Annotated in this window: 51 protein-coding genes and 1 pseudogene (1 of these 52 running past the window's edge); 20 read left to right on the forward strand and 32 right to left on the reverse strand. The window is 67.4% G+C overall.

Annotated features, from left to right (window positions below; genetic code table 11):
• Window positions 1-91: 91 nt before the first annotated feature.
• Both A5784_RS28170 and imuA' read right to left on the reverse strand, forming a co-directional pair.
• Window positions 92-1,132 (reverse strand): annotated as a pseudogene (locus tag A5784_RS28170) (DNA polymerase Y family protein); the annotation flags it as partial.
• 36 nt (window positions 1,133-1,168) lie between these two features.
• A complete protein-coding gene (gene imuA' / locus A5784_RS28175; RefSeq protein ID WP_064948165.1) occupies window positions 1,169-1,867 on the reverse strand; it encodes a DnaE2-dependent mutagenesis accessory factor ImuA' in 699 nt (232 codons plus the stop codon).
• A gap of 286 nt (window positions 1,868-2,153) precedes the next feature.
• Here imuA' and A5784_RS28180 point away from each other — a divergent pair, with 286 nt between their 5' ends.
• From A5784_RS28180 to A5784_RS28215, 8 genes are all read left to right on the forward strand, one after another.
• Window positions 2,154-2,444: a hypothetical protein gene (locus A5784_RS28180; protein WP_064948207.1), complete on the forward strand. Its 291-nt coding sequence runs from the start codon at window positions 2,154-2,156 to the stop codon at window positions 2,442-2,444.
• A 34-nt stretch (window positions 2,445-2,478) separates the two neighbouring features.
• Window positions 2,479-4,092, forward strand: a complete 1,614-nt coding sequence (locus tag A5784_RS28185) for a S53 family peptidase (protein WP_064948166.1) — start codon at window positions 2,479-2,481, stop codon at window positions 4,090-4,092.
• 31 nt (window positions 4,093-4,123) lie between these two features.
• Window positions 4,124-6,055 carry a zinc ribbon domain-containing protein gene (locus A5784_RS28190; protein WP_064948167.1) on the forward strand — a complete coding sequence of 644 codons (1,932 nt, stop codon included), beginning with the start codon at window positions 4,124-4,126 and terminating at the stop codon, window positions 6,053-6,055.
• A gap of 105 nt (window positions 6,056-6,160) precedes the next feature.
• On the forward strand, window positions 6,161-7,147 hold the full coding sequence (locus A5784_RS28195) for an alpha/beta hydrolase (protein WP_064948168.1): 987 nt from the start codon (window positions 6,161-6,163) through the stop codon (window positions 7,145-7,147).
• Window positions 7,144-7,998 carry an SDR family NAD(P)-dependent oxidoreductase gene (locus A5784_RS28200; protein ID WP_064948169.1) on the forward strand — a complete coding sequence of 285 codons (855 nt, stop codon included), beginning with the start codon at window positions 7,144-7,146 and terminating at the stop codon, window positions 7,996-7,998. The genes A5784_RS28195 and A5784_RS28200 overlap by 4 nt, the downstream gene beginning before the upstream one ends.
• Window positions 7,998-8,918, forward strand: coding sequence for a ferritin family protein (locus A5784_RS28205; RefSeq protein WP_064948170.1), 921 nt, complete (start codon window positions 7,998-8,000; stop codon window positions 8,916-8,918). Before A5784_RS28200 ends, A5784_RS28205 begins: the two co-directional genes overlap by 1 nt.
• A gap of 1 nt (window position 8,919) precedes the next feature.
• A complete protein-coding gene (locus A5784_RS28210) occupies window positions 8,920-10,434 on the forward strand; it encodes a flavin-containing monooxygenase (RefSeq protein WP_064948171.1) in 1,515 nt (504 codons plus the stop codon).
• A complete protein-coding gene (locus tag A5784_RS28215; protein WP_064948172.1) occupies window positions 10,434-11,339 on the forward strand; it encodes a MerR family transcriptional regulator in 906 nt (301 codons plus the stop codon). Before A5784_RS28210 ends, A5784_RS28215 begins: the two co-directional genes overlap by 1 nt.
• Window positions 11,340-11,394: 55 nt before the next feature.
• Here the strand turns inward: A5784_RS28215 and guaA are convergent, their stop codons facing one another.
• A complete protein-coding gene (gene guaA / locus A5784_RS28220; protein ID WP_064948173.1) occupies window positions 11,395-12,954 on the reverse strand; it encodes a glutamine-hydrolyzing GMP synthase in 1,560 nt (519 codons plus the stop codon).
• Between the two features lie 33 nt (window positions 12,955-12,987).
• Window positions 12,988-13,557 carry a TetR/AcrR family transcriptional regulator gene (locus tag A5784_RS28225; RefSeq protein ID WP_232006268.1) on the reverse strand — a complete coding sequence of 190 codons (570 nt, stop codon included), beginning with the start codon at window positions 13,555-13,557 and terminating at the stop codon, window positions 12,988-12,990.
• Between the two features lie 75 nt (window positions 13,558-13,632).
• Between A5784_RS28225 and A5784_RS28230 the strand changes: the two genes are divergently transcribed.
• Window positions 13,633-14,511, forward strand: a complete 879-nt coding sequence (locus A5784_RS28230) for a TauD/TfdA dioxygenase family protein (RefSeq protein ID WP_064948175.1) — start codon at window positions 13,633-13,635, stop codon at window positions 14,509-14,511.
• Between the two features lie 9 nt (window positions 14,512-14,520).
• Here A5784_RS28230 and A5784_RS28235 read toward each other — a convergent pair whose 3' ends face one another.
• On the reverse strand, window positions 14,521-16,512 hold the full coding sequence (locus tag A5784_RS28235) for a YhgE/Pip domain-containing protein (RefSeq protein WP_082945122.1): 1,992 nt from the start codon (window positions 16,510-16,512) through the stop codon (window positions 14,521-14,523).
• A gap of 2 nt (window positions 16,513-16,514) precedes the next feature.
• Complete coding sequence (locus tag A5784_RS28240; RefSeq protein ID WP_232006269.1) at window positions 16,515-17,357, reverse strand: hypothetical protein; 843 nt, start codon at window positions 17,355-17,357, stop codon at window positions 16,515-16,517.
• Between the two features lie 111 nt (window positions 17,358-17,468).
• Here A5784_RS28240 and A5784_RS28245 point away from each other — a divergent pair, with 111 nt between their 5' ends.
• Window positions 17,469-18,083 (forward strand): TetR/AcrR family transcriptional regulator, encoded by a 615-nt coding sequence (locus A5784_RS28245; RefSeq protein ID WP_064948176.1) that lies wholly within the window; start codon window positions 17,469-17,471, stop codon window positions 18,081-18,083.
• A gap of 19 nt (window positions 18,084-18,102) precedes the next feature.
• Here A5784_RS28245 and A5784_RS28250 read toward each other — a convergent pair whose 3' ends face one another.
• Window positions 18,103-19,128 carry a Gfo/Idh/MocA family oxidoreductase gene (locus A5784_RS28250; RefSeq protein WP_064948177.1) on the reverse strand — a complete coding sequence of 342 codons (1,026 nt, stop codon included), beginning with the start codon at window positions 19,126-19,128 and terminating at the stop codon, window positions 18,103-18,105.
• Between the two features lie 108 nt (window positions 19,129-19,236).
• Between A5784_RS28250 and A5784_RS28255 the strand changes: the two genes are divergently transcribed.
• The 3 genes from A5784_RS28255 (at window position 19,237) to A5784_RS28265 (ending at window position 23,578) form a co-directional block, all read left to right on the forward strand.
• Complete coding sequence (locus tag A5784_RS28255; RefSeq protein WP_232006271.1) at window positions 19,237-19,779, forward strand: hypothetical protein; 543 nt, start codon at window positions 19,237-19,239, stop codon at window positions 19,777-19,779.
• A gap of 136 nt (window positions 19,780-19,915) precedes the next feature.
• Complete coding sequence (locus tag A5784_RS28260) at window positions 19,916-20,248, forward strand: hypothetical protein (RefSeq protein WP_082945123.1); 333 nt, start codon at window positions 19,916-19,918, stop codon at window positions 20,246-20,248.
• A 219-nt stretch (window positions 20,249-20,467) separates the two neighbouring features.
• Window positions 20,468-23,578: a serine/threonine-protein kinase gene (locus A5784_RS28265; protein ID WP_064948179.1), complete on the forward strand. Its 3,111-nt coding sequence runs from the start codon at window positions 20,468-20,470 to the stop codon at window positions 23,576-23,578.
• A gap of 44 nt (window positions 23,579-23,622) precedes the next feature.
• Here the strand turns inward: A5784_RS28265 and A5784_RS28270 are convergent, their stop codons facing one another.
• The 16 genes from A5784_RS28270 to guaB form a co-directional block, all read right to left on the reverse strand.
• Window positions 23,623-24,249, reverse strand: coding sequence for an FHA domain-containing protein (locus tag A5784_RS28270; RefSeq protein ID WP_064948180.1), 627 nt, complete (start codon window positions 24,247-24,249; stop codon window positions 23,623-23,625).
• Between the two features lie 9 nt (window positions 24,250-24,258).
• Window positions 24,259-25,377 (reverse strand): branched-chain amino acid aminotransferase, encoded by a 1,119-nt coding sequence (locus A5784_RS28275; RefSeq protein WP_064948181.1) that lies wholly within the window; start codon window positions 25,375-25,377, stop codon window positions 24,259-24,261.
• Entirely contained in the window at window positions 25,370-26,773 is a 1,404-nt protein-coding gene (locus A5784_RS28280) for a lyase family protein (protein ID WP_082945124.1), read from the reverse strand. The genes A5784_RS28275 and A5784_RS28280 overlap by 8 nt, the downstream gene beginning before the upstream one ends.
• Window positions 26,770-28,746, reverse strand: coding sequence for an FAD/NAD(P)-binding protein (locus A5784_RS28285; protein ID WP_064948182.1), 1,977 nt, complete (start codon window positions 28,744-28,746; stop codon window positions 26,770-26,772). Before A5784_RS28285 ends, A5784_RS28280 begins: the two co-directional genes overlap by 4 nt.
• 13 nt (window positions 28,747-28,759) lie before the next feature.
• On the reverse strand, window positions 28,760-29,791 hold the full coding sequence (gene aroF / locus A5784_RS28290) for a 3-deoxy-7-phosphoheptulonate synthase (RefSeq protein ID WP_082945125.1): 1,032 nt from the start codon (window positions 29,789-29,791) through the stop codon (window positions 28,760-28,762).
• A 184-nt stretch (window positions 29,792-29,975) separates the two neighbouring features.
• Window positions 29,976-31,301, reverse strand: coding sequence for an ATP-grasp domain-containing protein (locus A5784_RS28295; RefSeq protein ID WP_064948183.1), 1,326 nt, complete (start codon window positions 31,299-31,301; stop codon window positions 29,976-29,978).
• Window positions 31,298-33,082 carry an MFS transporter gene (locus A5784_RS28300; protein ID WP_064948184.1) on the reverse strand — a complete coding sequence of 595 codons (1,785 nt, stop codon included), beginning with the start codon at window positions 33,080-33,082 and terminating at the stop codon, window positions 31,298-31,300. Before A5784_RS28300 ends, A5784_RS28295 begins: the two co-directional genes overlap by 4 nt.
• Window positions 33,082-34,776 (reverse strand): class I adenylate-forming enzyme family protein, encoded by a 1,695-nt coding sequence (locus A5784_RS28305; RefSeq protein WP_064948185.1) that lies wholly within the window; start codon window positions 34,774-34,776, stop codon window positions 33,082-33,084. Before A5784_RS28305 ends, A5784_RS28300 begins: the two co-directional genes overlap by 1 nt.
• Before the next feature lie 41 nt (window positions 34,777-34,817).
• Window positions 34,818-36,047: an aminotransferase class I/II-fold pyridoxal phosphate-dependent enzyme gene (locus tag A5784_RS28310; RefSeq protein WP_156750826.1), complete on the reverse strand. Its 1,230-nt coding sequence runs from the start codon at window positions 36,045-36,047 to the stop codon at window positions 34,818-34,820.
• A complete protein-coding gene (locus tag A5784_RS28315; RefSeq protein WP_156750827.1) occupies window positions 36,044-36,973 on the reverse strand; it encodes a prephenate dehydrogenase/arogenate dehydrogenase family protein in 930 nt (309 codons plus the stop codon). Before A5784_RS28315 ends, A5784_RS28310 begins: the two co-directional genes overlap by 4 nt.
• Complete coding sequence (gene pabB, locus A5784_RS28320) at window positions 36,970-39,039, reverse strand: aminodeoxychorismate synthase component I (RefSeq protein WP_064948186.1); 2,070 nt, start codon at window positions 39,037-39,039, stop codon at window positions 36,970-36,972. The genes A5784_RS28315 and pabB overlap by 4 nt, the downstream gene beginning before the upstream one ends.
• Window positions 39,039-39,380, reverse strand: coding sequence for a chorismate mutase family protein (locus A5784_RS28325; RefSeq protein WP_232006272.1), 342 nt, complete (start codon window positions 39,378-39,380; stop codon window positions 39,039-39,041). Before A5784_RS28325 ends, pabB begins: the two co-directional genes overlap by 1 nt.
• Before the next feature lie 70 nt (window positions 39,381-39,450).
• The gene (locus tag A5784_RS28330; protein ID WP_064948188.1) at window positions 39,451-40,827 is read right to left on the reverse strand and encodes a phenylacetate--CoA ligase family protein; all 1,377 of its coding nucleotides are present in this window, start codon (window positions 40,825-40,827) and stop codon (window positions 39,451-39,453) included.
• A gap of 124 nt (window positions 40,828-40,951) precedes the next feature.
• The gene (locus A5784_RS28335; RefSeq protein WP_064948189.1) at window positions 40,952-42,688 is read right to left on the reverse strand and encodes a GMC oxidoreductase; all 1,737 of its coding nucleotides are present in this window, start codon (window positions 42,686-42,688) and stop codon (window positions 40,952-40,954) included.
• Between the two features lie 83 nt (window positions 42,689-42,771).
• Entirely contained in the window at window positions 42,772-43,899 is a 1,128-nt protein-coding gene (locus A5784_RS28340; RefSeq protein WP_197514904.1) for a GuaB3 family IMP dehydrogenase-related protein, read from the reverse strand.
• Between the two features lie 52 nt (window positions 43,900-43,951).
• Window positions 43,952-45,493 carry an IMP dehydrogenase gene (guaB, locus tag A5784_RS28345; RefSeq protein ID WP_064948191.1) on the reverse strand — a complete coding sequence of 514 codons (1,542 nt, stop codon included), beginning with the start codon at window positions 45,491-45,493 and terminating at the stop codon, window positions 43,952-43,954.
• A 192-nt stretch (window positions 45,494-45,685) separates the two neighbouring features.
• On the opposite strand from guaB, the gene A5784_RS28350 reads away from it, so the two are divergent.
• Window positions 45,686-46,090 carry a DUF5319 domain-containing protein gene (locus A5784_RS28350; RefSeq protein ID WP_064948214.1) on the forward strand — a complete coding sequence of 135 codons (405 nt, stop codon included), beginning with the start codon at window positions 45,686-45,688 and terminating at the stop codon, window positions 46,088-46,090.
• On the opposite strand, the gene A5784_RS28355 is transcribed toward A5784_RS28350, so the two are convergent.
• The 3 genes from A5784_RS28355 to A5784_RS28365 form a co-directional block, all read right to left on the reverse strand.
• Window positions 46,081-47,298 (reverse strand): anti-sigma-D factor RsdA, encoded by a 1,218-nt coding sequence (locus A5784_RS28355; RefSeq protein ID WP_064948192.1) that lies wholly within the window; start codon window positions 47,296-47,298, stop codon window positions 46,081-46,083. The two genes, A5784_RS28350 and A5784_RS28355, sit on opposite strands and share 10 nt — an antisense overlap.
• On the reverse strand, window positions 47,291-47,869 hold the full coding sequence (locus A5784_RS28360; RefSeq protein WP_064948193.1) for a sigma-70 family RNA polymerase sigma factor: 579 nt from the start codon (window positions 47,867-47,869) through the stop codon (window positions 47,291-47,293). The genes A5784_RS28355 and A5784_RS28360 overlap by 8 nt, the downstream gene beginning before the upstream one ends.
• An 89-nt stretch (window positions 47,870-47,958) precedes the next feature.
• Entirely contained in the window at window positions 47,959-48,768 is an 810-nt protein-coding gene (locus A5784_RS28365; protein ID WP_064948194.1) for a hypothetical protein, read from the reverse strand.
• A 433-nt stretch (window positions 48,769-49,201) separates the two neighbouring features.
• Between A5784_RS28365 and A5784_RS28370 the strand changes: the two genes are divergently transcribed.
• The 4 genes from A5784_RS28370 (at window position 49,202) to A5784_RS28385 (ending at window position 52,608) form a co-directional block, all read left to right on the forward strand.
• Complete coding sequence (locus A5784_RS28370; RefSeq protein WP_029367677.1) at window positions 49,202-49,492, forward strand: WhiB family transcriptional regulator; 291 nt, start codon at window positions 49,202-49,204, stop codon at window positions 49,490-49,492.
• 199 nt (window positions 49,493-49,691) lie between these two features.
• Window positions 49,692-51,518 carry a putative nucleotidyltransferase substrate binding domain-containing protein gene (locus tag A5784_RS28375; RefSeq protein ID WP_232006273.1) on the forward strand — a complete coding sequence of 609 codons (1,827 nt, stop codon included), beginning with the start codon at window positions 49,692-49,694 and terminating at the stop codon, window positions 51,516-51,518.
• On the forward strand, window positions 51,511-52,164 hold the full coding sequence (locus tag A5784_RS28380; RefSeq protein WP_064948196.1) for a 3'-5' exonuclease: 654 nt from the start codon (window positions 51,511-51,513) through the stop codon (window positions 52,162-52,164). The genes A5784_RS28375 and A5784_RS28380 overlap by 8 nt, the downstream gene beginning before the upstream one ends.
• 9 nt (window positions 52,165-52,173) lie before the next feature.
• Window positions 52,174-52,608 (forward strand): OsmC family protein, encoded by a 435-nt coding sequence (locus A5784_RS28385; RefSeq protein ID WP_064948197.1) that lies wholly within the window; start codon window positions 52,174-52,176, stop codon window positions 52,606-52,608.
• A 6-nt stretch (window positions 52,609-52,614) separates the two neighbouring features.
• Here the strand turns inward: A5784_RS28385 and A5784_RS28390 are convergent, their stop codons facing one another.
• Window positions 52,615-53,412, reverse strand: coding sequence for an enoyl-CoA hydratase (locus A5784_RS28390; RefSeq protein ID WP_064948198.1), 798 nt, complete (start codon window positions 53,410-53,412; stop codon window positions 52,615-52,617).
• Between the two features lie 74 nt (window positions 53,413-53,486).
• Window positions 53,487-54,032 carry a TetR/AcrR family transcriptional regulator gene (locus A5784_RS28395; RefSeq protein WP_064948199.1) on the reverse strand — a complete coding sequence of 182 codons (546 nt, stop codon included), beginning with the start codon at window positions 54,030-54,032 and terminating at the stop codon, window positions 53,487-53,489.
• 122 nt (window positions 54,033-54,154) lie between these two features.
• Between A5784_RS28395 and A5784_RS28400 the strand changes: the two genes are divergently transcribed.
• Window positions 54,155-54,574, forward strand: a complete 420-nt coding sequence (locus A5784_RS28400) for a hypothetical protein (RefSeq protein WP_156750828.1) — start codon at window positions 54,155-54,157, stop codon at window positions 54,572-54,574.
• A gap of 39 nt (window positions 54,575-54,613) precedes the next feature.
• Here A5784_RS28400 and A5784_RS28405 read toward each other — a convergent pair whose 3' ends face one another.
• From A5784_RS28405 to A5784_RS38530, 4 genes are all read right to left on the reverse strand, one after another.
• On the reverse strand, window positions 54,614-55,396 hold the full coding sequence (locus tag A5784_RS28405; RefSeq protein ID WP_064948201.1) for a bestrophin-like domain: 783 nt from the start codon (window positions 55,394-55,396) through the stop codon (window positions 54,614-54,616).
• A 23-nt stretch (window positions 55,397-55,419) separates the two neighbouring features.
• On the reverse strand, window positions 55,420-55,782 hold the full coding sequence (locus A5784_RS28410; RefSeq protein ID WP_064948202.1) for a heme-binding protein: 363 nt from the start codon (window positions 55,780-55,782) through the stop codon (window positions 55,420-55,422).
• A 46-nt stretch (window positions 55,783-55,828) separates the two neighbouring features.
• Complete coding sequence (locus A5784_RS37860; RefSeq protein WP_082945126.1) at window positions 55,829-56,128, reverse strand: hypothetical protein; 300 nt, start codon at window positions 56,126-56,128, stop codon at window positions 55,829-55,831.
• Between the two features lie 950 nt (window positions 56,129-57,078).
• Window positions 57,079-57,384: a hypothetical protein gene (locus tag A5784_RS38530; RefSeq protein WP_156750829.1), complete on the reverse strand. Its 306-nt coding sequence runs from the start codon at window positions 57,382-57,384 to the stop codon at window positions 57,079-57,081.
• Here A5784_RS38530 and A5784_RS38535 point away from each other — a divergent pair.
• Window positions 57,383-57,671, forward strand: the 5' end (the start) of a protein-coding gene (locus A5784_RS38535; protein WP_156750830.1) for a hypothetical protein. 386 nt of this gene lie beyond the right edge of the window; 289 of the gene's 675 nt are visible here — the first part of the coding sequence; its start codon is at window positions 57,383-57,385; the stop codon falls past the right edge of the window. The two genes, A5784_RS38530 and A5784_RS38535, sit on opposite strands and share 2 nt — an antisense overlap.

Genomic DNA, 57,671 nt, shown 5'->3' on the forward strand with positions numbered 1-57,671 from the left:
CCCCCCCCCCCCCCCCCCCCCCCCCCCCCCCCCCCCCCCCTTTTTTTTTTCAAGCACACCACGGCATACGCGATGCAGCGTAGTCTCGTGGGCTCGGAGATGTGTATAAGAGACAGCGTAACCGCAGCACGGTGACCGGCGCGGTGGGCTTCTCGGAGGTCTGGGATCCTCCCCGTCGCTGCGCTCGCCCCTGACGGTTCAGCCAGCCGTCCAGCTGCCAGCGCACCCTGTCGGCAGTGGCATCCTCGGTCAGCGGTTCGGAACACCGCCACACCCGTTCCAGCTCTTCGCCGTTGGCGGTGACGGCATGGATGGCCAACCGGGTGCAGCCGACACCCGCCCCTTCCAGGCTGCGATGCAGGGCACTGGCCAGCGACCGCCCGGCGAAGGCCGCCGCGTCCACCCGCTCGATCGGCGGATCGCAGTTCATCACGGCGTCGAGTTCGGCCGCAGGGTCCTTGCCCGACGGCTTCCTGGCCGACTCGCCGCGGGCGAAGGCGTGCGCGGCCACCGCGTCGGCCCCGAACCGGGAGGCCACATCGGTACGCGACAGCTCGGCGAACTGCCCAAGGGTACGGATTCCCATGCGCCACAACAGGTCTGCCAGCTCTTCGCGGCCCGGCGCGGCCAAGGCGGGTTCGGTGGCCAACTGCCGGATGGACAGCGGGGACAGGAACAGGGCATCGGTGCCGGGCTCGATGATGCGTCCTGCCCGGGCGGCGAAAACCGCGGTGGGCAACTGATCTGCGATACCCACCTGACATTCCGACCCCGCCGCGGCCACCGCGTCGACCAGCCGTTCGGCTGCGGCCGGTTCGGATCCGAAGTAGCGGGCCGCCCCGCGCACCGACAGCACCAGCAGACCCGGCCGCAGCACCTCGGCCCGCGGCACCAGATCATCGACCGCGACCGTGACGTTCTCGAAGTGCCGGGCATCGCGGGCCGGATCAGCGGCGACGACATGCAGATACGGACACCGGGCCTGGGCCTCCCGCCGACGCAACCCACGCCGCACTCCCGATGCCCGGGCCGACGCCGAGCATGCGACGACCCGGTTGGCCAGCGTGACCGCGACCGGAGCGGTCGGTTCCAAGCCCGCCGCGGTGGCCGCCGCGACGGCGGGCCAGTCCATGCACCACAGCGCCAGCACCCGAGACGCCGACACGGTCTAACCGCCTGCCACGCAGACTGATCCGGCGGCGCCCCGCATGGCCAGCCGGACCCGGCCGATCCGGCCACGCCCGGGAGCGGGCACGCCGCTGCCCGCACCGGTCACGTCGTAACCGCAGACCCTGGCTTCCAACCGGGTGGACGCACCCCGCCAATCACCGTCGGTGACCAGCAGCGTGCACCCTTTCTGCCGGGCCCGGGCCACCATCACCCTGGCCCGGCTCGGCGGCACCACGCGCCCGCCCAACCCGAGCAGCACCAGGTCCATCCCGTCCATCAACACCGATGCCACTTCGACCGGATCGGCACCCGGATCCGGTATGACCGCAAGCCGGCTCAGATCGGCACCCATTTCCACCGCGGCCAGCAGCCCGACATCGGGTTGCCCGACGATCGCCGCGTGCCCGCCGGCCGCCGTCACCGCCGCCACCATGCCCAGCGGCAGCGACCGGGCGCCCGACAGCACCGCGACCGTTCCGCGCGGCAGCGTCGTGGGCAACCCGGCAGGCGTCGGATCAGCCGGGGATTCAGGGAGTTCCAGCAAAGAATCACCCGCCGGAATAGCCGCACCGGCCCGACCCACCCCGCGATGCGCCGGACCGACCTTCCCCGACACTGCAGCGATCTTGCGCCGCAGATGTTCGACCTGCTCAGCGCGGGTAAGCTGGCCTGATCCAAGGCCCGCCGCAATGGTCACAGCAGCACCTCCAACACCATCTAAACCACGCTGCATTCGAATATATGTTCGATACCCCGAGTAAACACCCACGCCCCGACACCGTCAAGCCGCGGACGGTCGGCTCGCAGCAGCCGGCAACACCACCGGGAATGCTCCTGCACCCTGTTGGGCTTTAAGTTAAAGTTCGACTACCAAAACCCACTTCGGGACGGGACTGGTGCACGATCACCCGATCGTGCGGAATCGCACAACGATTCGCCGAAGGCCAGCGCTCAAATACCGGGGGACAAGTGAGGACACCATCATGAGGTCTGGGCAATTGACTCGTCGGCTCGCGGTCGTCGCCGGCGGCGCCGCTGTCGTCGGGATGATTTCGTTCACCGCGTCGTGCGGCACCAAAGAAAAGGCCCCCGAGACGACGACACCCACCACGACGACCACTACCACCACCACGACGACGACACCGGCCTATCCTGCGCCGCCGCCTTCGGTGGAGCCCACCGAGAAGTCGATCAACCCGACGGGTGGAAACCTGTTCACCCCGACGGTGAAGGCGCCGACGCCGCAGACCGCCCAGCCCGGCACCCATCACTAACACGCCGCGAGGTTCGTTCGTCAGTCGTCCGTCCATGGCCGGGCCACGTGTCATACCCGGGTACGCACTGCTGACGCTGATCCTGGCAGGAGCGCTGCTCCTGGCCTCAGATCTGCGGGCTACCCAAGCACCGGGCGTAAGGGCTCCCATCGGGGGCCCTTACGCCCAATTGCTTGCTGCCTCAACCGATCTCGGTCCTTCCCACGATGACTCGGTCCAGCTCACCGTCGCCCTGCAGAACCGGCTACGGCCGGCAGCGCTCTACAGCTGGGCCGACGGGCACCGACTGTCGGTGCGGTGGCGCCCCGGAGACCCGTGGGCCATCGTCGACGGTGCGCCCGCCGACATGGCGACCGCCTTCGGCGTCGACATCCACGACTACCTGGGCAGACGCGGTCAGGTGTTCTATGCGTCGCCGCAGCAGCCGGCGATACCCGAACCACTGCGCGGCGAGGTCACCGAGGTCGGCCGCCTCCTCGGCTACACCCCACCGCGGATGTCGCGGCCGGACCTGTCGAACCTGCCGACCGATGTCCCCGACCGCGGGCTGACCCCCACGGCGCTGCTCAACACCTACAACCTGGGCGGGCTTGCGCGACAGGGCTATACCGGCAAGGGCACCACCATCGTGATCTTCGCCTTCGACGGTTTCAAGCAGACCGATCTGGACACCTTCGCCACCACCTTCAGCCTGCCGAGGTTCACCCCGATCCTGGTTGGCGGACAGCCCAGCGAACCCCACGGCGAGACGACCATGGACCTGGAAGTCGCCCACGCCATCGCGCCCGATGCGCGCAAGGTGGTGATCAACGCCCGGCCGACGGTCCAGGGCGACGGGGCCTACGAGAAGATCGGCCAGATGCTCCAGTCGGCGGATACCGACTATCCCGGTGCGGTCTGGAGCTTTTCCATCGGCTGGGGCTGCGACAAGCTGATCACCGCCGCCGACCTCGCCCCGGTCCGCTCCGCGCTGGCCACCGCACACTCCCACGGCACCACCGCGTTCAACGCCAGCGGCGACCTGGCCGGCCTGGAATGCAAAGGCGGACAAGACTGGTCGTCACCGCCGGGTCCCGATGACGTCGGGTTGGACTCGGTCGCATCGCTGCCCGAGATCACCAATGTCGGGGGCACCACGCTGTCTACCGACACGGGTGGCGGTTGGCTGGCCGAACAGGCCTGGTTCGACGTACCGCTGACCCAGGGCACCGGCGGCGGGGTCTCGGCACTGTTCGCCCGGCCGGACTGGCAGCGCGGCCTCACCGCGCCCGACGACGGGGGCGCCCAACGGCGGTTCACCCCGGACGTGTCCGCGGTCGCCGACCCGTTCACCGGGGTGAAGATCGTGCTGAACGATCAACTGTTGGTCGGCGGCGGCACATCCCAGTCGGCGCCGCTGTGGGCCGGGATGGCCGCGGTGATGAATCAGTACCTGCTCGGCAACGGCGGGCGGGAGCTGGGTGACCTCAATCCCCTGCTGTACCGCATCGCCGCCGGCGCCCCGCTGCCCGCCTTCCACGACGTCACGCTCGGCGGCAATGCGGTGGCCAGCGCGGGCCCCGGCTACGACCTGGTGACCGGGCTCGGAACGCCCAACGTGGACAACCTGGTCAAGAACATTCTGGTCTGGCAGAGAGCGAATCCATGAGCATCGAGCGAGGAGCGAAGGCGGATCGCGCATGAGCATCGATCCTGGCCTCAGCCTCACGGGCCCGGAGACCATGCGGTGCGAGGTCTGCCAGCTCGACGTCCCCGCGGGCCAGTACTGCGGGCTGTGCGGCGCTCCGCTGTCGGAGCACCGGGGCAACGGCCCGCACTGGCTGCGGGTGCGGTCTTTCAGCGCCGCCCCCGGCCAGCACCTGCTGATCCCGTCGGTCACCAGTTCGCTGTTCCCGCATCTGTCGCCGCGGTCGCGGACGGCGTTCCTGATCGGTCTGGGGCTGCTGCTGGCGGGGCTAGTGGCCGCTGCCCTGTTCCGGCTGCCTGCCGCGCTCATCACAGTCGCCGCCCTGGGCCTGCCGCTGCTGTTCGGAATCTACTTGCGCGAGTCCGATGTTCACCGCGACGTCCCGCACAGCACGCTGATACTCACCGCGGTGCTGGGTCTGGGTCTCGGGACCGGCTGGGTGCTCTTGACCGGTGGCGCGATGGCCCGTGCATATGGCGTCCCGCTGGGCATGGGTATCACCGGATCGCGCATGCTGCGCGACGGTATCGCCGTGTCGGTGGGCGGCATGTTCGTGATGCTGCTCCCCGTGCTGCTGGTGCGGTTCATCCGCCGTGGGACGCACGAAGCGTTGGACGGCTACGCGATCGGCGCGTTCGGGGCGTTGACCTACTGCGCTGCAGCGACGATGACGCGTCTGGCACCACAGTTCACCACCGGCATGGTGGCCAAGGACCGGCCGATGAGCGGGCTGCTGATCGAAGCCGGGATCCGGGGCGTCGCGGGACCGGTGACCGCAGCCGCGGTCGGTGGGCTGATCGGCGCGGCGCTGTGGTTCACCAGACCGCCCAACAAGGTTCTGGTGCACCGCGGCTTCGTGCGCATCACCCTGACGCTGTTCGCGGTCGGCGTGATGACCCTCTATGCCGGACTCGGGCTCATCGACATCGCACGATTCCCGCAGTGGCTGCAGTTCGGTCTGTACATCGCGCTGGCGGCAGTCGCCTTGCTGCTCTTGCGGGTCGGTGTACACCTGGCCTTGCTCCACGAGGCCCAGGACGAGATTCACACCGACGAACCGCTGCTGTGCGCCCAGTGCGGGCATGTCGTGCCCGACGCGCCGTTCTGTGCACACTGCGGCGCGTCCACCCATGCCTCGTCGCGAAGTTCGCGCCAAGCCCGCAGGACGGCCCGGCCGACGCGTGAGGAAGAGCCCGGCGAGATCACGGTCGGACTGCTTCCCGGTTACTCGATCCACAAGGGGACGTTCACCGCTGCGCCCGTCCACAAGACGTCCTACACCGGGCTGGCCCTGGCTCTCGGGGTCGTCATCGTCGTGGTGGCGGCGGGATTGGTCGGGCTCTCGGCGGTGCTGCAGAAGCCTGCAGCGCGCTACGTGTGCCCGCCGAACTGCGGTTCCCCACCGCTCGGGCAACCTGTGACCATCAATCCCCTGTACACGGCGCCTGACGGCTCGTTCACGGTGTCGTACCCGGCTGAGGGGACGGCCTACAAGATCACCACCACTGATCACGGCGTGATGGCGAATCTGACGGCCGGCGATGGCGGCACCATGCAGCTGTTCAGTAGGCCCGCCGGCGGGAAGACGCCGAAAGACATCGCGGTCCAACTGGTTCACCAGACCTTCCCGGACACCAAGACCGCCTACGAGATCCCCAACACGATGGTCGGTTATCAGCCCGGGTTCGGGCTTGCCGCCGACTGTTGGCCGCAGGGTTCGACCAGTAGCTACGCCCGGATGCGGGTGATCATCATGGTGGCGGTCAAGAACGATCTGGCGCTCATCGCGGCGGCAGTGGGGCCGTACCGCCAGTTCGGCCCGGACTCCGGTTCCGGCAAGCCGTCCGGCGCCAATCTGCAGCTTGCGTTGGATATGGGCAAGTACGTCAACAGTTTCCGTTGGCGCGGGGATCCCGCGCGGTAATCGGCCGATCGCATGTGGGGTAATACCGCCGTCGCCAAATGATGACATTGACAAATGTCATCATTTGTTGGTGTACTCACCGAACCACTTCGACGAGGAGGTTCGATGGCCGACCCTGCCATTCCCAAGCGTGGATCGCTGCGATCCCGTGGTGCGGCCGCGATCAGCGCCCTGACGCTGCGGCAGCTGAGCGGGGCGCTGCCTCCCGAACACATGCTCGGACTGTGGACATCCCGGTGGTTGATCGCACGGATCATGGACACGTTCGGACCGTCCCTCGCGGGCACCCGGGTCGAGCCGGTCGATGTGCGGATGGCCGACGGCAGGCGGGTGGTCGGCGAGTGGGTGCGTGGTTCCGGCGTCTCCCCCGCGACGCCCGAGCGCGCCATCTACTACGTGCACGGCAGCGGGTTCGCACTGTGTTCGCCGCGGACACACCGGCGCCTCACGGCCTGGCTCTCCCGGCGCACCGGGCTGCCGGTGTTCAGCATCGACTATCGCCTCGCCCCCGAACACCGATTCCCCACTGCCGCAGACGATGTGGCCGCCGGCTGGGACTGGCTGTGCACCGTCGGCGGGCTCGACCCCGCGAACGTTGTGATAGCGGGCGACTCTGCCGGCGGACACCTGACTGTTGACCTGCTGCTGCAACCGAACACGGCGCATCCGTCGGGGCTGGTGTTGCTCTCGCCACTGATCGACTTGACCTTCGCGCTCGCCCGAGCTCGCGAGCAACTGCACCGCGACCCGGCCATCAGGGCGTCCGACGCCGCACGACTGATCGGACTGTATTGCGCTGCAGCCGATCTCACGCATCCACGGCTCACGCTCGACGTCGCACGCGGACGCCCCATGCCCCCGACGCTCATCCAGGCCGGCGGCGCCGAGATGCTCGTCGCCGACGCCCGCGAGCTCGACAACGACATCCGCGCCGCAGGCGGGCACAGTGAACTCGAAGTGTGGCCGGACCAGGTACACGTCTTCCAGGCCCTGCCTCGGCTGAGCCCCGACGCCGTGGCGGCCGTGGGCCGGATCAGCCGTTTCATCTCGGAATCCTTGCAGCACAACGCCGTCAGAGAGGTAGCCGGATGAACATCTTCGGCAACGGCCGCAAACGCAGCCATGGGGCCGCAGCCGTCGTCACCGGCGCGGGCAGCGGCATCGGCGCCGCATTCGCCGCAGAGCTGGGCCGCCGGGGCGGCCGGGTGATGTGCAGCGACTTCGACGAGGGTGCCGCCCGCGCCACCGCCGAGGCCATCGTCGCCGATGGCGGCCAGGCCACCGCGGTGCGCTGCGACGTGTCCCGCATCGAGCAGGTCGAGCAGCTCGCCGACGCCGCGCAGGCATGGTTCGACGGGCCGCCGTCGCTCGTCGTCAACAACGCCGGCGTCGGAGCCGGTGGCCGACCCGTCGGCGAGATCAGCCTCGACGACTGGAACTGGGTGCTCGGCATCAACCTGTGGGGCCCGATCCACGGCTGTCACGTGTTCACCCCGATCCTGCGTGCCGCGCACACCGAACAGCCGCGCGGCATCATCAACGTCGCGTCGGCCGCCGCGTTCGGCGCCGCACCCGGCATGGCCGCCTACAACGTGAGCAAGGCGGGCACGCTGTCCCTGTCGGAGACCCTGGCCGCCGAGTTGTCCGGCACCGGGATCAACGTCACGGTGCTGTGCCCGACGTTCGTCAAGACCAACATCGTCGAGTCGGGCAGGATCACGGCACAATCGACGCAGTTGGCCGACCGGCTGATGCGGTGGACCGGCTTCTCCCCCGAACGCGTCGCCCGCATGTGCCTGGACACCAACGACCGCGGGGGCCTGTACTGCATGCCCCAGCCCGACGCCCGCATCGGTTGGGGCATCAAACGACTCACCCCGACGGCCTACACCCGTGCCGTGGGGATAACGACCCGGTTCACCAGCTCGGAGGAGGTTTCGTAATGGCCATCGACATGGATGTGATGCTCGCGAAGATCAAAAACCGGCAATGGGCCTTGGCCGATATCGACTGGGACGCCCCAGGAGCCGAAACCATCACCGACGAGATGCGGCCGAAGCTCAAGGCTTTCATGGCCGATCTGTGCTGGATCGAGAACGTCGGTGCGCGTGGATTCGCCGCATTGGCCAAGAAGGCTCCCACCCCGACCATCGCCGAGATCTACCGCTACTTCCACGCCGAGGAGCAGCGGCACGCCAATGCCGAACTGGCGCTGATGAAACGCTGGGGCATGCTTGAAGACGGTGAGATGCCCGAACCGAACGTCAACATCCGGTTGGCCATCGAATGGTTGGACACCTTCTCCGACAACATGTCTCTGTCGGTGCTCGGCACCGTCATCCCCATGCTTGAGGTCGCGCTCGACGGCGCGTTGCTGAAGTTCCTGCTCGAAGAGGTCGACGATCCGGTCTGCCATCAAGTGTTCGAGAAGATCAACAATGACGAATCCCGGCACATCGCCGTCGATTTCGAGGTGCTCAACATGATCGGGCACGCCAGCATGCGGCGGCTCGCGGTGGAGTTCGTCGGCAATGTGGCTTCGCCGGGTGTCATCATCGGCACCCTGATGTACGTTCCTCTGCTCAACCGGATGCGTAACAACATCGTCGACATGGGACTGCAGCCCGAGAAGCTCTACAAGGCGATGATGCGGTTCAAGGAACTCGGTGGCCGCGCCGAATACACTTGGCGCGTACCGGCTTATCAGCTGCTCAAGCTGCACGGGAAGATGGTCACCAACCCGCGCCACCCCTACCACTGGGTGGCCAACCCCATGGTGTGGGCATCGGACCGCTATCCGAAAGCCCTGCTGCGGCCGATCCCCAGCTGGTTCAAGGAGCTGACCCACGAGCCGGCGGCCTGATATGCGCACCTATGACACGCTGATCGTCGGCGCCGGGTTCACCGGCATCGGCACCGCCATCAAGCTCGTCGAGGCCGGCATCGACGACTTCGTCATCCTGGACCGCTCCGATCGCGTCGGGGGCACCTGGCGCGACAACACGTATCCCGGTGCGGCGTGCGATGTTCCGTCGTTGCTGTACTCGTTCTCGTTCGTCAAGAACCCGGACTGGTCGCGGGCCTACTCCCCGGCCGACGAGATCCGTCGGCACATCGAGGGCATGGTCGACACGTTCGACTTGCGCAGGCGCATCCAATTCGGTGTCGAAGTCAACGGCCTGTCGTTCGACGAGGATGAAGGCGTGTGGACGGTGAAAACTACTTCCGGCCCAGGGCCCGATCGCTCCTCACGTCCGCGGCGCTTTCGCGCGCGCAGCGTCGTACTCGCCTCCGGCCCCCTGCCCGACCACACGTGGCCCGACATTCGTGGCCTGAAGACCTACGAGGGCCACAAGATCCACAGTGCGAACTGGGACCACGACTACGACTTCACCGGCAAGCGGGTCGCGGTGATCGGCACCGGCGCCAGTGCGGTGCAGATCATTCCGGAACTGGTGAAGACAGCTGGCTTCGTCAAGGTGTTCCAGCGCACCCCGGGATGGGTGATACCGCGGCTGGACATCGCCACCCCACCTGCTGCTCGCGCACTGTTCGCGAAAGTCCCTGCCGTACAAGAGCTTGCCCGGCAGATCCTGTTCTGGGGCCATGAGGCCAGTGCGACGGCGATGGTGTGGAACACGCCGCTGACGGGGCTGGTGGCCCGCCTCGGCAAGGCACATCTGCGCAGGCAGGTGGCCGACCCGTGGCTGCGTCGTCAGCTCACCCCGGATTTCACCCCTGGCTGCAAACGCATGCTGGTGTCCAGCGACTACTACCCTGCGCTGCAGCGCGAGAACTGCAAGCTCATCGATTGGCCGATCGCCACCATCAGCCCGGTCGGCATCCGCACCAGCGACGGTATCGAACACCATCTGGACGCCATCGTGTTCGCCACGGGTTTCGACGTTCACCTCACCGGCCCGCCCTACCCGATCACGGGGCTGGGCGGACGCTCACTGGCCGACGAGTGGAAGGGCGGAGCGCAGGCGTATAAGAGCATCAACGCCCACGGCTACCCGAACCTGTACTTCATGACGGGCCCCAACTCCGGCCCCGGCCACAACTCGCTGCTGGTGTATGTCGAAGGCCAGATCGACTACGCCGTGTCCGGCATCAAGACGCTGCTGCGCAACAATCTTCGCTACCTCGACGTGCGGGCCGACGTCCAGCAGCGCTACAACGAAGAGCTGCAGAAGCGGCTCACCAAGACCACGTGGATGACCGGCTGCAAGAGCTGGTACCTGACCGCCGACGGATTCAACGCGTCGATGTACCCGGGATTCGCCACCCAGTATCTTCGACAGATGCGGGATTTCCGGTTCGGCGACTATGAAGCAGCGGTGCGGGACGCACGCGTGGCGATCAGCTCGTCGGCCTGATGGCAGCCGCCAAGCCGTCCGGGCAGCAAGCCGGCGCGATCTCGGCCATCCTGACGGGGCTGCGCCGGGCGCCCCGGCAGATCCGGCGCAGTTCGCGTGATGTCGTCGAGACCGCCGTGACGCAGCTGTTCGATGCGGCGGTACAGCCGCACGGTGTCGCGGCGTCGGGCGAGTACCGGCTCGACGAGCTGGCCCGGCTGGCCGGGACCACCACCCGCAACATCCGCGTATACCGCGATCGCGGGCTGCTGCATCCGCCGCTGCGGGTGGGCCGCATCGCGCTGTTCAACGACACCCACCTGACCCGGCTGCGGCTGATCACCTCGATGCTCGACCGTGGCTACAACATCGCCCACGTCCACGAGATGCTGTCGGCGTGGGAGCAGGGCAAGGACATCGGCGATGTGCTCGGTTTGGAAAGCGCCATCGTGGGCAACTGGGCCACCGAGAAACCGGTACGCATACCGCTGGCCGAAGCGCGGGATCTGGTCGACGACCCCGCGGCGTTCGACCGGCTGGTCGGTATCGGGGTGATCAAGCTCGACGCCGAGGACGCAATCATTGTGCGGCCCAAGCTGATCGAGGCGTTCAACGAGATCCGGCAGTACGGCGTACCGATCGGCACCTTGATCGACGTCCATGAGCAGGTGCTGCCGCATCTCGACGCGATCAGCTCGATCCTGGTGCGTGCCGGTGTCGATCAGGTGGCCGGGCGGATCAAACCTGGCGAGTCGCTGCCGCCGGATACCGAAGTGGCCGAACTCATCACGATGCTGGTGCGGTTCCGCACCCAGGCCGTGGCCGCCGTCAGCGCCACCCTGGCGTCCTCGATCGAATCGACCATCGAGTCGGTGGTCGGTCAGATGCTCACCGAGTACGTCGAGAAAGCCGGCGAGCAGACATAGCGGTCCCGGAAACTGCGCGCGTCGCGTACCGCCGCGTCTGCTCGCGGGAGAAAACCTACTCCCACTCGATGGTGCCGGGCGGCTTGCTCGTGACGTCGAGCACCACGCGGTTGACCTCGGGCACCTCGTTGGTGATGCGGGTCGAAATCCGTTCCAGCACTTCGTAGGGCACCCGGGTCCAGTCCGCGGTCATGGCATCCTCGCTGGAGACCGGGCGCAGCACAATCGGGTGGCCGTAGGTGCGTCCGTCGCCCTGAACGCCGACCGAGCGGACGTCGGCGAGCAGCACCACCGGGCACTGCCAGATCTGCTGGTCCAGGCCGGCAGCCGTAAGTTCCTCGCGGGCGATCGAATCGGCGCGGCGCAGGGTGTCCAGCCGCTTGGCGGTCACCTCGCCGACGATGCGGATACCCAGGCCGGGGCCCGGGAACGGTTGGCGCCCAACGATTTCCTCCGGCAGGCCGAGTTCGCGGCCGACCGCGCGCACCTCATCCTTGAACAACAGCCGCAGCGGTTCGACGAGTTTGAACTTCAGATCGTCGGGCAGGCCGCCGACGTTGTGGTGGCTCTTGATGTTGGCGGTGCCGGTGCCGCCACCGGATTCGACGACGTCGGGATACAGCGTGCCCTGCACCAGGTATTCGATCTCGGCCTCGGAGCTGCCGAGGGTGTCACGCACCGCCCCCTCGAACGCGCGGATGAACTCGCGGCCTATGATCTTGCGCTTGCCCTCGGGGTTGGTCACGCCACCCAGCGCCTGCAGGAAGCGGTCGGCGACGTCGATGGTGACGAGCTTGGCGCCGGTGGCGGCGACGAAATCGCGCTCGACCTGTGCCCGCTCCCCGGCCCGCAGCAGCCCGTGGTCGACGAACACGCAGGTGAGCCGGTCGCCGATGGCGCGTTGCACCAGCGCCGCGGCCACCGCGGAGTCGACCCCGCCCGACAGCCCGCAGATGGCCTGCCCGTCACCGATCTGCGCGCGCACCGCCTCGATGAGTTGCTCGGCGATGTTGGCAGGCGTCCACGTCGGTCCGATGCCTGCGAACTCGTGCAGGAACCGGGTCAGCACCTGCTGGCCGTGCGGTGAATGCAGCACCTCGGGGTGGTACTGCACCCCGGCCAGCCGGCGGGCCCGGTTCTCGAATCCCGCGACCGGGGCCCCGGCGCTGGTGGCGATGACGTCGAATCCGTCCGGCGCGGCGGTGACGGCGTCGCCGTGGCTCATCCACACCGGTTGCGTCGCGGGCAGGTCCGCGTGCAGGTCCCCGCCGGACACCGTCAGCTCGGTGCGGCCGTACTCGCTGGTCCCGGTGTGCTCGACGGTGCCACCGAGCACCTGGGCCATGGCCTGGAACCCGTAGCAGATGCCGAACACCGGCACGTCGAGGTCGAACAGCGCCGGGTCCAGGCGTGGCGCACCTTCGGCGTACACGCTGGCCGGCCCACCGGACAGCACGATCGCCTGCGGGTCGCGCGCCTTGATCTCCTCGACGCTGGCGGTGTGCGGGACGACCTCTGAGTACACCCGCGCCTCGCGAACGCGCCGCGCGATCAGCTGGGCGTACTGCGCGCCGAAGTCGACGACGAGAACGGGGCGGGGAGATTCTGCTGCCACCGGCTCAGTCTAGGAGTTGAGGTGCCCCGACCCTCATTCCGGCGTGAGCATCCGGGCGATCTGTGCGGCGACGGCGCCGCGCACCACGTCCTCGCCGACCGCCTCGAGGCCCGTGGCCGATCGCAGGAACGGCTCGAACAACCGCCAACCCATTTGCAGCGCAACGGCATTCGCAGCGGCCAGGCGTCCCTCTTGTTCATCGCCGAACCGCGGCACCACCCGTTCCACCAGCATGGCCACGTTGGGGAAATGCGACTGCAACTGCCCCACCGGATACCCGTCGAGCAGGGCACGGGCCATGACCCGCATATGCCGGTCCATGGCCTGCTCGATCTCGTCGGCGGGCGCGCCCCGGTCCAGCAGGACGGTCAGCGATTCCCCGAGGTGGTCGAGCACCGCCCCGACCAGACGTTCCTTGGTGCCGAAGTGGCGGTAGACCAGCCCGTGGTTGACCCGCGAGCGGGTGGCTATGTCGCGGATAGAGGTGCCGGCCGGGCCCCGTTCGGCGAAGAGTTCGGCGGCCGCGGCCAACGTTGCCGCGACCACCTCGTCACGACCGACGGGAGTGTTCCCAGGGTCGGCCACTGGCGGATCTGTAGTCACCTGGCTACACTAGCCCACATCCAGCTGTAGTCACTTGACTACACATCGTTCGACCAGCGACAAAGGACCTCAACCATGACGATTGCCACCACCGGTCTCACCGTGACAAAACTGGGCAGCCGCATCGGCGCACGCATCGACGGCGTGCGCCTCGGCGGCGAGCTCGACGCCGACACCGTCGCCGAGATCCGCCGCACACTGCTGCAGCACAAGGTGATCTTCTTCGGCGACCAGCAGCACCTCACCGACGACGAGCAACACGCGTTCGCCCGCCTGCTGGGCACCCCGATCGGCCACCACGCGCTCAAACAGGACGGCGTCCCGATCATCACCCCGATCGACTCCGAATATGCCAAGGCCACCCGTTGGCACACCGATGTCACCTTCGTGCCGGACTATCCCGCCATCTCGGTCCTGCGGGCTGTGACGCTGCCTTCCTACGGCGGATCGACCCTGTGGGCGTCCACCGCCGCTGCCTACGACCAGTTGCCCGAGCCCCTCAAACACCTCACCGAGAACCTGCGCGCTGTGCACACCAACCGCTACGACTACGCCGCGGCTCCGGCCGTTCAGCGCACCGAGGCCCAGCAACTGATGCGCGCCGCCTTCGAGAAGCCCGATTTCCGCACCGAACATCCGGTCGTGCGGGTGCACCCCGAGACCGGGGAACGCACGCTGCTCGCAGGCGATTTCACGCGCGGGTTCGTCGGCCTCGACAGTCACGAGTCGCACGTGCTTTTCGAACTCCTGCAGCGGCGAATCACCGTGCCGGAGAACACCGTCCGATGGAACTGGACGACGGGTGACGTGGCGATCTGGGACAACCGCGCCACACAGCACCGCGCGGTCGACGACTACGACGACCAACGGCGCGTCATGCACCGCGTCACCCTGGCCGGCGATGTACCGGTCGACGTGCACGGCCGGCCCAGCCGGGTGATCAGCGCGGCGTGAGCCCCCGGCTCACATCTTGATCGCCGGAATCAGCCTGTTGAGGTTCCACAGCCGGTCCCGCCGCGCGGACAGACAGGAAATGGTCATCGCGCCGGCCCAGATGATCAGCAGCGCGATGATCGCCTGCCACAGCCGGTGATCGATCCCACCCAGGATCAGCTGCCGTAAACCGTTGACGCCGTATGTCATCGGATCGTATTTGTGGATCACCTGGAACGGCTTCGACGTGGTCTCGACGGGATACATGCCGCCCGCGCTCACCAGCTGCAGCATCAGCAACGCCATCACCAGCACCCGGCCCACAGCGGGCCCGACGAGGGCGTTGATCGCTTGGGTGGCGGCAATGAACGCACACGAGATCAACACCATGAACCCGAGCATCGCCCAGGGGTGCGCGGCGTGCATGCCGAGAGCGAACCGCACCACGCAGTAGAGGATGACCGCCTGGAAGAACCCGATCATCGCCGCGGGCAGGTAGCTGGCGAGCACCACCCGGATCGCCAGCACCTCCGCGGCGACGGCCCGGCTCTGCAAGGGCTTCAGGATCATCCACAGCACCAGCGCGCCGAAGAACAGTGCCAGCGTGAGGAAGAACGGCGCCATCCCGGTGCCGAAGTTGGGTGCGGCGTTCTCGTGCGAGGTTTCCAGATTGACCGGGCCGCCGATGGTGTCGGCGATCGCGTTCTTCTGCTGGGCGCTCCAGTCGGGCACCTGCTTGGCTCCCTCGGCGAGTTTGGTCGCCAGCTCGGCCGAGCCCGACCGCAACTGCGCGGTGCCGGACTTCAGCTGTACCGCGCCGTCGTCGAGTTTGGCGATGCCGCTGGCCAATTCGGCGCTGCCGGAGGACAGCTGTTGGGCCCCGCTGCGCAGCTGGGTCAGCTTGTTGTTGAGGTCCTGGCCTGTGCCGCCGACTTGATTGAGCGCGGAGTTGAGCGGGCTGCCGGGTGCGCGCAGCGCCGTGCTCATCGAGACCGCAGCGTTCTCGGCATCGGTGAGCTGTTGACGGATCTGCGGCGTGAACTGGTGCCCGCGCAGCTGATCCTGGATTCTGCGCAGCGTCCCGGCGGCATTGTTCGCCAACGGATCCGGGCTTCCGGACAACTGGTCGATCACCGTGCTCAGCGAGTTGGCGGCGCTGTCCTGCGCCGTCGCGATCCCGCCGATCTGTTCGTTGGCCTGCTGCAGCGCGGTGACACCCTTCTGCAATTGATCGGTGTTGCCCCCGATCTGCGACAGCGCCTTGGTCACCGTCACCAGCGGATCGGTGGCCTTGATGATTCCGTCGGAGAGTTGCTTGGCGCCCGAGGCGACCTGCGCCGACCCTGACCGCGCGGTGTGCAGTCCGTTCGAAAGTTCACCGGCGCCGTCATCGACCTTCACCGCGCCGTCGGCGAGTTGCTGCGCGCCGTCGGCGGCTTGTTTGATGCCTGCCCCGGACGAAACCACCACCGACAGCACCTGATTGACCGCCTGCCCGGAGATCCGCGTGGAGACGGCGTTGAGCACCTGGTCGACGGCGGTGCGGCCGATGCTCGACGAGATGTAGTTGTTGGCGTCGTTGTAGACGGCAATCAGATTGGCCCGCTTGGGTTCCCCGGTCACCGGGGACGCGATCGCCTCGCTGAAGTCCGGCGGCAACTCCAGCATGAAGTAGTACTTGCCGTGGTCGACGCCCTGGCGCGCCTCATCGAGATCGACGACGTGCCAGTCCAGGCTGGCATCGTCGGTCAGGCTCTTGGCGATCTCGTCGCCCGCTTTCACCTGCACGCCGGACACCACGGTCCCACGATCGGAATTGACCAGCGCCACCGGCATTTTGTTGACGTGCCCGAACGGATCCCAATACGCCCACAGGTACAGCGCGCCATAGACCAGCGGCAGCAGCATCAGCACGATGATCGCCAGCCTGGTCATTCGGCTGCGGCCGAAGCGCTTGATCTCCGAGCCGAGTGCGAGCGCGGCCAGCGGGGATGAGCCGCTTGCGCGAAGACCATTTAGCATCGTCAGTCCTTCCCGGTCAGGATGCGGTGATCGTGTAGGTCGTGGGCGGGGGCGTCCGGGCCGAGCGGGTTGGTGACGCCGACCACGACGGTGCGTTGGGTCGCGATGGCGGCGAGACGTTCGATCGCGGTCGCGCGTCTGCTGTTGTCGCGGACCTGCTCGAGATCGCCGACCACCAGGATCGGCCGGTTCGAGAACAGCGACAGGGTGACGCGCAGCAGGAACAGTTCCAGGTCGGACAGATCGCTGATGAAGGCCTTCGGTGACGGCGTCGGCACGTCGCCGAACACCAACGCGAGTTCGGCCGCTCCGGCCTGGTCGGACACCTGCGAATACCACGGCGCCAGCCAGCGCCGCTGCTCAGCGAGAACCGTCTGCACGGTCACCGCGTCCGGTAGATCGTCGATGTCGTCGAATGCCGCGATCGAGCAGTGCTTACGGATGGCCCGCGGCTGTGTGTCGCCGCACACGGTCACCGTGCCGTGTGTCGGCTTGAGTCGGCCGGCCAACGTCAGCAGGAGCGCCGTCTGCCCCCAGCCGCCGGGCATCTGGATGGCGTGAAAGCCCCGCGTCAGCTCGAGATCGACACCCGAGAACAGCGGCTCATGCTCGCCGTCCACGCCCAGACCGGCCGCGACGATCAGGGGTTCGTCGTCCGGTTCATCGGTTTCGGTCGTCTCGACGACGGCCTCGTCGCTTTCGGCGGCCTCGTCGCTTTCGGACCCTGCGCTGCCCTCGGACTGGTCCCCCGGTTCGGCCGCGCCGTCGGCGGACTGCAGATCAGCCTCGCCCGGTTCGTCCTCTGCGTGCATGCGGTTGCTCTTTCCGTTGCCCGTTGCCGTCACCGGTCGATTCTGTGCGGTATGCCATTGCTGCTCCCCCACCGAACCGCCGGATCAGAGTCTGCCATCTCCGACATTTCGATACCCACTGGTATCCATTCGATACTCGCGAGTATGCTGCCGGGTATGCCGTCTGTCAAACCCGCGCGGACCAGGCCGACTCGTGGCGAGGTGCGCGACCGGATCCTCGACGCCGCCCTGGCCGTGTTCGCCGCCGAAGGGTTCGCCGGCGCCACCATCGATGCGATCGGTCAGGCGGCGGGATTCACCAAAGGTGCGGTGTACTCGAACTTCGAATCCAAGGATGAGCTGTTCCTGGCGCTGCTGGACCGCCAGTTCGAAACGCGGGGTGAGCTGATCGCGACCGCCTTCGACAACAGTGGCGGCGACACGGCCGCCACGGCCCAGGCGTTGAGCAGATCCATGCTGGAGTCGATCCACGACCAGAACGAGTTCTATCTCGTCCTCACCGAATACTGGCTGCGGGCCGTGCGCGATCCGCAACTGCGCGACCGCCTGATCGCGCGTCGTCGCGCCGCCGTCGAGCAGGCTCTGCACGTCGTCAACAACGTCACCACCGCGCTGCCCCGGCAGAACCTGCTGGCGCTGGCCCAATTGGTCGTCACGATGTCGACGGGGGTCGCCATGGAAGAGGTGCTCCAACCCGGGACCATCGATGAAACCATGCTGGCCCGCCTCATCGCCGCGCTGGTCGAAGCGGCCAACTGATGCCGAGTGGCCAGTCCCGCTACGCCAGGCGCCGCGCCTCTTCCAGGATCTCCATGGTGCGCACGGCATCGCGCGGATCGACCGGAACGGGCCCTTGGCCGCGGATCGCTGCCGCCACGGCGTCGTAGAAATCTTGGTAGCTGCCTGGGTCCAACGCGATCGTGGCACGCTCGTCGCCTGCGCCGAAGTGTGCGACGCGGGTGTCATGGTCGAAGCCCGGGTCCGACGGCATGGCGCCGTCGACCCGCAGCGCGTGTTCCTGTTGATCGAGGCCTTCCACGACCACGGTGCCCTTGGTTCCCGACAGCCGGAACCGCGGGCCCATCACACCCACCAACGACCCCATGCTCAGCCGGCTCACCACTCCGGATTCGTGCACCAGCTCGAGGAAGGCGTCGTCGTCGGCGGCACCGCCATCGCGCAGAGTTCGCAGCCGGGCGTGTGCGATGGTGCGGACCGGTCCGAGCAGTTGCACCGCCTGGTCCACCAGATGTGGCCCGAGGTCGAGCAGGACGCCGCCTCCGGCGTCGACCGTCGTCGTGGACTTCCAGGTCGGCCCCAACTGGGGTTTCCACCATTCGAACCGGGACTCGAAGGTGTGCGGGGTCCCCAACGCGCCGTCGGCCAGCATGCGTTGAATGGTCCGAAAGTCCCTGTCCCACCGGCGGTTCTGATAGACGACCAATGGACGGTCGTGGGTGACGGCGGCCTCGACGATGCGGTTGGCGTCGGCGACGGTCGGCGCGAACGGCTTGTCCACCACCACCGCAGCGCCGTGTGCCAACGCCGCCGTGGCGTGCTCGACGTGCAGTGCGGGCGGTGACGCGACGACCACGAGGTCGAACTGGCCTGACTGCAGCATCTCGGCGGCCGAGGCGAAGACCTCGACGGTCGGCGCGAGCGCACGCGCCCGCTGCGCCCGGGCCGCGTCCGTGGTGACGACGCCGCGCAGCTCGTAGTTCGGATTGGTGGCGAGGAAGCGCGAGTGAAAGAACTCGCCTGCGACGCCGAACCCGATGACTCCGGCGATAAGACGATCGGTCATGTCAACTCCTCACAGCGGTTGTTAGGAACGTACTCATCGGCCCCGGTCACCGACGGCAATCCGCCAGCTAGTACCGCGTGTCGGGGTCGAACGCCTTAAGGTGGCGTGATGCGCAGGAGAATGCTGATGGCACTGGTGAGCGCGGCGGTCGGCGCCGGCGTCGCCCTCCCCGGTGTGGCTGCGGCCGACCCGCCGCCACCTCCGCCCCCGCCACCACTCAACCTCAACGCACTCACGTCGGTGAAGCCGTCGGACTTCGCGATGCAGAACGGCGAGTACTACGCATTCGCGGTGCCGGGCGATATCGCCTGCGCGATCAGCCGCAGGTCGGGCAACTACGGCTGCACGGGCCCGCTGCCCGCTGCTCCGGACGGCGCGAACGCGGTCACGGGTGGGCAACAGGGTCCGCCCGCATTCCTCAACGACAACCGGCCGCTGTTCGGTTTCGACGGGCTGCCCAATCGACTGCTACCCGGATCGCGCATCAGCTTCCGCAACGTGACGTGCGGGACCGACGGCACCGTGACGATGTGCAGCAACTCCTACGACGGGGCGGGGTTCGCCCTCACGCCCGGCGCCAGCTACATCCTCGGCGTCAACAACCCGCTGCTGCTCAACACGGGCGAGGGGCGCAGCCCCTTCGCCAACTAGGCATCGGGCTCAGGTACTTACCCGGAGGATAGCTAAACCTTTCCCCTCGGAAGAGAACTATGGCTTCCGGGCGATTACTGCCGCTCGCCATTTTCGGCACCATTTCTTCTCATCAGCCCACGAGAGGAAATGCCAAATGACCGATTCACATCGCAAACTGAGCAGCTTCAAGTACGCCGCCACGCTCGTCGGCGCCCTGGCCGTTGTCGCGTTGGCCCCGGCAACCGCCCACGCCCTCCCCGCCAACAACAACGAGGGCGGCGGTTGCCACTACACGGACCAAGACGGTTACGACATCCCGATCGACGAGGGCCAGGACGTTTTCGTCGACGGCAAGATCGTGAGCTGCCGCGGTGGATCGATCGTCGTCACCACCGCGCCCGCGAGTTCTGGCGGGAGCATCAAGCCGTCCAACCCGTCGAAGATCGCTGTCATCAGCGGCCTGCCGCGTGCGGCAGCAACCCGCTGACAACCCTTACAGCAGTCGCGCCCCGGAGCTGGGCGCCGGTTTACGAACAATGTCCTCACCACCCGGCGCAAAACGTGAAGCGCTGGCTTCGCCCGAGTTCAGAATGTAACTGCCGGCTTTCCGGCGCCGGGCGAACGCGAATCCGACGTCGGCGAGTTTGTGCCCCCCACTTTTGACGATCACGAATCAGCCGACTCAGATGGGAGGACCATCGCCGATATGGCCGGAGAACGCGCGGACGGTACCAAACCCACGGGTCAGAGCGGGATCGTTGGTGAGTTGATCGCCGCCGGGTTCCTGGATGCCGTCGAAGTCGGCCGAGGCGGCGCGGGGGTGGTCTATCGCTGCCACCAGACCTCACTCGCGCGCAGCGTCGCCATCAAGGTGCTGATGTCCGATCTCGACCAGGACAACCGGGAACGTTTTCTGCGTGAGGGTTTGGCCATGGGGAAGCTCTCCGGCCACCCGAACATCGAGAACATTCTTCAGGTCGGCATGACCGACAGTAACCGGCCCTACATCGTGATGCCGTATCACCAGGCGGGTTCCCTGGCGCAGCGACTACACCGCGTCGGCCGGATCGCGTGGCCTGACGCATTGCGTATCGGGGTGAAGTTGTGCGGGGCACTGGAAACCGCGCACCGCGCAGGCACCTTGCACCGCGACATCAAGCCCGGGAACGTACTCGTCAACGACTACGGCGAACCACAGCTGAGCGACTTCGGCATCGCCCGAATCGTCGGTGGATACGAAACCGCGACGGGATTTTTCACCGGCACCATCGCCTTCACCGCACCTGAGGTACTGGCTGGAAGTCCGCCGACGGCCGTGTCCGACGTGTACTCACTCGGCGCCACGATTTACGCCTTGATCGCCGGCACTGCCGCGCATGAGCGCAAGGGCGACGAGGACCTCATTGCGCACTACCTGCGGATCAGTTCGACGCCCGTACCGGACATGCGTCCTCAGGGGATCCCGGCCGACGTGTGTGCCGCCATCGAGAAGGCGATGTCGCTGGACCCGACGCAGCGGCACCCCTCGGCGGCGGACTTCGGCCGTGAAATGCAATTGGCACAGCGCCACAACGGCTTGATGGCGGATTCGATGGTGCTCAGTGAGACCAACGGTGAGCCGGAGCAGCCGCCGGCGACGGCAGCGATGCAGTTCGCGACATTCGGTGAGACCGATCTGTCTGATCCGTCGTCCCGCATACCGGACGGCTCCCAGACGCCTGCACCGCCGGCTTCGAATCTGCCAGGCTCGACCGGTCCGATCTCGTCCGGACCGATTTCGGCATTTCGGCCTCCGCCGCTGCCGCCGAGTCCCCCTGGACCGGTTCCGCCGAGCCCGCCTGGACCGGTCCCGCCCAGTCCGCGAGGGGCCGGACCGGATCCGGACGGAACGACGAAAGTCAGACCGACGGCGCGCAATCTCAGACCACTGCTGTTGGTCGCGGCAGCGGTACTCGTGGCGCTCGTATTGGTGGCAAGCGGTATCTACTTCATCGCATCGCGCGACAAGGGCAACGGCGGCGGCAGTGCCGGAAGCACGAGTAGCCCGGCAAGCGCCGGCCCACCGCCGGCTGAGGCCCAGGCCGGCTGGAAACCGATCACGAATGCGCGCGTCGCCCGCGAGGCGGTGGCCACGACGCAGGCCGACGGCACCATCTGGATTTTCGGTGGGCTGGGAAGCGACGGGCGGGTCAGCGGACGGCACGAAGGTTACGACCCCGCCATCGACAGCTGGAAGGGCGGCGACGATCTGCCCGTTCCGGTTCAGCATGCGATGTCGGTGACGTGGCAAGGGACCCCGGTCGTGCTCGGAGGCTGGCGAACCGAGGGCACCAACAGAGAGATTGCGACCGACAAAGTCTGGCGGGTGGTCAACAGTCGCTGGGTGGAGCTGCCGCCTCTGCTGCAGCCCCGCGCGGCGGGCGCAGCGGCCGTGATCGGGGACCGCCTTGTGGTCACCGGCGGCGTCGGTGCCAACGGCAGACTGCTGAACACCACCGAAATTTTCGACGGCACTTCGTGGAAGCTCGGCGCCGAAATACCAACGCCGCGTGAGATGCTCGACGCGACGTCGGACGACAAGCTGGTTTATGCCGTCGGCGGAACCGACGGGGCCGTTGACCTACCGACGGTGGAGGCCTATGACCCGGCCGCGGACACCTGGACCTCTCTGCCCGCACTTCCCCAGCCGCGCAGCGACCTCGGCGTCGCGATCGCCGACGCGCGCCTCGTGGCGGTCGGCGGCCTGTCCGCGGGGCAGGCCCTCAAGACCGTTTCGGTGATGGACCTCGCCACAAAGACGTGGGCCGGTTTGCCGGACATGAGCACACCGCGGCACGGCATGGCTGTCGCCGCGGTCGAGAAATCGGTGTACGTGATAGGCGGGGCGACCGGATCCGGTGTCGCCGAAGTCACCTCGACGGCAGAGGCTCTCAAGCTTGCACCCCGCAAGCTGCAACCCGCATCTGCGTGGCGGCCGCTGCCCGACGCGCCGACCCCGAGGCTCATGATGGCGTGGACCGTTCTCGACGACAAGATCTGGATCGCCGGCGGCATGAGTCACGGAAATACCCTGCAGATAGTGCAGAGCTACGATCCGCAGACCGGAGCCTGGCAGGCACAGCCTCCGCTGCCGATCCCGCTCAATCACGCGACCGCGACGACGTACCGCGGCGAAGTGGTGGTCATCGGGGGTGCGGTCGACGAACTGGCGAACGCGTCGAACAAGGTCTACGCCTTACGTGGCGGCGGCTGGGTCGAACTGCCCAGCCTCACCCACGCCAGGGCCGCCGCTGCCGCCGCGGTGGTGGGCGACAAGCTCGTGGTCGCCGGCGGACAGAACGAGAAGCAGCTCGTGCCGCAGACCGAAGTCTTCGACGGTCAATCCTGGAAGGACGCCGCCGACCTGCCGACCCCGCGCGAACACCTGGCCGCGGTGTCGGACGGAACCTACGTGTACACGGTGGGTGGACGATTCCTGTCCGCCGACAAGAACTCCGCGGCATTCGAGCGGTTCGATCCGCGATCCGGGCAATGGACGAAGCTGGTCGACATGCCGACTCCGCGCGGCAGCTACGGCGCCACGTTCATCGATGGCCGGATCGTCGCGCTGGGCGGCGAGGAACCGACCCGGGTGCTGGGGACGGCAGAGATGTACGACATCGCCGAGGCGAAGTGGATCTCACTGCCACCGATGCCGACGGCACGGCACGGCGAGGTGGTCGCGACTGTCGGCGATACGGTGTACGCCATCGGCGGTGCGAATCGGCCGACGCATGAAGGCCCTGTCGCGACGGTGGAGGCCCTGGACTTCTCCTGACGCGTCATCGAATCTGCTTGCCGCACCGACCTTTTCCTGGCGATTCAGTCCGCGTCGGTACCGCTGTCGCGCAGCATGGCGAGGGTGACCGCACCACGCCGGATGGCCTCGTTGGCGAGCCGGACCCGGCGCTCGCCCTCCGCGGGTATGCCGAATTTGTCGTACAGGTTTTGCAGATGCTGTTTGATGGCGGCCTCGGTGACGAAGAGCTCCTGAGCCATCTGCCGAACCGACACCGCCTCGGGAAACGGGTCGCCGGACACCAGCGGACGACACAGCACGATCAGAACCTCGAGTTCACGCCGGGTGAGGCGCGGAGGGGGCGCAGACGGGGCGACAGAAACCGTTTCCTCAGCAGTCGTCGTGTGGTCGGCGTCCTTAACCTGCCAGAAGACCAACCGTGACTTGCCAATCCGCAACTCGTCTCCGGAACGCAGGACCCGTTCGGCAGAGATCTTTTCTCCGTTGAGGTACGTGCCGTTGCGACTGCCCACGTCGCGTATCGACCAGGCAAACCCGAGATTTTCCAACACGGCGTGGATTCGCGAGACGGTCGAATCGTGATCGAGCGACACGACATTGGTCGAGGACTTGCCGACGGTCACCCGCTCGCCGCCCAGTGAGATCAGCTCCCGTCCTGATGGTCTCCAGATTTCCAGGTGGGAAGGCATATCGACAGCTTATTGAATTGGGCCCGTCCGCACCGGCGAGTCATCAGCGTCGGTGCCCACGAGCCGCATCCAGCCGAAGACATCCGAAGCCTCGCCGTGGTGGATGTCGAACATGGCCGCACGCAGGCGCGCCGTGACGGGACCCGCGCCGCCGTCCCCCACCGGCCAATCCCGGCGAGCCGTCGCCACGTGCCCGACCGGGACGATCGCGCGGGCGGTGCCACACGCAAATGTCTCGGTGATGCGCCCGTCTCGGCAGCCTCGCTCCCACTCGTCGAGCGTGATCGGCTCCTGCGAGACCGGGTATCCGAGCTTTTCCGCCAACCGCAGGATCGAATCTCGGGTGATGCCCGCCAACAGGGTCCCACTCAATGCGGGTGTGCGCAGGCGCGGCCCATCGGCCCTCGACTCCACGAAGAACAGGTTGCAACCGCCCGCTTCCTCGATATAGCGACGCTCGCGGGCGTCCAGCCACACGACCTCGTCGCAGTCATTGGCCGCGGCCTGCCGCTGGGCGATAAAGGCACCGCCATAGTTGCCGCCACACTTGGCCGCGCCGGTACCGCCTGGCGCAGCACGGATGTACTCGGGCGCGGCCCACAACCGCATCGGCTTCGGCTCCACGGACGCGGGCCGCGCCGGGGTCGCGATCACCGCGAACAGGTACTCGTCGGCAGGGCGCAGGCCCAGGCCCGTCTCGGCCGCAATCATGAACGGCCGCAAGTACAAGCTGTGTCCGCGAGTGCGTGGCACCCAGCCACCGTCGACGCGCAGCAGCGCTTCCAGCGCGGGGATGAAGTGCTCCTCGGGCAGCGTGGGCATGCTCAGCCGAAGCGCCGACCTGTTGAACCGGCGGGCATGGTCGGCGGGCCGGAACAGGGCCCGCTGACCGTTCGGACGCCAGAACGCCTTCATGCCTTCGAAAATCGTCTGGCCGTAGTGCAACGCCATGGTGGCCGGGTGTAGTGACATCGCGGTAAGCGGACCGACGTTGGCGTCGCGCCAGCCCACCTCGGCGGACCACCGCATCGTCACCATGTGATCGGTGAAGACGTCACCGAAACCGGGCGTCGCGAGAAGTTCTTCGCGACGCCCGGCTGGAATCGGTTGTGAAGCACCATTATTCATGTGAACTCTCCTTGATGACCGATGCGAAACGCAGTAATGCCCGGTCGACCAGTGGACCGGAAATCCCGGTGTAGCCGGACGGATCGAACAGCCCCGGGACATCAGGGCAGTCCACGCCCTCTCGTTGCAGGGCGACGGCAAGCAGGTCGGCGACATCGGCACCGTCGCGCTCAGCGGCCGCGGTGACCTCGGCCAGCAGGCGTTTGGCGGGGCCTTTGCCCAGTAGCGGCGCCAGCACCGCGTTGACGCGTTCGGTGACGATGGCGCCGCGGGTCAACTGCAGGTTCGCGGCCATCGCCTCGGGTGAGACCTCAAGCGTCTCGGCGAGGCGGGCGGCGTTGGCGGCCGCACCGGCACCGATGCGCAGACACTCCCGCAGCGGTTGCCATTCGGCATGCCAGCCACCCGAGGAGCGCTCGTCGTCGACGGCCATGGAGCCGAACAGCACGAGGCCGATCGGGGGCAGCTGACGAGCGGCGGTCGCGACGAGTGTCGCGAAGACGGGGTTGCGTTTCTGGGGCATCGCCGAGGACGCTCCCTGGCCGGGCACGCGCTCCTCGGCGACCTCCCCGATCTCGGTCCGGCTGAGCACGAGGACGTCGGCGGCCAGCTTGCCGAGCGCGCCTGTGGTAACCATCAGGCTTGCGGCGACGTCGGCCAGCGGCGTGCGGATTCCATGCCAGGGCAGGATCGGCTCGACGAGCCCGAGCCGGTCGGCCACCAATGCCGGCAAACGCAGCGTCGCGCTCACCGCTTCGCTCGCCCAGGTCGAATCGAGCGCGTACTGGTGGTACGCCGCAAGCGTTCCCGCCGCGCCGCCCATCGACACCGGCAGCCCCGCACGTGCCCGGCGCACCCGCGCCACGGCGTCGAGCACCAGATGCAGCCAGGTGGCCGCTTTCAACCCGAAAGTGACCGGCACGGCGTGCTGGGTCAGGGTGCGCCCGGCCATCGGGGTGTCCCGATGCCGCTTGACGTGCCCGGCCAGGCTGTCGGCGCACGCCAGCAGGTCGTCGGCGATCCGGTCTAGCGCCGCCGCGCACAGCAGGGCCAGCGCCGTGTCGAGAATGTCCTGGCTGGTGCTGCCGCGGTGCACGTATTCGGCCGCGGACGCGTCGACCGTCCGGACTACGGCGGTGAGTTGCTCGACGAATGCCACGACGGGGTTGGCCGTCGCGCGCACTCCGGCAGCCAGCGCTGCGAGGTCGATGGATGCGGGCACGGCGGCGGCCCTGATCGCCACCGCCGCGCCCGCGGGAATCACGCCCAATTCGGCCTGCGCCTCGGCCAGCGCGACCTCGGTTGCGAGCATGGCTCGAAGCAACGCGTTGTCGTCGACCAGCTCGGCCGCTCCCGTCGCTGCCCAGGCAGGCGCCAGAATGCCGTGGTCTGTCATGCCGATCTCTCCATGACCCGCTCCGTCGCGGCGCGTAGGCCGGCGCGGGCGATGGCATCCGCGTCGCCGAGGATCACGGAGTTGACGCCGGGACGGATGCCCGCTGCGGTCACCCAGTGCACCGACTCGGTCGGCACCCCGAAGGCGAACCGCCGCGGGTGCGGGCGATCCGCGGCGTCGAGCAGCCGGTAGGGCCTGCGGGTGACGGCGACACCGCCTGCGACCCAGTGCCCACCGCCGCGAATCGGCATGCGGTACGGCTGGCACTCGCCCCGGTCGAGCAGTGTCCGCAGCAGCGGGTCGCTCGTGCGGTGCAGGTCGGTTTCCGGCAAGCGCGCCTCGATCAGCGTCGCGGCCGCCACGGCGAGGTCCGGGCAGGCCCCGGAATATGCGATGAAGCGCCCGTCTGAGCAGTCCACGCGCAGATCCGGGCCGAGCACCTCGAGCACCCCGGCATCCATCAGGGCGGCGAACTGCTCAATGCGTTCAGCGGGCGGCCCGATCGACAGGAACGCGTTCAACGGCATGTACCAGCGCTGCAGTTCGTCCCGATACGAATCACCGGACAGGCCACCGTGATCGACGAGCAACCGGATCTCGTTGCGGAGGTCCCGTAGGACATCCAGGGCAGCCTTGCGGGGGCCGGCCACGTTCCCCTTCCCGGCCTCTCTGACTTCGATGTCCAGATACGACCGCAGCCAGCTGCGGAACCGGTGCGTCGACGAGATGTCGTCGTCGGTGTACGGTGACGCGATATTGCGCCAGTCCCAAGCACTTTCGGCTTCGATGCCGAACTTCGCGAGAACGTCCCGCTGGCCGTCGCTCTCCTCGACGGCCAGCGGGTCACCGAAGCGGGGCACCGTCGCTGGCTGTGCCGTCGCGAACAGGGCGGTGAATTCGTCGGCATCGCACGCGCATTGACGCTCCCGCACCAGTGTCGCGTAGTAGACGGTGCGGACTTCCCGGTCGATCAGCGGCCAGATGTCCCGACGGAAGTCCGCAGGCGCTCCGGCGTCGGCGCGGGCCCGCAGCCCTTCGATCACCTCGGCGGTCAGGTACCGGGGAGTATGCCGCCCGGACGAGCCCTTCTGGTTCCTGCCGCGGGCGTGGAACGGCACACCGCGCCGAGATCCCACGATCAGGCGCGGTTCCCGTCCGGAGGGTACGTAAGTCATGGTGGCTGAGCTGTTTTCGGATCCGCGTACGAAGGTGCCGCCGCGGCCGATGGTGAACAGCGCCATATAGTCGAAGAAATTGAGGCCCAAACCGCGCAAGATGACCGCCTCGCCCGCCGGTACGGTGGCCAGCGCCACGTCGGCCGGGTTGCTGGGCGCGATGTACCGCAGGTGATGCCGGTCGGCGAACTGACTCAGGACGGTTTCGGCCTCGCCGAGTTGATGCGGCATGTGCCCGAGTGCGAGCACCACGGACTGCAGATCGCCGATGGTCTCCCCGGTGCTCAATACGACTTCCTGCAAGCCATTCGGGGTGTCCCGAACGTCGACCGCGCTCGCCTGGTGCGACGTGAAGCTGACAGCAGGCGGTGCCGTCCAGATGATGCGGTCGCGCACCCATTGCAGGTAGCTCCCGTAGAACGCGCGCGACGGATAGTCGTCCGGACCGAGCGTAAGCGCTTCGGCGCGAACCCCTTCCGGTACGTTCGGGCTGCCGACCAAGGCGATCGACCGGGCCCACTCGTAGAGGCTCGGCCCGGCCACGGCCGGGCCCTCGCAGTCGACGGTGTCGTCGACGAACATGGTCACCTGGCAGGCGACCGTGTTCATCAACAACACCCGGTCCTGCGTGCTGCGCCACACCTGGCCGCCGTCGAAGACATGCGGGTCGATCAGGTGGATGACGAGTTCCTGCCCGGGCGCGAGAAGCGAATCAGCGTTGGCGCACAGGCGTTCGGCGACCGACAGGCCGCGCGGCCCGAGCCCGATGATCGCCAGCTGCAGCTGCTCAGTGAACACCTTTTGCCCCGATCTATGCGCCGCTCATGTGGCGGCCGAGTCCGGCCGCCAGTGGAGCGAGCCGACCCATCAGGTCGGCGAATTGTTGTGGGCGCAGTGCCTGTTTGCCGTCGCACAACGCCTGCTCCGGGGCGACGTGGACATCGATGATCAGCGCGTCGGCTCCGGCGGCGATCGCGGCCAGCGACAGCGGTTCCACCAGGTCCGGGTGTCCGCCGGAGTGGCTGGGATCCACCATGACCGGCAGGTGCGTGCGCTGCTTCCACAACGCGACCGCGGTGAGATCCAGCGTGAAGCGTGCCGACGGCTCGAAGGTGCGAATTCCCCTCTCGCACAGCACCACCTGGTCATTACCCTCCAGCAGCAGATATTCCGCCGCGGCCAGGGTCTCTTCCACGGTGCAGCCGAAGCCGCGCTTGAGCACGACCGGAAGACCGCTCTGGCCCGCGGCCGTCAGCAGGGCGAAGTTCTGCATGTTCCTGGCGCCGATCTGCAACGCGTCGACCACCGCGGCCAGCCGCTTGACATGCTCGGGATCGACCACCTCGGTCACGACCGGAAGGCCGGTCCGCTCCCTGGCCTCGGCCAGCAGGTCAAGGCCGTCCCACTGCATGCCCTGGAAGGAGTGCGGTGAGGTCCGCGGTTTGAAGACACCGCCGCGCAGGCCGACTGCGCCGTGGCCGGCGACGACGGCCGCGGTGGCCATCGTCTGTTCGGCCGATTCGACCGCGCACGGTCCGGCGATCACCGCGACGGAACCGTCGCCGATCGTGGTGGGGCCGAACGAGACTGCTGTCCCGCCCGGTCGGATGTCTCTGCGTCCCAACCAGACGTCGCTGTTTCTGCGCACTTGGTGGGTCGGGGCCGGAAGCTCGGGCCCGGCAGTATCGATGAGATCCGCATCGGGTACCGACAGCACGTGAGCCGCGCCGAGCCGGTACATCTCGGCCGGCGCGCCTGCCGATTCCAGGTGCTGTATCCATCCCTCGACGCCGGCCCGGGTGACGGCCTCGTCGAACACGAGCAATGTGTCTGGATTAGTCATGACTCAAATGGTCGCGACCCGGACGTTCTCGCGTAATCGCCTGCGCTGCCAGACTGTTGCTGTCGCGAGGACAGGTTTTTCTATCCGCGGGGTAAGGATGCGCGCGCTCGCCGTTGCCCCAGACAGCCACCAGGGCTGTGAATCCGGTCGATTCACAGCCCTGGGATCTATCTCGTCGGGAAATTCAGTGTGGGGTGGTACGGATCGTGACGGCCCGGCGGACGCGCTCCTCGATCTCGTCGAGCTCGGCGATCGTCGGGGCGTCGATGAAGAAGGTGACGGCCCGGTCATCGGAGCTGCGGATCGGACCCAGCTCTGCGCCGCGGGCCTCATAGACCAGCACGGCGCGCAGTGCAGGCGGGTGATCGGCGGGGAGCGCAGGGATCTCGGGCCAGGGATTGCCGTCGTCGACCCAGCGGGCCTCGACCCCGGGCCAGTCGACCTCGACGTCGACGAGTGTCCCGGGCCGGTGCCCGAGGTACACCTGGCGGGCGTAGCGCCGGGCGCTGGGATAGTCGGCGGCCTCGCCGAGTGCGATCCGCAGGATCTCGGGTTCCATCGGCCGGCCGGTCGCCAGCCGGTAGAGCAGCATGATGCCGTCGCCTGGAGTCCGGGCCGCGACCTCCATGAGGCGGGCCTCCCCCTGCTCGTCGAGCCGCCACTCGGCGTGGGTGATGCCGTTCTCGACGCCCAACCGGTCGAGCATGGCAATGTTGGCGCGCTGCACGGTATCCCACGCGGCATCCCGTGGGGCGGGCACGGTGTGGGCCATCTCCACGAAATACCGCGAGTCGACATCCGTCGTCTCCTTGCGGGTGACCGAGGAGAACAGCGTCTTGCCGTCCTGGGTCAGGCTCTCGACCGAGTACTCCTGCCCGGTGATCATCTGCTCGACGAGGATGGTCTCCTGCGCCGGGTACCCGTCGAGTTGCGTCATCAGCTCGGTGTGGTCGTGCACTTTCTGGACGCCCTCGCTCGAATGCCTCGTTGCGGGCTTCACCACGGCGGGGAACGGTACCGATCCGTGATCGACGTCATCGCGGGTCCCGGGCGGGATGAGGACGGACACCGGACTGAGATCGGGTAGGTACCAACGCTGTAGGTACTTGCTGCGGCAGGCCCGCGCCGCCCGCAACCCGGGGAACGGGAGGCCGAAGTAGTCGGCGATCAGGCCGGTGGGCTCGACCAGTGTCTCCCCGACGGCATAGATGCCGACCACGTCGTACGTCTTGCGCCACCGTTCGGCGTGTTCGATGACTCCGGGCACGAATGACCCTTCGCTGGCCACCGACCCGTCGACGAAGGCCAGCTCGTCGATCGCGCAGGCGGGATGGGCGGGATCATGACCGTGTGCCTGTGCGTACGAGCGCGAGATGGCCGGTGTGATCACCAGAACCTTCAGGTTGCGCCTCCGCAGGTCGTCGATGTAGATCGAGTCTCGGCAGACCACGGGCAGATAGCCGGTCAGGATGAAGGCGCGGGGTTTGGTCGATCGCTGATGGTCGCTCATGATGCACTCCTGTCTGAGGTCGCCGCGGCGGCAAAACTGTTGGTGCGGTTGATGTGTACGGTCGGTGCTGTGGAGGGCGTCGCCGCAAGTGCGGCCAGCGGGGCGTGTCCTTCCAACCGCAGGATCCGGCGGCCGATCCGCACGGACATGCCGGGCAGCCACACGATCGGCGTCCACGGTGCGATCCTGGTCCATTGCGTCTGCCCGGCAGAGCGAACGGAGACCCCGTTTCTCGACTGGCGGTCGACGATGAACACTCGGCCGTCGACGCGGCGGATCTCCAGGTGGGCCCGGGACATTCCGTCGGCGCGCACGTCGATCCGGATGGGACGCAGTCCCCTGCGCACGGCGTCACAACTGTGCGGGTACCGTCCGACCACGCAGTCCCGATCCAGGGTGAATCGTGAATTGTCGTCGAGAACAACGTATTCGAGTGGCGTGCGGGCCGCAGTCGTGGCGGGCAGGGATGACGGCTGCCTGCGGGCCGGCGGGCGGACCGCGAACCGGGCGGTGGCCAGCACCACGGTGGGCGGCTCGGCGTCCTGGACCGAGAGCTGTTCCGACGAAAGCGGGAACGGCCGGGTTCGGATCGCCCACGCGATGACAGGCACGGTGGCCAGACCTGCCGCGGCGAGCAATCCGCCGAGCAGCAGCCAGCCGACCTGACCGATGCCGAGGCACAGGGCACCGAGTACTGCGGGTGCCACCGCAAAGGCGGCACCAAGGCCCATGTCCTGCAGGCCCACGTATTCGCTCTGCGCGTGGGCCGGCGCCAGCTCGAAACTCAGCGCGAAAACAGCTGCTGCATGGCACATCTCGCCGACCGAATGGACGGCAACCGCGACCAGCAGGACCGCGGCCGCTGCCCACACGGGCAGGTTGGCCGCCACCGCCATCCCCCCGCAGGCGACCAGGAAGACAAACCCGGCCACGCGCATGGCCACACCGCCCTGGCGCACGGTGTTGACCTTGCCGCCGACCCAAACCTGCAGCGCCACAACCCCGAACGTGTTGACGAGCAACACGGCGCCGACCATCCAGCGGGGCGCGCTCGTCTGTGTGGCGATCCAGAGCGGGAGGGCGAAGGTGATGACCGCGTACTGCAGACTCATCACTCCGTTGAGGATCGTGTAGGCGATGAAGGGTTTGTCCCGCAGCGCCACCCCGCGTTTCGTCCCGGGTGGGGCGGGCAGCGGCGCGAAGTACGGGAGCGTTGCGCACACCCAGGCGCCGATCAGGAAGGTCGCGGCGTTCGCGAGGAACAGCACCTGGTAGGCGGTCAGGGTGTGCAGCGTCAGCGCCAACCCGCCGACGGCGGCGCCGATGCCGACGCCTGCGTTCTCGATGGCCCGCAGCTGCGAGCGGTAGGCGGCCGCGCCTTCGCCTCCGACGCGGCGGATGAGCCCACCGCGCGACGCCCGCGACGCGGCGGTCGCCAGCATCTCCACGACAGTCACCACGACGAACATCCAGATGTGCGTGACGAAGACGTAGCCCACCATCGTGACTGCGAGCACCACCAGGCTCAAGGCCGCGACGCCCCTGGGGCCGCGGCGGTCGGCCAGGTGGCCCATCGGAACACCGGCGAACAGGCCGATCAGTCCGGCCACGGCCAGCCACAGGCCGACCTCGGTGACCGACAGTCCCAGTCCCTCGGTGAAGTACAGGACCGACGACGTCATGAACATGCCGGTGCCGATGTTGTAGATCCCGGTGCCCAAGCCCAAGCGCCGACGCGCGCCGGGTTCGGGCACCAGGGTCGACAGCCAGTTTCCAATCATCACGCGACTGCGCCGTGGGGCTGGTCGGTGATGAAGGCGGCGATGGCCCGGTTCTCCTGGTGCAGGCTGATCGCCAGATCGCTGTACCGGTCCCGTAATTGGCGCTTGAGCACCTTGCCCGTCACGCCCACGGGGAAGTCGTCGGGAGTGCGGGCGACGTCGAGCACGGCGATGCGGGGATGGCCGGCCTTCTCGAGGATGTGGTTGGCCTCGGCCAGCAGTCGCGCGGCCGCGGCAGGCGAATCATCGGTCACGACAACGGCGACCGGGACCGTCTGGTCGCCGTGGCGGCCCGCGACGACAGCACAGTCGCTGATCGTGCCGATCTCGCTGAGCAACATCTCCTCCATGAGCACCGAGTAGCCGGTGCCCTCGGCGGTTTGGATGGCGTCCTTCGTCCGGTCGACCACGAAGTAGTCGCCGTCGGCGTTTTGGTACACCAGGTCGCCGGTCAGCCAGTAGCCGCCGAGCTTCGAGCGATAGGTGGTGTCCGCGTCGTTCCAGTACCCGGCGGTGATGGACGGGCCCTTGGCGCCGAAGAAACCGACTTCGCCGACCGGCGCCTTGCTGCCGTCGGGTCGCAGCACCGCGACCTCGAGGCCGGGATCGGGCTTGCCGACCCGCCGGTCCGAGCGTTCCGACGCCAGCGTTCGGGGCTGGACCACCAGGCCCCAGCCGAGCTCGGTGGTGCCGAACCGGTCGTAGAACGTGGGTGACTCCTGGTTCGGGCTGCGCTTGGCCAGGATCGCCCCGATGTGGGCTTCGTGGATGGCGTCGCCCATGTTCACCCAGTAGTCCACGGAATCGACGGTGCCGCTGGGCGTTTCGAGCGCGGCCAACTCGGAGTAGGCGTGCGCGAATGCCATCACGCCCTTGGGTTGGTGTTGGCGCACGGCTGCCGCCAGTTCCTCGCCGGTCGGGTCGTAGAGCGCTACCAGCGGCGTGCCGGCCAGGATGGAGTAGGCGGTGTAGACGATGCAGCCGAGATGCGACTGCGGTTGGGCGGTCATCATCCGCTCGTGGGCGGGCTCGGTGTAGTTCACCAGGCGGTAGCGCGGTCCGGCGACGCTGGACGCGTGAGTCTGGATCACGGCCTTCGGAATTCCGGTCGTGCCCGACGAGTGCATGATCGACACCGGGTCCTCCGGCGCGTGGTTGAACCGCCAGGCGTCGGGCAGTGACGCCGGAGCAGGGGCGGGCACATCCTCGGCGAACTGGACCCAACGCAGGCCGTCGAGCGATCCGATTGCTTCGGCGATGGAGGCGAAGCGGGTGCGGTCGGTGTACATCCCCACCGGTGTGGTGCGCTCGCACAGGCCGAGCGCAAGCGCCGGCGACGCCTTGCTGTTGATGAGCACGCCGATGGCGCCCAATTGGGCCAGCGCGTTGAGGTGGATCGTGTAGGCGAACGTGTCCGCCATGTAGAGCGCGACCCGGTCCCGCGGGCCGACGCCCTGCTCGTGGTACCAGACCGACCAGCTCTGGGCGAGCGCATCGAGCTGGGCGAGCGTGAACTCCGTCTGCTCCTCGCCGGCGGTGTTGATCACCGGCCGGACCGTGCGGATGAACGGGATGTGCGGGTCGGGATGCACGGCCATGGCGGTCGCCAGCAGGTTGCCGCCGCCGAGCTCGGGCAGTGCCGCCAAGCGGCAACGCTCTTCGGGGGACAGCAGGGCGCGGGTGGAAATCGTCATCGCTGAAATTCCTTGTCGTCAGGTGGGATTGGGTGTTGGTGTCAGAAGCCGAGGGCGCCGGCGGCCGTCTCGAGGTCCTGCTGTTGGTGCAGGGCGGACACGGCGAAGCGCATCAGCCCGGTCCCCCGCGCGACCGTGGGATAGAACGCGGGTAGGACGAGCACACCAGCCTGCTTCAACCGGCGGGCGGCGGCGAAGGCCGCGTCCTCGGTATCGAACAGCGCGCCGCGCACCGGCGAGTGCAGCCCGGCGTTGATGAGGGTCTGCCCTGTCAGCCGGTCGAACTCGGCGGCGTTGCGCCAGAGCTGCTGTTGCAGCTCCGCCACCTGTCCGTCGACGTGCAACCGGGCGGCGGCGACGTCGGCCGCCAGCATGGGCAGCATGATCGAATGCCCGAACACCAACGGGTTGGCCAACTTTCGCAGCACCACCATGTCGTCGTGGCTGGGCACGACCGCGAAACCTCCGGCGCCACCAAAGGCTTTCGACAGCGAGCCGGCGAGCACGACGTTCTGCGGGAGCGTGCCCCCGAGCGCCTCGAACGCGTATCCCGCGCCGAGCGGGCCTTCGATCGAGACCCCGTGGGCGTCGTCCACATACAGATGGCCACCGACCGGTTCGAGGATGGCCAGCATCGACGCCACGTCGATCAGGCCGCCCATCGAGCCGACGCCGTCGACCAACACGATCGGCGTCCGGCCGGTGGCCGCGACCTCGCGGACCGCGTCGGGAAGCGCTGTGGCATCGGTCATGTCGAAGCGCCGCGTCGGCCCGATCTGCTCGAGCACACCGCGGATCACCTGGATGGATGCGTGAGCCGTCTTCTCGACGAGGAACGCGACGCCTGCGTCGGCAACGGGATAGCTGGGCAGGGCACCGGCGCCGAGCAGCGGCAGCAGACCCAGGTGCACGTTGCCGACCGAGGTGAAGGCGGCCACCTGCGCGCCGCCGTACATGACGGACAGCAGGGCCTCCAGTTCGGCGAGGTAGGGCGGCCGGCCCCGGTTCCGGGACGTGGAGAAGTGCAGCCCGAACCGGCCCATCGCGTCGGTCGCGGCGGCGATCAGATCGGGATGCGACTCCAGACCGAGGTAGGAGCAGGAGACGAATTCCACGGCGTCGCTGCCGTCTTCGAGCCGAACGCGCTTGCCGTCTCGCGCGGTGATGACATGGCCGGTGAGACCTTCCGCGAAGGCCCGATCGAGCGAGTCCGAGGTCTTGCTGACCCGCGAGGCCACCCAATTGGATTGGCGTTCCATGAGTTCCGTCATTTGACTGTCTCCTTTGTGAGGTCGGTGGTGATGGCGCGCAGCGCGTGGGCACTGCGCTCGCGGTAGGCGCCCCGCAGCGGGCCGAGCACCCCGCAGAGCCGGTCGAGCAAATCGCCGAACGCTGCCGTGTCGCCGTCGTCGACGAGATCCGACAGCTGCGCCACCCCGCGCGACAACGCGCGGCGAGCAGCCGGGGCGTAGGGGTTGGCCGCCTGGACGTCCCAATAGACCTCCGGCGCACCTGAGGCGATCCGCGCCAGCAGAGACAGCAGCGCAGTGTGCGGCGGCGGAGCGATCCGGTCGAGATCGGCGATGTCGACGTCCAATTCGGCCAGGGCCGCGCCGAATCCGATCACTGCGGCGTGGGTCAGGGCCTGGGCTGCGGCCGCCAACCGGTCATGTTCGTCGGCGCTCACGGTCACCACCCGGGCGCCCCACTGCTCGATCAGATCGACCAGCGCACGTCCCCGCCTGCCGTCACGGACGACCACCGAGGCGACCGGGTGACCGGCGAAGCCAAGCGACGGCGCGAACATCGGGTTGAGGCTCAACGCCTCCGTCTCCCCGGCGATCATGGCGACCTCGTGCAGCGCGGGGACCACCGTGGACTTCACCGACAGCGTGTCGACGATGAGGGCGTCAGGCCGCAGCGTCCCGACCAACCGACCGATGGCGACCAGTGCCACCGGTTCGGGCACGGACAGCAGGACCACGTCGGCGGTTCGGACGACGTCGGCCACCTCGGCGCCGGGATCGCTGATGTCGCCTCGCACGAAGCGGCCCACATTTTGGGTAGGCGCGGGGACGGCGCGGTCGACGATGACCACGTCGCTACCCGAGTCATGGAGCCGCTCGGCGAACAGCGATCCCACTGCCCCTGAGCCGCCTGCGACGACGACGCGCCCGATGGCCGGTGCGCCGCTCACCGCGGGTTCTCGTGTCCGTGGGCCGCGGCCAGGGCGGTCATCATCGCCCGCGACTTGACCACGGTCTCGTCGAACTCGCCTGCCGGATCGGAGAGGGCGACGATGGCGCCGCCGACACCGAAACTCACCCGGCCGTCGTTGACCACCAAGGTTCGGATCACGATGGACAGGTCGCTCGCACCGGACAGCGAAAACCAGCCGAGCGCACCGGAATACACGCCCCTGGGGCCCTGCTCGAGCCGGTCGATGATCTCCATGGTCCGGACCTTGGGGGCACCGGTCATCGACCCGCCGGGGAACGCGGCGCGGACGCAGTCGACTGCGGTACGGCCCGGGGCGAGGGTGCCGCGGATCGTGGAGACGAGCTGGTGCACCGCGGCATAGGTCTCGACGTCGAACAGCTTGGGCACGTGGACCGATCCCACCGAGCAGACCGTGTTGAGATCGTTGCGGAGCAGGTCCACGATCATCAGGTTCTCGGCGCGGTCCTTCGGGTTGGCGCGCAGTTCCCGCACCATGGCCTCGTCCTCGGTCGCGTCGTCGCCCCTGGGGCGGGTGCCCTTGATCGGCTTCGCCTCGACGGCCCCGTGCAGATCGATCGAGAGGAACCGCTCGGGAGACGCGCTGAGCACGGCCACGTCGCCGAAGTCGAGCAGGGCCCCGAACGGGACGGGGCTCACCCGGCGAAGGTGCGCGAAGGTGGGCAGCACGTCGACCTGCGTGTGGACGGTGACCATGTTGGTCATGCAGATCTCGTAGGATTCACCGGCGTTGATCTCGTCGAAGCACTCGTCGATTCGCTTGAGGTAGGCGGCCCGGTCGTGCCGGAGCTCGACGTTCATGCCGGTGTCGGAATCGGTCATGGCCGGGCCTGACAGCGCCGACGCCGGAGCCGGGTCGACGGGAGCGGCGGGAATCGTCCTCAGCGCCGAAGCGGTCGTCGCGAACCAGGCCTCGGCCTGGGCGGTGTCACCCGAAAGGGACAGCGCCAGAAGATAACTGGTTTGGGTGGCATGATCCACGACGAGGGCCCGATCAGCGAACAACAGGGCGGCGTCGGGTGTATCGGACTGGTGGGCGGCGGCGCCCCCGGTCTCGGCCTTGAGCTCGTAACCCAGATAGCCGACGTAACCGAGGTTGAACTCGAAGGGCAGGCCGTCGGGCGCCGGTACCTCCCGGGCACGCAGTTGTTCATCCAGATAATCGAAGAACTGTTGGCGAACCCGCTCAGTGGTCCCGTCTGCCCGCCCGACGACGACCTCGCGGTCGGCGACGCTGTAGGTCACATGCTCAGCGAGCGGACCGTCGCCGTTGCCCATGATCGAGAAGCGCGACAGCCCGTCGATCACCGAGCTGCTGTCGAGCCAGAAGCCGTGGTTACCGCCGGCGAACAGAGCGCTGTAGGCCGCCAACGCCTCGGGGTGGACATCGAGGTGCTGCACGTGCAGGTCGTAGCGAGGCTGCTCCGGCTCACCGGTCTGTGCGGACACCGAGTGGTCGGCGGCAAGCGCGAAGAAGTTGGCCAACAACTCGTGGCCGTAGCTGCTGCTGATCGACTCGGGGTGAAACTGCAAGCCCCACAGCGGAAGCCGGCGGTGGCGTACGCCCATCACGACGCCGTCCTCGGTCCACGCCAGCTCCTCGAGCTCGTCGGGAAGCGAGGTAACCGCCAGCGAGTGGTAGCGCACGACCTCGAACGGCGAGGGTATGCCCGCGAAGAGGTCGACGCCTGTGTGCCGAACCGCCGAGATGCGCCCGTGCATCGGTTCAGGTGCGTTGACGACCGCCCCGCCGAAGAGGTGGCAGAGGCCCTGGTGGCCGAGGCAGACACCGAGCACCGGTAGACCGCTGTCGAGGATCACGCGGGCACTCACACCGAAGTCGCGGTCACGGTCGGGCCTGCCGGGGCCCGGCGAGATCACGGCGGCATCGAATTCGTCGAATCGGAGGTCCGCCCAAGGGGTGTCGTTGCGGACGACGGTCGGCGGCTGCCCGCTCACCTCGCCGATCAATTGGTAGAGGTTGTAGGTGAATGAGTCGTAGTTGTCGACGAGCAGGACGCGCATCAGGCGGCGCTCCCGTCGATGCCTGCGCCGATGATCAGATCCTCGATGCGGCAGGTCTCCCCGATGATCAGATCGTAGAGCTGCTTCATGAAGGTCACATCCAGATCGTTGGCCTCGGCGAAGCGGGCGGCCCGCTGCTGCACAACACCGATGCGGTGGGGTTGCATCATCGGCACGCCGTGCTCGCGCTTGTAGTGGGCGATGCTGCGGCACACCGCAATACGTGCGCCGAGTGCGCTGAGAAACTGCGCGTCGATCCGATCGAGGTCGGCGCGCAGCGTCTCAAGGGCGCCCTGGTCCGTTTTCCGCCTGGCTGCTCCCAGGTCTGCCATGTCTCTCATAACTTGATCTCCTGTTCCCGGCGATGTCTTCTCGGAGCGCACCGGAGGTCCCGGGCGCCAAGGGCTTTCGTCAAATCCCGGCCTGGTAGAGCACAGGCACCTTTCCGCGCTGCGAGCGCGCGAACTGGCCGATGTCGGCTCGCCGCACCTCGAAATCGAGGCATCGGGGGCTCACGATGACCTCGTGGATCTCGTGGGCGCCGTGTAGAGCGGTCCGCACCGCGTCAGTCGTGATGCCGTCCGGCGTCGCCGCCGACAACAGCAGGAGCACCCGGTATTTGTGGCCTTCCCACAACACCTGAAGCTGGCAGTCGGTTGAGTTCGACACACCCAGGGTTGCGAGCGCTGTCACGAGGTGGTCACTGGAGAACGTGATGGTGTCGACGGTCATCGAGGACGGCATGCGGCCGAGGAGCAGCACCGTTCGGACAGCACTCCCGCACGCACACCCGCCCGTCAACAGCCGGCCCCTGTCTCCGAGCCGATAGCGGAAGAGCGCCATCCCGGAGGTCGTCAACGGTGTGACGACGAGTTCGCCGGGTGTTCCGGCGGGCACCGATCGTCCGGTCTCGTCGACAACCTCCAGCACGACGGCGTCCTCGTGGAGGTGGTGTACGGCGCCCGACTGGTGGCGGCACTGGTATCCCACCGGGCCGGTCTCGGACGTCGAGTAGGCCAGCGACCGCACGACGAGATCCGGTGCGGCAGAACGCACGACGCGCTCCCGCTCGGCTCCCAGCGATTCACCGATGAAAAGGAAGTTCCGCAGCGGCAGCCGATGCCCGGCCAGCAGCTCCGCTCCGTACGCGGGTGACGCCACCAGTGTGTCGATCCCGTGTGCGTCGATGACTGCTGCGGCGTCGGCAGCCGCGGTGTACTCGCCCATCGCGAAGGACAGCGCAGGCAGCGACCGCGCGATGTCCTGGACGAACAGGAACGCACCGTTCAGGTCCCCGGGGAACAGGCAGTTCGCGATCCGGTTCGGCGTGGTCGCCAACGCTGCGCGTACGCCGCGAGCGCCCAGATGCTGGACCCGGTCGGTGAAATCCCATGAGTGATAGAGGATTTTGGGTCGACTTGCCGTGCCGCTCGATCGCAGCACGAGCCCGGGACTCTGGTCGAAGAGGAGGTCGGCCGAATGTGGCGGGCACCCCGCGGCCAGGTCCCCGGCGGAGAGGAGGGGCAGTGCCTCGAGATCGTCGGCCGTCTCGACGGCCGCTAGACCGGGGAATCGCCGCCACACGTTGACGGACTGGCGCGCGGCCGCAACGGTGGCACGCAGATTGCGCTGTTGCGCGGCGTCGATCTCGTCGCGCGTGAGCGAGTCGAGGTTGTGGGCGAGACGGATACCTGCCACGTCGCGCAACCGCGGCTTGCGGGCGCGGTCGCCCGCCGTCGCGGCGCGGACTTGCGGGATCGACGCCGTGTCGGGGTGGTACGTGGTCATGACTCAAATGGTCGTGATCACGCCCTGTTCGCGTAATCGCCGGCGCTACCAGATTCCACCTGACGATGGGACAGGTTTTCCTAGCCGCCGGGTAAGCACCGGGTGGGGCTGCGTCGCCCCGGAACTACCCGCCCGTGTTGACCGGCTCGATCGGCAACCGCCGTAACGCACCTGGGGCCTCGGCAGGCACCACGGGATGCGACGGTGCGATCGGATCGAGCCGCTGGTAGGGCTCGCCCTGGGCCGGCCGGGTGTCTTCCTCGCCCTTGTTCGGCCACAGCGATGCCGCCCGCTCGGCCTGCGCGGTGATCGAAAGCGACGGATTCACACCGAGATTCGCTGAGATCGCGGCACCGTCGGCGACGTGGAGGGTCGGGTAGTTGTACACCCGCTGATACGGATCGATCACACCGTGTTCGGCGTCCGCACCGATCGCGGCGCCGCCGAGGAAGTGCGCGGTCAACGGAATGTTGAACAGTTCTCCCCAGGTGCCGCCCGCGATGCCGCCGACCTTCTCCGCCATCCGCCGGGTGAACTCGTTGCCCACCGGGATCCACGTCGGGTTCGGTTCGCCGTGGCCCTGTTTGGACGTCAGCACCCGCCTGCCGCCCGGGCCGCGTTTGGTGAAGGTGGTGATCGAATTGTCCAGATGCTGCATCACCAGGGCGATGACCGTCCGCTCACTCCACCGTGCCGGATTCAGCAGCCGAATCAGCAGCCCCGGACGCTCACGGCTCTGGTCGAGGAACTGCCGCCAGCGCGGCACATCGGTGCCGCCGGGGCCGGTGCCGTCGGTCATCAGCGTCTGCAGAAGGCCCATCGCGTTGGAGCCCTTGCCGTAGCGCACGGGTTCGACGTGGGTGTCGGCGGTCGGGTGCACCGACGACGTGATGGCCACGCCATGGGTGAGGTCCAGATCCGGTGACACCGTGAGGGTTTGGGCCCCGACGATCGACTCGGAGTTGGTGCGGGTCAACACGCCGAGTTTGGCCGACAACCGGCTCAGTTTGCCGGTGTCGCGCATCTTGAACAGCAGCTTCTGCGTGTTGTACGTGCCCGCCGCCAGAATGAGGTGCGTCGCGGTGAAGGTCTTGCGGTCCCGGCGCAGCTTGCTGCCGGTCTTGACCGTGGTGACCTCCCACAGACCGTCGCCACGCTGCTCGAACCCGGTGACCGTCGTCATCGGATGCACCCGCGCGCCTGCCGATTCCGCGAGGCCGAGGTAGTTCTTGACCAACGTGTTCTTGGCACCGTGGCGGCAGCCCGTCATACATTCGCCGCATTCCAGGCAGCCGGTGCGGGCCGGCCCGGCGCCCCCGAAGAACGGGTCGGGCACTGTCTTGCCGGGAGTCTTCTCGCCGTCGAGCCCGAAGAACACACCGACCGGGGTGGAGACGAAGGTGTCCCCGCAGCCCATGTCGTCGGCGACCTCTTTGACGATGCGGTCGGCATCGGTGAAGGTCGGGTTCTTCACCACACCGAGCATGCGCTGGGCCTGCTCGTAGTGCGGCATGAGCTCGGCACGCCAGTCGGTGATGTCTTTCCACTGCGGGTCGTTGAAGAACGGGGCCGGCGGCACGTACAGCGTGTTGGCGTAGTTCAGCGATCCGCCGCCGACACCCGCACCGGCCAGGATCATCACGTTGCGCAGCAGGTGTATGCGCTGGATGCCGTACATGCCGAGTTGCGGCGCCCAGAGGAACTTACGCAGGTCCCACGAGGTCTTGGCGAAGTCGGCGTCGCTGAACCGCCTGCCGGCCTCCAGGACACCGACGCGGTAACCCTTTTCGGTCAGCCGCAGCGCACTGACGCTGCCGCCGAACCCGGAACCGATAACCAAGACGTCGTAGTCAGGCTTCATCCGAACAGTATGGACCTACCCATAGGTAACGAGCTAGACAGGAGGGCCTAACTTGTAAAGAAGCGCCTTTCGCCGAGAGCGAATCAGGACCCGACGGTCAAGCCGACCTTCTGGAACTCCTTGAGGTCGCAATACCCGGCCTTGGCCATAGCCCGGCGCAGACCGCCGACCAGGTTCAACGAACCGAACGGATCGTCGGACGGGCCGTTGAGCACGGTCTGCAGCGACGGTCGCTCCCCCATCGCGATCTGCAGCAGCGCACCGCGCGGCAGCGACGGGTGCGCAGCAGCCGCCGGCCAGAACCAGCCTCCGCCGAGCGCCTCGGCCGCCGAGGACAGCGGGGTGCCCAGCACCACGGCGTCGGCGCCGCAGGCGATCGCCTTGGCCAGGTCGCCCGAGGTGTGGATGTCGCCGTCGGCCAGCACGTGCACGTAGCGGCCGCCGGTCTCGTCGAGGTACTCGCGGCGGGCTGCGGCGGCGTCGGCGATGGCCGTGGCCATCGGCACGCTGATACCCAGCACCTCGTCGCTCGTGGTGACGCCGCGCGTCGAGCCGTAGCCGACGATGACACCGGCCGCTCCGGTCCGCATCAGGTGCAGGGCGGTGCGGTGGTCCAGCACGCCGCCTGCCACCACCGGCACGTCGAGCTCGGAGATGAACTTCTTGAGGTTGAGCGGCTCGCCGTCCTGCGCGACCCGCTCGGCGGAGATGATGGTGCCCTGGATGACCAACAGGTCGATGCCAGCTGCCACCAGGGCCGGCGTCAGCGCCTGGGCGTTCTGCGGGCTGACCCGCACCGCGGTCGTCACTCCGGCTTCCCGGATGCGCGCCACCGACTGGCCGAGCAGGTCGGGGTCCAGCGGTGCGGCGTGCAGCTGCTGCAGCAGTCGGATCGCGGCCGAAGGCTCAGGCTCTTTCGCGGCAGCCTCGACTACCTGCGCGATCTTCTCCTCGACGTCGGCGTGCCTGCCGATCAGGCCTTCGCCGTTGAGCACTCCGAGCCCGCCGAGGCGCCCGAGTTCGATCGCGAATTCCACCGACACCAGCGCATCGGTGGGGTGGGCGACCACGGGGATCTCGAACCGGTAGGCGTCGAGCTGCCACGCCGTAGACACGTCTTTCGACGACCGGGTGCGCCGTGACGGCACGATGTTGATGTCGTCGAGTTCATAGGTTCGGCGGGCGGTTCTGCCCATGCCGATTTCGACCATGTCACGCATGACGAGCCTCTCTTGTGCGTGTGCTTCGGCGCTCGAGCGCCCGTCAGCGGGTGTAGTAGTTCGGTGCTTCGACGGTCATGGTGATGTCGTGCGGGTGGCTCTCCTTGAGCCCCGCCGCAGTGATCTGCACGAACTGTGCCTGCTGCAGCTGCTCGATGGTCGCGGACCCGGTGTAGCCCATGGCCGCCCGCAGACCGCCGGTGAGCTGATGGATGACAGTCGAGAGCGGCCCGCGGAACGGTACCCGGCCCTCGATGCCCTCGGGCACCAGCTTGTCCTCGGAGAGCACGTCGTCCTGGAAGTAGCGGTCCTTGGAGTAGCTCTTGGCCGCACCCCGGCCCTGCATGGCTCCCAGCGAGCCCATGCCGCGGTAGCTCTTGAACTGCTTGCCGTTGACGAAGATCAAGTCGCCGGGCGACTCGGCGGTGCCCGCCAGCAGCGAGCCCAGCATCGCCGTCGATGCACCGGCCGCCAGCGCCTTGGCGATGTCACCGGAGTACTGCAACCCGCCGTCGGCGATCACCGGCACTCCGAACGGCTTGCACGCCGCGACGGCTTCCAGGATCGCGGTGATCTGCGGGGCACCCACACCGGCCACCACGCGGGTGGTGCAGATCGACCCGGGTCCGACGCCGACCTTGACCGCATCGGCGCCGGCCTCCACGAGCGCGGCCGCGGCGGCCCGGGTGGCGACGTTGCCGCCGACCACCTCGACGCGGTCCCCGACGGCAGTCTTGAGCCGGTACACCATGTCCAGCACGCCCCGGTTGTGCGCGTGGGCAGTGTCGACGATCAGCACGTCGACGCCGGCCTCGACGAGCGTCATCGCCCGGGTCCAGGCGTCCTCACCCACACCGACGGCCGCACCGACCAGCAGCCGGCCGTCGCTGTCCTTGGTGGCCAGCGGGAACTGTTCGGTCTTGACGAAGTCCTTGACGGTGATCAGCCCGGTGAGCTTGCCCTGTCCGTCGACGATGGGCAGCTTCTCGATCTTGTGCCGGCGCAGCAGGCCGAGCGCCGCCTCCGCGGAGACTCCCTCACGCGCGGTGATCAGCGGGGCCTTGGTCATCACCTCGGAGACCGGCTTGTTCTGGTCGACCTCGAACCGCATGTCGCGGTTGGTGATGATGCCGACGAGGGCCCCGTCGGAGTCGACCACCGGCAAACCCGAGATCCGGAATCGCGCGCACATCGCGTCGACCTCGGCCAGGGTGTTGTCCGGCGAGCACGTGACGGGGTCGGTCACCATGCCGGCTTCGGACCGCTTCACGGTCTCCACCTGGCCGGCCTGCTCGGCGACGGGCAGGTTGCGGTGCAGCACGCCCATACCCCCGGCGCGGGCCATCGCGATGGCCATCCGCGATTCGGTGACGGTGTCCATGGCCGAGCTGACCAGCGGCACCTTGAGCCGGATCTTGCGCGTGACCTGGCTGGACGTGTCCGCGGTTGCGGGCACGACGTCCGAGGCGGCGGGCAGCAGCAGCACGTCGTCGAACGTCAGGCCGAGCATGGCGATCTTGGTGGGATCGTCGCCGCCGGTCGGCACCGGTACGGCAATGGGAACGCTGCTTTCAGCGATCGACATGGGCGGGCCTCCAGATAACAGGCGGTCGCAGAGCTTTATCCCTAATCCTATCGGCTCGCCAGGCGGGCTCGGCGCCACCGCCGCTATGGCGGCCGACTCGCGATGTGCATTGACTGCCCGGCCGCCGCGTCGCACGTCGCAGCACCTTGCGCGGCTGGCGCGATACCTGTGCTGCTGCGTAGTGTGGATCTCGTGCGTGACCACCTACCACCTGGTTTGCCACCCGACCCCTTCGCCGACGATCCGTCTGATCCGTCGGCAGCGCTTGATGCCATCGAGCCGGGCCAGCCTCTGGACCCCCAGGAGCGCACCGCCGTCGAGGCCGACTTGGCAGACCTGGCGGTGTACGAGGCGTTGCTGGCGCACAAAGGTATCCGCGGCCTCGTGGTGTCGTGCGACGAATGCCAGCAGGACCACTACCACGACTGGGACATGCTGCGCGCCAACCTGCTGCAGCTGCTCGTCGACGGCACGGTCCGCCCGCACGAGCCGGCCTACGATCCCGAGCCCGACGCCTACGTGACCTGGGATTACTGCCGCGGTTATGCCGACGCCTCGCTCAACGAAGCGACGTCGGAATCCGACGGCTACCGCTGACCGCCGCCTCCCAGTCCCAACCCGGGTAGCCCGGGTATTTCGATGACCGTGGTGACCGGCAGCTGAGGGACGGCTGCGCGCCCGGGTGGTGTGCCTGAACCCTGTTGCTGCTGTGGCGGCGCGTCCTCACCGTGCTGCGCGGGCCCTTCACCACCACCTGTCGCTCCGCCGCGTGCCGGGACGGTCACCGTGGGCTCGGCCGCAGGGGGAACACTCACCGTCGGCATGGTCGTGGTCTGGGTGTGCGTCGGTGACGGCACCACCGACGAGGGCACCGTCGACACCGCCGAGGACGGCGTCACTTCCGCGCGTGGACCGGGCGACGACGGGGCCGCGGTAGTGGTCGCCGGGTTCGGCGACGACGGCGAGGTCTCGGTCGACGCCGACGGAGCGGGCCCGCCCGATGCCGGGGACGACGACGGCAATGCCGAGGTGTCGGACGGCGGCGTGGTGTCCGACGGGGCCGGGCTGGTGCCCGTCGGCGCCGAGGTGGACGGAGCCGACGTCGACGGCGTGCTCGTCGGCGCCGAGGTGTCGGACGCACTCGGGGAGCTCGACGGGCTGCTCTGCGTCGCAGGCACCTCCGGCAGCACGATCGGCGGCGCGTTCGGCGGTACCGTCGCATTCGGGTCGCGGTTCTCGACCTTGACCGACAACTGCTGTAGCTGATCGACCAGCTGCTGTTTGCGCTGGGTGTCGTCGACGGTCGCCACCGTGGTGGTCACGGTGCTCAGCTTCTCCTGAGCGGCCTGCCACTGCCCCTGGTCGATGAGCTGCTGAACCTGCGCGAGTTCGGCCGAGGCCAGTTCGACGTTGACGTCGCGGGTCGGCCGTTCGCCGAACAGCGTGGTGCGCATGCCGTAGAGGGCGTCACCGGGCCCGGCGCCGTACACCGCCGCGCCGAACCCACCCAGGCACAGCACCGCGGCCGCCACCGAGCCGACCAACGCCAGCGGCAGTCGAGGCCGCCTGCCCCTGGTGCCGCTGTCGAGGGCAGCGATCGCGTCGCGCGTCGTCACGACACCGGACGTGGGTCGCCGCGCCTCATCGCGCCAGCCGGCGAGGAGCTGGGCCAGCTCAGCTTCTGCAGGGTCGGTTGCGTACACCTGGCGGTCCAGCGAGAGCGACTCGATGAACCGATCGGTGCGGTTGATCTCGTTGAGTGAGGGATCGCCACCATTGGACGTCCAGCGGCCGAAGTCAGGCATAGTCACGTCCCGTCGCCATGACTTCCGACTTCAGCCGGTTCAGCGCCCGGTGCTGGGCCACGCGAACCGCGCCGGGGGTGCTGCCGACGGCCTCGGCGGTCTCTTCGGCGCTCATGCCGACGACGACCCGCAGGATGAGGATTTCGCGCTGTTTCTCCGGCAGCACCGACAGCAGCTTGGCCATCCGTGCCGAGGACTCGGAATCGAGGGCGGACTGCTCAGGGCCCGCGTCCAGCGAGTAGCGCTCCGGCACCACATCGGTCGGTTCAGCCCGGTTCCGGGCCGCCGCGCGATGCGCGTCAGCAACTTTGTGCGCGGCGATGCCATACACGAAGGCCAGGAACGGTCGTCCCTGATCCTTGTAACGCGGCAGCGCCGTAATGGCGGCCAAGCACACCTCCTGCGCAACGTCATCCGCTGAAAGACCACTTCGCTCGGTCGTGCCGACCCGCGCCCGGACGTAGCGAACGATGATCGGCCGGATGATCTCCAGGACCTCCTGGAGCGCATTCCGATCGCCGGCCACAGCCTCAGCAACGACAGCGTCGAGACGGTCTCCCGAACTTGTCATCGTGGGCGGTATCTCCAGCGTTACTTGGCACCAACACTCGCAGGCGCTTGGTTGAGCTAAACAATAACGATCGGCGCGGAGCGACCGGTTCAGTCGCCGGACCAGACCCCGCCTCTGCGACGCACTGTATCGGCGCTGACGTCGCGGATCGCGCCGACGTGCGCGGGTGAGTGGGCCGCGCTGCCGATGTCGGCCAGCAGACAGGCTAGCGCCCACTGCAGCGGGACGAGGCCGAGCTTGTCGGTGGCCGCCAGTGCCGTGTCTGCGACGACGCGGGCCCGATCGGGCTGACCTGCACTACACAGTGCGGCCGCCAGCACCACATCGGACTTCACCGCGTGACGCGCTGACGGGTACGCGGTGGCGCGCTCGACACCGCGTTCGGCATGCGCGACCGCAGCGGCCCCGTCACCGCGCATCATCGCCAGCTCCGCACTGACCCATGCCAGGCGAACCCCGATGCGTCCTCCGTGCTCGCAGACCACCGCACTGGCCCGCTCCAGCAGCCGAGCCGACAACGCGAACCGGCCGACTCCGAGCGCGTCGGCTGCCAGGCCGATCAAGGCGTCGGCTGGGGCCTCCGGGTCGGTGGCATCGGCTCCCCCACTGTGCGCCCAGGCCTGGCCGTCGGCCCCGCGGGCGCTGTTGTGACCGCCGAGTTGGCGCAAGAACGATGCCCGGGTGCTCAGCGTAAGAGACAGCAACGGCCCGGAGGCCTGGCTGCGCTCGATCTCAGACAGCTCGGCCAGAGCGCACGCGTAGCGCCCCTGGCCGCCCGCGGCGACCGCGCGCAACCATCGGTCGCGCGGTGTCGCCGCACTCGGCAGCGGCCAGCGGCCGGGGTCGTCGCCGAACGCGGCGTTCGCCAGCACGGTTGCTGCCTCAGTGGTGGTGCTCATCGGTTTGCGACGCTATCAACGTCACGCAAATGCCGGGTCCACGGGAACCCGATACCGCAAGGCACGGATAAAAGATATTGCCGAATCCGCATTCGTTAACAATTGATGCCTGCGACGTTAATAGGACATCAACTGGTCCATCGCCACGATCAATGCCTGCCGTTGCCACAGCCGCTCCGAACAGCGGAAACCTCGTCGGCTCGGCTACTGCTTAACGCGGCTCCCGTGACGGACACATCGCAATGATGAACGTGATGTAAATTCTCGACCTGCGGATATGTCATTGAGCACACGCTCAGGCTATTGACGCGAATTAATGAGCGCCCCTAGTTTGTGTGCACGAGTAGTCATCGGCGACATGTGCTCAGTTCGGTACCACCAACTCACGCACGCTCACGTAATCGGAATGGGCGCGCAGAGAGGGGCTTCCTCCATGCCACAGCCGCAGCAGCTACCCGGACCCAATGCGGACATCTGGGATTGGCAGATGCAAGGACTTTGCCGGGGCGTCGATTCCTCGGTGTTCTTCCATCCCGATGGGGAACGCGGACGGGCCCGCGCCCAGCGCGAGTTGCGCGCCAAGGAAATGTGCCGCAGTTGCCCCGTGATCACGCAGTGCCGTTCGCATGCGCTGGCCGTCGCCGAGCCTTACGGCATCTGGGGCGGGCTCAGCGAATCCGAGCGCGAACTGTTACTGAAGCGCGGCGTCCGCCGAACCGCCTGACTTCAGCAAACGAAAAGGGCCCTCATTCCGCACGGGAGTGAGGGCCTTTTGCTGCGCGTGGCAGACGAATATCACTGTCACAGCTCAGAACCGACGCTGCCGGCCGGGCTCTGAGGTCTACTGTGACGCAGTGCTTCGCCGACCAACTGGGCATCCCAACGCGACAGGAGGGTAGACCATCAAGGACATCGCCGACTTTCTGGCTGCCCACGATCCTTACGACCGCCTCGACGCGAAGGATGTAAACCGGCTGGCCGCCACTGTCGAAGTCGAGTACTTCGCCGCGGGGACAACCATCGTCCAAGCCGAATCCGACACGCTGCAGCGACTTTTCGTCGTGCGCACGGGCAGCGTCGAGGTAACCGACCGCGGACACGTCGTCGACGTCCTCGGTCCCGGCGACACCTTCGGCCACATCTCGGTGTTCTCCGGTCAGCCACCGCCACTCACGGTGCGCGCCGCCGAGGACACGCTCTGCTATCTGCTCGACGATCCCCGCGATGTCCTCGAACACCCCGAGCGACTGTCCTTCTCGTACTACGGCGATCAGATCGCCCGCGCCCGGTTGATCTCATCCGGTGGAACCTTCAGTCAGCTCGAGCGGCCCATCGGCGAAGTCATGCACGCCATCACCTGGTGTGAGCCCTCGGAATCCATTCGTGACGTCGCACGGCGGATGACCGACGACCACCGGTCGTGCGCCGTGTTCCAGCGCGGTGAGGACATCGGCATCGTCACCGACGACGACTTCCGCCGCCGGGTGGTCACCGGTGAGATCGGCATCGACGCCCCCGTCGACACGATCGCCTCGCTGCCCGCCATCGTGATGTCAGCCGACCGCACCGTGGGCGCCGGATATCTGCTGATGTACGAACGCGGCATTCACCATCTCGTCGTCGTCGACGGCGCCAGCGGCCGCCCGGTCGGCATCGCCCGCGTGGTCGACATGGTGGCAGGCGAAGTCCGCCATCCCCTGGTGATCCGCACGGAAACGGGCGCGGCGACCAACCTCACCCAATTGCGCGACGCCGCAGCCATGCTCACTCCCACCATGCTCGAACTGTGGGACACCGGAGTGCCCGCCGATCACTTCGGATCCCTGCTGGCGGCGATGATCGAAGCGATCGTCGCCAAGGCCATCGAGCTCACCGCCACCGCACCGCCACTGCCCGACCTGGACTGCGCCTGGATGCTGCTCGGGTCGGTCGGCCGGCGCGAACCGCTGCCCAACTCCGACGTCGACAGCGCCCTGGCGTGGGTCACCCGATCACCCGACGACGCCGAGCCCGACAGGGCGATCGTCAGCGCCGCAACCGAACCGGTGATGGAAGCCCTGGAAAGCTGTGGTTTGCGCACATGTCCGCAGGGGCTCAACGCGTCCTTCCCGTTGTTCAACCGGTCGGTGTCCGGGTGGCGGGCGGCGGCAGAACGCTGGCGCCAGAATCCGGGCAACGTCGGCGAACTGCTGTTGGCCGCAACCATGCTCGACGCGCGGCCGATCACCCGTCCCATCCTGACCCGACCCATGCGCACGGCCCTGATCTCAGGCGTGGGGCGCGCGCAATTCACGCGCGCCCTGACCCGACTGTCCATCGCCAGCCGGCCGCCACGGGGATTCGTGCGCGGATTCGTCGCCGACCACTTCGGCGAACACAAGAACCGTCTCAACATCAAGAAGGCCGGTATGCGCCCCATCGTGACCATGGCCCAGGCGCTGGCCTTGCAGACCGGGGACCTGAGCGGCTCCACCACCGACCGTCTCGACCGGGCGCGCCGAGCAGGTCTGCTCAATGCCGACGACGCCCAATCGCTCAAGACCGCCTTCACGCTGTGCTACCAGCTGTCGGTCGATACCCAGATGCGAGCATTGCGTGACGGCAAGCCCATCGAACCGACGGTGGCCCCGTCCGATTTGGACAGCCTGGAGTTGCGTCACTTGCGCGACGCGTTCCGGGTCATCGCCGCCGTGCAGGATAAGGTGGCCGGCCGCTGGCCGTACGCACTCGGCGACATCGGCCATGCGTAACCCGCTGTCGCGCAAGAAGTTCGGAAATGACCGCGGCCGTACGCGGTCGTGGCGCGATGACGAACTGTGGGTGGTCGACCTGGAGACCACCGGGCTGAACCTGCGCAGTGACAAGATCATCTCCTACGGCGCCATCCCGATCCAGCACGGACGCATCGTGATGGCTCGCGCCACCTACGGCCTGGTGCACATCGCCGAAGCCGTTCCGGCGCCCTCGGCCCGCATCCACGGCATCCGCACCCAGGACCTCGCCGCGGCACCACCCATCAAAGATGCCGTCGCAGAACTGGACACGCTCATCGGCGACCGCCCGATCATCGCCCATTGCGCCGTCATCGAACGGACGCTGCTGCGCCGCGCCTACCGCGGCTGCGGCCGCCGTCTCACCAATCGGTTCATCGACACCGCTCCGCTGGCCTCACGTGCCCTTCGAGTTCCGATCACGGAGGGCGCCATCTCCCTCGAATATGCGGCCACCAAGATCGGCGTCCCCGTCCACACGCCGCATCACGCGTTGGGTGACGCCGTCACCACCGCCAACCTGTTCCTGGCGCTCGCCAGTCGCTTGGAGCAGCAGCTCGGCACGACGCCGCTGAGCACGGCCGCACTCATTGAGACCTCCACCAACCAGAAGAAACCGACGTAAGGAGCTTTCATGGCGACGACCGATGTGACCGTGACCGAAACCGGCCCGGGGACCTACACGCAGGAGATCACCGTCGGAAACCACCGGCTCGTCGCCGACGAACCGCAACCGGTCGGCGACGACGCCGGCCCCAACCCCTACGACTTCGTCCTCGCCGGGCTCGGCGCGTGCACGTCGATGACCGTGCGGATGTACGCCAACCGCAAGGGCTGGCCACTGGAACGCGTCCGCGTGACGCTGCGGCATTCCCGGATCCACGCCAAAGACTGCGCCGACTGTGAGACGAAAATGGGGATGCTCGATCAGATCGACCGCGAGATCGAGTTGATCGGCGACCTCGACGACGACCAGCGACAGCGGCTGATGGCCATCGCCGAACGCTGCCCGGTACACCAGACCCTGACCTCGGAGGTCCACATCACCACAACCGCTGTGACGCCCTGAGCGGTCTCAGCACCCCTTTGTCGGCGCCTGCCGCCAGCTGGCCGGGCGCTTTTCGATGAAGGCCGCAACCCCCTCGAGGGCACTGGGATCCATCATGTTGCATGCCATGGTCTTCCCGGCGTCCGCATAGGCCGCCTCGATGCCGACTTCAATCTGGCGGTAGAACAAGGCCTTTCCCATCGCAACCGCGACTGCGGGCTTCGCGACGATGCTCGCGATCAGCGCCTCGACCTCGTTGTCGAGCGCGTCGGCAGGCACCACCCGGTTCACGAGCCCCAACGCGTGAGCCTGCTCGGCGGAGATGAATTCGCCGGTGACCAGCATCTCGAAGGCCGCTTTGCGCGGTATGTTGCGTGACAGTGCGACTCCCGGTGTCGCGCAGAACAATCCGACGTTGACGCCGCTGACCGCGAAGCGCGCGTCGTCGCTCGCCACCGCCAGATCGCACATCGCAACCAACTGGCATCCCGCGGCGGTCGCGATGCCGTGCACCCGCGCGATCACCGGTACCGGCAACCGCTGGATCGAGAGCATCACCGCGGTGCATTGGTTGAACAGCTGTTGGTAGTAGTCGAGCGATGGCTCGGCCCGCATCTCCTTGAGGTCATGGCCGGCGCAGAACGCCTTGCCTGCCGCCGCGAGAATCACGGCGCGCACGGTCTCGTCTTTGGCAAGCGCATCCATCGTTTCGCTCAACGCCGCGAGCATCGCTTCGGACAGCGCGTTGAAAGCGTGCGGCCGGTTCAGTGTCAGGGTCACCACTCCGCGGTCATCGCGGTCGTGCAGCAGCAACGGTGCGTCCATGCCTTCGGGACGCTAGCACCAGCAGCCCGCCGATGCGCCTCGCATCGTCGATCGACAGTGCAGGACGGCCACGCTCAGGCCCGAACGGCGGGCCAGAAGAGACTGAACAGCCGCTCTTCCCAACCATCTTGGATCGTCCCGGTCCGGGCATGCTCGGCGATATAGGCACCAACCACACCGTCTATCAGCTCTTCGGTATCGATGTCGGCCCGCATCGAGCCGTCAGCTTTGGACGTATCGATCACCTCCGCCAACTTGGCCCGTTGATCGACGAGGATCTGCCGAAACAACACAGTGAACTCTGGGTCGGCGTCAGTCAGAAGCGCCGCCATGCCGCCGAGCCCGATACCGTTATCGACCGCATCGGTCGCGTTGCGGATGAGCCACCGCAGACGGTCGGGCGCTTCTGCCCGAGGATCCAAGGGCGTCGGCGATGCCACACGTGACAGAGCGGTTGACAACATATCCCGCCGGTTGGGATGCCGTCGGTAGATCGTGGTCTTCGCAATGCCTGAGTGCGCTGCGACCGCTTCGACAGTGACGGCACGGGGCCCTCCCGTTCGCAACAGATTCAGAGTCGATTCCGCAATTCCGTCCTCGACACGGCGTTGCTGGGTCATCTCGCTCCCCGATCTTGGCGACGGAATATTACTGCGACTTGAGACGCTACAGTAGGCGTAGCGCTACGATACGCGTAGCGTAGTGGCAGACCATCGGGAGAACCGAGAAGGAAAGGATGACCATGACAACCGGGCGAATTTCTGCGTCTTATCTGGCGTACGTACTACTACTTCTGGCGTTTGTCTCACTGGGGACACTGGTCGCGGCCTTGGCCGTGGGCAGCGACCTGGCCGCAGTCGCGGGTATCGCGTTGGCGGCGTGCCTGATTGGCAGCGTGGCTGGATTTCGCGCCGGAGCTCGCGATCTCAGCAGGGCCGGGATGACCGACACCCCCGACAGCGCGGTGAGCATGTTCTCGAAACCGCTGCAGACCGCCGAGATCGACCGGTACTTCGAGACATACCGCAGTCGGCGCGACAACATCGCCTTGCAGAGTGGCAATGGCTTAACCGTCGTCCCCGGCGGCAGATCGACAGAACACGACGGCGAGCGGGTAGCAGTGCCGGGAGGCTCCGAACCGTCACATCGACTGTCCGCATAGTCGGCACCGGCTGGCCCTCCGGCATCGCCGGGCCAGGCCTTACGTGCCCGCGTCGACCCCGTCGAAGACCTGCACGACGTAGTCGAATGACGCCGGGGTGACGCCGAGTTCACGCCCGAACGGATGATCGAGCGAGAAGATCAAGAACAGGAGCAGGCCCAGCAGTATGGCAATCGCGCTCGACAGAAGCATGTGATTGAGCGGGTTGCTCAGCTTGGTGAAGCCGATCAACGCGATAAGCAGAACGCCGCCGAACAGCAGCCCGCTCCACAGCAGCCCCGGAATCCGGGGCTTGGCATCGAGGATCCTGGTATTACGTTGGGAGGTCAGCACATTGAGCTGCTGGCGCATTTCGGCATTGATCGGATTCGCCGAGGCCAGTTGCTGCTGACCGAGCATCCGGTACATGTCGGTGATCGCGGTCCGCGCCGTGGCACTGGGTGCGCCATTCCCCCGACTGCCCCACTCGGACTTCACCGCGGCGGTGTAATCCCGCAGCAATTCACGCATGGGGGCCTGCTCGGGTGCCGGCAGGCTGACCGTCTGCCGGTACATCGTTGCCAGGGTCGACGATTCATTGGTGACATTCGCCTCTGCCGAGGAAAACTGCTCCCAGGCGACGACGACGGTGAAACCCAGCAACGCCCCGTAAACAAGCGCAACGGTCGTCAGAAACGGCGACAGGGACCCGGTGTGCTCTTTGGAATCAGGTCGGTATGTCGTCTTGTTGGTCACCCAGACACTGGAGACCGCCAAGTAGACCGATGTGGAGAGCACCGCAGACAGGAACAGCCATAACCCGGTCAGGCTCAATCCGCCCATTGCTCACGCACCGCTGGGGCGGGTCAAGGCGTCGGCGGCAACCCGCAGCGATCGCGGAAGTCGACCGAGGGCTGCCGGATCCGCTGAAGATCGTCACGGACCATGGGATTGGCATCCAGGTAGCTCTGTACCTTGTCCCGGATCTGGTCCTTGGGCTGGCCCTTGAGGCCGGTGAAGAAATCGTTGACGTCGGGGTGCTCGGTCAGATAGTTGGACGTGTCGAAGGTGACACCGGACATGACGCGGGCCATTTCGGCGGCCGTGCACGGCGGCGGCACCGGCGGATCTGCAACGGCAGATGCCGCGCCGACCAGCGCCGTACCGGCCACGGCGCCGGCAGCGATGGCGGCACCCAGTGCGCGATATGTCAGACGGGTGGGCAACATGTTTGGCTCCTTCAATCAGGTGGTCGGCACTTCACGAAGCAGGTCCTCAACGTGGGCCGATGCCACCCCCGCCAGGACCTCCGGGGCCACCGGGACGTCCCGGGTTCCAGACGATTCCAAGATCCCAGTCGTTGCCGCAGTACCAGTCGTATTCACACGGATAGGGAACGACCGGTGTGGCAGCTACGGGTCCGCCATCCGCACCACGCACGTCCCCCTGAGCGCAGACGGTGGCATAGCCCGAACTCGTGCAGTCAGCCTTGGCAGCGGGTGCCCCCGTGACGAACCCGACCGGAACCATCGCCATGGCTACTCCGAAAACCAGGTAGCGCTGTGTAATTCGCACGCCGCTTCCCCCTTTCTGCAGTCAGGAGGGGCCAGACGACCCGAATACACTGAGGCTATACGCCGTTTTCGGCGCGTAGATACAAAATCGACGCAAACGTAAAACCGGTATGGCAATAGTGTTTCTCAACGCAAACGAAATCGGCGTAGAACACGGGCACGAGAACACCTCCGCCCATGCGGCCGTCGCACCTGCCGGTTCGCCGGCACCCGCGCGGTTATCGGTAGAGCGTGAAAGTGGAAGTATCCGGCCCGTCGACGGCCGACCAGTCGACGGCACCGCGCAGGACGCCATACCCCATTTGTGCGCTACCTGGCAGTGAAAACCATTCGGTTGCAACACATCTCGTGTCTTCTACCCGATTTGGTGAGCTCCCGGGCCTCAGTTCTGACGGACCCGCAAATTTTCAGCCGAGCCAAAAATTTTAGCGCCTGTTGACAAAAATCAAGCGCCGGCTGCATATTAAGGTGCTGTTAGTTAAGTCACACTCGATCCTCGCTATCAGCAGCTAACACCAATGCTCGTTGCGGGGTGACGGACATGATCGTTACGCATAGTCGCCGAATCGTCGTTGTGTCTTCGATGACAGTCGTGCTCCTGACGGGCGCCATGAGCGGTGCCATCGCCTCCGCGGACCTCCAGCCCGACTCCACCTCAGGTGCCACTCAGGCAGACTCCAGCGGTTCGGGCCACGACGCCGTTGTCACCGCAGACCGCAAGGTCACGAGCACGGCGTTTTCGGCCGCAGGCGCCGACAAACCCAGCTCAACACTCTCCGCGCAGACCAACACATCCGCTCAAACGGCGGACAACACAACCACCACTGCGGCGACCACCAAAGATCCGACGGCCCCAACAAGCGCCGACCCCACCGCCACGACCACGACTGTGTCCGGCACGGGCCCCAACAAACCCAGCTCAACACTCTCCGCGCAGACCAACACATCCGCTCAAACGGCAGACAACACCATCACGACCACGACGGTGTCCGGCATCAGCCCCGACAAACCCAGCTCAGCATTCTCGACGGAGGCAACCACATCCACATCATCAGCCTCATCAGATACCTCCGGCCAACCTGCAGCGCACGCGACAAACGTCACCGATGGGGCGCAGGCCGTGCCCGCCGAGACCCTGACCGTTCCAGTCTCGATTCCGGCCAACCAGCCGTCGATATCCTCGACGCCGGTCACCGCGACGTCTCTCCTCGACACTGGCGCCACCACGGCGACCACTGAAGCCGCTACATCGGCCATGACACCGGCACCCCAGTACGCCATCGCCTATTTCATCCGGACATTGGCGGTAGCCACCGATCTCGTCCAGGCCATCATCCAGCTACCAGCAGATATCTCCGCCACGCTCGGCATCGTGTGGGCCGCACCAGGTGCCTGGGTCGCAGCGGGTAGCTCGGTCGCACCCGGCGTCGAGATTCGCCACGTGCTCGTGTCCGCTCCAGACGGTGGGCTCCTGACCCTGATCGCGCCCACGCGCCCGCCGGAGGCTGGTTTGTCAAGCGACGCCGGCCCCTCCCCGACGGCCG

It is taken from the genome of Mycobacterium sp. 852013-50091_SCH5140682 (assembly GCF_001665685.1).
Lineage (GTDB): Bacteria > Actinomycetota > Actinomycetes > Mycobacteriales > Mycobacteriaceae > Mycobacterium.

Coding starts and splice junctions, on each gene's coding strand:
- A5784_RS28180 (WP_064948207.1), top strand. CDS start 2,154: ATGAGGTCTGGGCAATTGACTCGTCGGCTCGCGGTCGTCGCCGGCGGC.
- A5784_RS28185 (WP_064948166.1), top strand. CDS start 2,479: ATGGCCGGGCCACGTGTCATACCCGGGTACGCACTGCTGACGCTGATC.
- A5784_RS28190 (WP_064948167.1), top strand. CDS start 4,124: ATGAGCATCGATCCTGGCCTCAGCCTCACGGGCCCGGAGACCATGCGG.
- A5784_RS28195 (WP_064948168.1), top strand. CDS start 6,161: ATGGCCGACCCTGCCATTCCCAAGCGTGGATCGCTGCGATCCCGTGGT.
- A5784_RS28200 (WP_064948169.1), top strand. CDS start 7,144: ATGAACATCTTCGGCAACGGCCGCAAACGCAGCCATGGGGCCGCAGCC.
- A5784_RS28205 (WP_064948170.1), top strand. CDS start 7,998: ATGGCCATCGACATGGATGTGATGCTCGCGAAGATCAAAAACCGGCAA.
- A5784_RS28210 (WP_064948171.1), top strand. CDS start 8,920: ATGCGCACCTATGACACGCTGATCGTCGGCGCCGGGTTCACCGGCATC.
- A5784_RS28215 (WP_064948172.1), top strand. CDS start 10,434: ATGGCAGCCGCCAAGCCGTCCGGGCAGCAAGCCGGCGCGATCTCGGCC.
- A5784_RS28230 (WP_064948175.1), top strand. CDS start 13,633: ATGACGATTGCCACCACCGGTCTCACCGTGACAAAACTGGGCAGCCGC.
- A5784_RS28235 (WP_082945122.1), bottom strand. CDS start 16,512: ATGCTAAATGGTCTTCGCGCAAGCGGCTCATCCCCGCTGGCCGCGCTC.
- A5784_RS28245 (WP_064948176.1), top strand. CDS start 17,469: ATGCTGCCGGGTATGCCGTCTGTCAAACCCGCGCGGACCAGGCCGACT.
- A5784_RS28250 (WP_064948177.1), bottom strand. CDS start 19,128: ATGACCGATCGTCTTATCGCCGGAGTCATCGGGTTCGGCGTCGCAGGC.
- A5784_RS28255 (WP_232006271.1), top strand. CDS start 19,237: ATGCGCAGGAGAATGCTGATGGCACTGGTGAGCGCGGCGGTCGGCGCC.
- A5784_RS28260 (WP_082945123.1), top strand. CDS start 19,916: ATGACCGATTCACATCGCAAACTGAGCAGCTTCAAGTACGCCGCCACG.
- A5784_RS28265 (WP_064948179.1), top strand. CDS start 20,468: ATGGCCGGAGAACGCGCGGACGGTACCAAACCCACGGGTCAGAGCGGG.
- A5784_RS28270 (WP_064948180.1), bottom strand. CDS start 24,249: ATGCCTTCCCACCTGGAAATCTGGAGACCATCAGGACGGGAGCTGATC.
- A5784_RS28275 (WP_064948181.1), bottom strand. CDS start 25,377: ATGAATAATGGTGCTTCACAACCGATTCCAGCCGGGCGTCGCGAAGAA.
- A5784_RS28280 (WP_082945124.1), bottom strand. CDS start 26,773: ATGACAGACCACGGCATTCTGGCGCCTGCCTGGGCAGCGACGGGAGCG.
- aroF (WP_082945125.1), bottom strand. CDS start 29,791: ATGACTAATCCAGACACATTGCTCGTGTTCGACGAGGCCGTCACCCGG.
- A5784_RS28295 (WP_064948183.1), bottom strand. CDS start 31,301: ATGAGCGACCATCAGCGATCGACCAAACCCCGCGCCTTCATCCTGACC.
- A5784_RS28300 (WP_064948184.1), bottom strand. CDS start 33,082: ATGATTGGAAACTGGCTGTCGACCCTGGTGCCCGAACCCGGCGCGCGT.
- A5784_RS28305 (WP_064948185.1), bottom strand. CDS start 34,776: ATGACGATTTCCACCCGCGCCCTGCTGTCCCCCGAAGAGCGTTGCCGC.
- A5784_RS28310 (WP_156750826.1), bottom strand. CDS start 36,047: ATGACGGAACTCATGGAACGCCAATCCAATTGGGTGGCCTCGCGGGTC.
- pabB (WP_064948186.1), bottom strand. CDS start 39,039: ATGCGCGTCCTGCTCGTCGACAACTACGACTCATTCACCTACAACCTC.
- A5784_RS28325 (WP_232006272.1), bottom strand. CDS start 39,380: ATGAGAGACATGGCAGACCTGGGAGCAGCCAGGCGGAAAACGGACCAG.
- A5784_RS28330 (WP_064948188.1), bottom strand. CDS start 40,827: ATGACCACGTACCACCCCGACACGGCGTCGATCCCGCAAGTCCGCGCC.
- A5784_RS28335 (WP_064948189.1), bottom strand. CDS start 42,688: ATGAAGCCTGACTACGACGTCTTGGTTATCGGTTCCGGGTTCGGCGGC.
- A5784_RS28340 (WP_197514904.1), bottom strand. CDS start 43,899: ATGGTCGAAATCGGCATGGGCAGAACCGCCCGCCGAACCTATGAACTC.
- guaB (WP_064948191.1), bottom strand. CDS start 45,493: ATGTCGATCGCTGAAAGCAGCGTTCCCATTGCCGTACCGGTGCCGACC.
- A5784_RS28355 (WP_064948192.1), bottom strand. CDS start 47,298: ATGCCTGACTTCGGCCGCTGGACGTCCAATGGTGGCGATCCCTCACTC.
- A5784_RS28360 (WP_064948193.1), bottom strand. CDS start 47,869: ATGACAAGTTCGGGAGACCGTCTCGACGCTGTCGTTGCTGAGGCTGTG.
- A5784_RS28365 (WP_064948194.1), bottom strand. CDS start 48,768: ATGAGCACCACCACTGAGGCAGCAACCGTGCTGGCGAACGCCGCGTTC.
- A5784_RS28370 (WP_029367677.1), top strand. CDS start 49,202: ATGCCACAGCCGCAGCAGCTACCCGGACCCAATGCGGACATCTGGGAT.
- A5784_RS28380 (WP_064948196.1), top strand. CDS start 51,511: ATGCGTAACCCGCTGTCGCGCAAGAAGTTCGGAAATGACCGCGGCCGT.
- A5784_RS28385 (WP_064948197.1), top strand. CDS start 52,174: ATGGCGACGACCGATGTGACCGTGACCGAAACCGGCCCGGGGACCTAC.
- A5784_RS28390 (WP_064948198.1), bottom strand. CDS start 53,412: ATGGACGCACCGTTGCTGCTGCACGACCGCGATGACCGCGGAGTGGTG.
- A5784_RS28395 (WP_064948199.1), bottom strand. CDS start 54,032: ATGACCCAGCAACGCCGTGTCGAGGACGGAATTGCGGAATCGACTCTG.
- A5784_RS28400 (WP_156750828.1), top strand. CDS start 54,155: ATGACAACCGGGCGAATTTCTGCGTCTTATCTGGCGTACGTACTACTA.
- A5784_RS28405 (WP_064948201.1), bottom strand. CDS start 55,396: ATGGGCGGATTGAGCCTGACCGGGTTATGGCTGTTCCTGTCTGCGGTG.
- A5784_RS28410 (WP_064948202.1), bottom strand. CDS start 55,782: ATGTTGCCCACCCGTCTGACATATCGCGCACTGGGTGCCGCCATCGCT.
- A5784_RS38530 (WP_156750829.1), bottom strand. CDS start 57,384: ATGGCCGATGTAGCGGCTTCAGTGGTCGCCGTGGTGGCGCCAGTGTCG.